The 42,344-nt window shown below is 63.0% G+C and carries 45 protein-coding genes; 28 read left to right on the forward strand and 17 right to left on the reverse strand.

Annotated elements, in window-relative coordinates; genetic code table 11:
- Positions 1-52 precede the first annotated feature (52 nt).
- Positions 53-1,657: an IS1182 family transposase gene (locus tag AS156_RS00725; RefSeq protein WP_066498669.1), complete on the forward strand. Its 1,605-nt coding sequence runs from the start codon at positions 53-55 to the stop codon at positions 1,655-1,657.
- Between the two features lie 261 nt (positions 1,658-1,918).
- On the opposite strand, the gene AS156_RS00730 is transcribed toward AS156_RS00725, so the two are convergent.
- On the reverse strand, positions 1,919-2,818 hold the full coding sequence (locus AS156_RS00730; RefSeq protein ID WP_066498678.1) for a LysR family transcriptional regulator: 900 nt from the start codon (positions 2,816-2,818) through the stop codon (positions 1,919-1,921).
- A 163-nt stretch (positions 2,819-2,981) separates the two neighbouring features.
- Between AS156_RS00730 and AS156_RS00735 the strand changes: the two genes are divergently transcribed.
- Entirely contained in the window at positions 2,982-4,307 is a 1,326-nt protein-coding gene (locus AS156_RS00735; RefSeq protein ID WP_245312488.1) for an alkyl/aryl-sulfatase, read from the forward strand.
- A gap of 1,025 nt (positions 4,308-5,332) precedes the next feature.
- Here the strand turns inward: AS156_RS00735 and pip are convergent.
- The 6 genes from pip to pqqA form a co-directional block, all read right to left on the reverse strand.
- Entirely contained in the window at positions 5,333-6,325 is a 993-nt protein-coding gene (gene pip / locus AS156_RS00745) for a prolyl aminopeptidase (RefSeq protein WP_066498683.1), read from the reverse strand.
- The gene (pqqE, locus tag AS156_RS00750; RefSeq protein WP_066498685.1) at positions 6,315-7,547 is read right to left on the reverse strand and encodes a pyrroloquinoline quinone biosynthesis protein PqqE; all 1,233 of its coding nucleotides are present in this window, start codon (positions 7,545-7,547) and stop codon (positions 6,315-6,317) included. Before pqqE ends, pip begins: the two co-directional genes overlap by 11 nt.
- Complete coding sequence (pqqD, locus tag AS156_RS00755) at positions 7,544-7,852, reverse strand: pyrroloquinoline quinone biosynthesis peptide chaperone PqqD (RefSeq protein ID WP_066498686.1); 309 nt, start codon at positions 7,850-7,852, stop codon at positions 7,544-7,546. The genes pqqE and pqqD overlap by 4 nt, the downstream gene beginning before the upstream one ends.
- A gap of 9 nt (positions 7,853-7,861) precedes the next feature.
- On the reverse strand, positions 7,862-8,617 hold the full coding sequence (pqqC, locus tag AS156_RS00760) for a pyrroloquinoline-quinone synthase PqqC (RefSeq protein ID WP_066499255.1): 756 nt from the start codon (positions 8,615-8,617) through the stop codon (positions 7,862-7,864).
- Positions 8,618-8,637: 20 nt separating this feature from the next.
- Positions 8,638-9,567, reverse strand: coding sequence for a pyrroloquinoline quinone biosynthesis protein PqqB (pqqB, locus tag AS156_RS00765; RefSeq protein ID WP_066498687.1), 930 nt, complete (start codon positions 9,565-9,567; stop codon positions 8,638-8,640).
- A 145-nt stretch (positions 9,568-9,712) separates the two neighbouring features.
- Positions 9,713-9,793 (reverse strand): pyrroloquinoline quinone precursor peptide PqqA, encoded by an 81-nt coding sequence (gene pqqA / locus AS156_RS00770; RefSeq protein WP_035635412.1) that lies wholly within the window; start codon positions 9,791-9,793, stop codon positions 9,713-9,715.
- Between the two features lie 327 nt (positions 9,794-10,120).
- On the opposite strand from pqqA, the gene AS156_RS00775 reads away from it, so the two are divergent.
- The 7 genes from AS156_RS00775 (at position 10,121) to AS156_RS00805 (ending at position 16,197) form a co-directional block, all read left to right on the forward strand.
- Entirely contained in the window at positions 10,121-10,378 is a 258-nt protein-coding gene (locus tag AS156_RS00775) for a DUF6894 family protein (protein WP_066498690.1), read from the forward strand.
- A 171-nt stretch (positions 10,379-10,549) separates the two neighbouring features.
- Complete coding sequence (locus tag AS156_RS00780) at positions 10,550-11,827, forward strand: PQQ-dependent sugar dehydrogenase (protein WP_136625956.1); 1,278 nt, start codon at positions 10,550-10,552, stop codon at positions 11,825-11,827.
- Positions 11,828-12,011: 184 nt separating this feature from the next.
- On the forward strand, positions 12,012-12,581 hold the full coding sequence (locus AS156_RS00785) for a c-type cytochrome (RefSeq protein ID WP_066499260.1): 570 nt from the start codon (positions 12,012-12,014) through the stop codon (positions 12,579-12,581).
- Positions 12,582-12,737: 156 nt separating this feature from the next.
- Entirely contained in the window at positions 12,738-14,129 is a 1,392-nt protein-coding gene (locus tag AS156_RS00790) for an amidase family protein (protein WP_066498691.1), read from the forward strand.
- An 18-nt stretch (positions 14,130-14,147) separates the two neighbouring features.
- On the forward strand, positions 14,148-14,624 hold the full coding sequence (locus AS156_RS00795) for a glutathione peroxidase (protein ID WP_066498693.1): 477 nt from the start codon (positions 14,148-14,150) through the stop codon (positions 14,622-14,624).
- Positions 14,621-14,890 carry a DUF3297 family protein gene (locus tag AS156_RS00800; RefSeq protein WP_066498694.1) on the forward strand — a complete coding sequence of 90 codons (270 nt, stop codon included), beginning with the start codon at positions 14,621-14,623 and terminating at the stop codon, positions 14,888-14,890. Before AS156_RS00795 ends, AS156_RS00800 begins: the two co-directional genes overlap by 4 nt.
- Before the next feature lie 137 nt (positions 14,891-15,027).
- The gene (locus AS156_RS00805; RefSeq protein ID WP_066498696.1) at positions 15,028-16,197 is read left to right on the forward strand and encodes a mandelate racemase/muconate lactonizing enzyme family protein; all 1,170 of its coding nucleotides are present in this window, start codon (positions 15,028-15,030) and stop codon (positions 16,195-16,197) included.
- A 157-nt stretch (positions 16,198-16,354) separates the two neighbouring features.
- Here the strand turns inward: AS156_RS00805 and AS156_RS00810 are convergent, their stop codons facing one another.
- Positions 16,355-17,707, reverse strand: a complete 1,353-nt coding sequence (locus AS156_RS00810) for a malonyl-CoA decarboxylase (protein WP_066498699.1) — start codon at positions 17,705-17,707, stop codon at positions 16,355-16,357.
- 142 nt (positions 17,708-17,849) lie between these two features.
- Complete coding sequence (locus AS156_RS00815; protein ID WP_066499261.1) at positions 17,850-18,650, reverse strand: AraC family transcriptional regulator; 801 nt, start codon at positions 18,648-18,650, stop codon at positions 17,850-17,852.
- 72 nt (positions 18,651-18,722) lie between these two features.
- Between AS156_RS00815 and AS156_RS00820 the strand changes: the two genes are divergently transcribed.
- The 6 genes from AS156_RS00820 to AS156_RS00845 all read left to right on the forward strand — a co-directional run bounded on the left by AS156_RS00820 (position 18,723) and on the right by AS156_RS00845 (position 26,208).
- Complete coding sequence (locus AS156_RS00820; RefSeq protein ID WP_066498702.1) at positions 18,723-19,901, forward strand: MFS transporter; 1,179 nt, start codon at positions 18,723-18,725, stop codon at positions 19,899-19,901.
- A gap of 183 nt (positions 19,902-20,084) precedes the next feature.
- Positions 20,085-21,644 (forward strand): SUMF1/EgtB/PvdO family nonheme iron enzyme, encoded by a 1,560-nt coding sequence (locus AS156_RS00825; RefSeq protein ID WP_066498706.1) that lies wholly within the window; start codon positions 20,085-20,087, stop codon positions 21,642-21,644.
- Positions 21,645-21,718: 74 nt separating this feature from the next.
- Positions 21,719-22,141, forward strand: a complete 423-nt coding sequence (locus AS156_RS00830) for a DUF4399 domain-containing protein (protein ID WP_066498713.1) — start codon at positions 21,719-21,721, stop codon at positions 22,139-22,141.
- Between the two features lie 211 nt (positions 22,142-22,352).
- Complete coding sequence (locus tag AS156_RS00835) at positions 22,353-23,102, forward strand: ABC transporter substrate-binding protein (protein WP_066498716.1); 750 nt, start codon at positions 22,353-22,355, stop codon at positions 23,100-23,102.
- Positions 23,103-23,589: 487 nt separating this feature from the next.
- On the forward strand, positions 23,590-24,408 hold the full coding sequence (locus tag AS156_RS00840; RefSeq protein ID WP_066498720.1) for a formate/nitrite transporter family protein: 819 nt from the start codon (positions 23,590-23,592) through the stop codon (positions 24,406-24,408).
- Positions 24,409-24,468: 60 nt separating this feature from the next.
- Positions 24,469-26,208, forward strand: coding sequence for a bifunctional protein-serine/threonine kinase/phosphatase (locus AS156_RS00845; protein ID WP_066499263.1), 1,740 nt, complete (start codon positions 24,469-24,471; stop codon positions 26,206-26,208).
- A gap of 243 nt (positions 26,209-26,451) precedes the next feature.
- On the opposite strand, the gene AS156_RS00850 is transcribed toward AS156_RS00845, so the two are convergent.
- The gene (locus tag AS156_RS00850) at positions 26,452-27,246 is read right to left on the reverse strand and encodes a substrate-binding domain-containing protein (RefSeq protein WP_066498723.1); all 795 of its coding nucleotides are present in this window, start codon (positions 27,244-27,246) and stop codon (positions 26,452-26,454) included.
- A gap of 219 nt (positions 27,247-27,465) precedes the next feature.
- Positions 27,466-28,677 carry a polyhydroxyalkanoate depolymerase gene (locus tag AS156_RS00855; protein WP_136625958.1) on the reverse strand — a complete coding sequence of 404 codons (1,212 nt, stop codon included), beginning with the start codon at positions 28,675-28,677 and terminating at the stop codon, positions 27,466-27,468.
- Between the two features lie 155 nt (positions 28,678-28,832).
- Between AS156_RS00855 and AS156_RS00860 the strand changes: the two genes are divergently transcribed.
- Positions 28,833-29,489, forward strand: coding sequence for a glutathione S-transferase family protein (locus tag AS156_RS00860; protein WP_066498732.1), 657 nt, complete (start codon positions 28,833-28,835; stop codon positions 29,487-29,489).
- A gap of 56 nt (positions 29,490-29,545) precedes the next feature.
- Here AS156_RS00860 and AS156_RS00865 read toward each other — a convergent pair whose 3' ends face one another.
- Entirely contained in the window at positions 29,546-29,833 is a 288-nt protein-coding gene (locus AS156_RS00865) for a hypothetical protein (protein WP_136625959.1), read from the reverse strand.
- On the opposite strand from AS156_RS00865, the gene AS156_RS00870 reads away from it, so the two are divergent.
- Both AS156_RS00870 and AS156_RS43220 read left to right on the forward strand, forming a co-directional pair.
- Positions 29,808-30,242 carry a cupin domain-containing protein gene (locus AS156_RS00870; RefSeq protein ID WP_066498737.1) on the forward strand — a complete coding sequence of 145 codons (435 nt, stop codon included), beginning with the start codon at positions 29,808-29,810 and terminating at the stop codon, positions 30,240-30,242. The genes AS156_RS00865 and AS156_RS00870 overlap by 26 nt on opposite strands.
- A 19-nt stretch (positions 30,243-30,261) precedes the next feature.
- The gene (locus AS156_RS43220; protein WP_201455977.1) at positions 30,262-30,399 is read left to right on the forward strand and encodes a hypothetical protein; all 138 of its coding nucleotides are present in this window, start codon (positions 30,262-30,264) and stop codon (positions 30,397-30,399) included.
- A gap of 219 nt (positions 30,400-30,618) precedes the next feature.
- Here AS156_RS43220 and AS156_RS00875 read toward each other — a convergent pair whose 3' ends face one another.
- A complete protein-coding gene (locus tag AS156_RS00875; RefSeq protein WP_066498739.1) occupies positions 30,619-30,843 on the reverse strand; it encodes a hypothetical protein in 225 nt (74 codons plus the stop codon).
- A 195-nt stretch (positions 30,844-31,038) separates the two neighbouring features.
- Between AS156_RS00875 and AS156_RS00880 the strand changes: the two genes are divergently transcribed.
- Positions 31,039-31,410: a hypothetical protein gene (locus AS156_RS00880; protein ID WP_066499266.1), complete on the forward strand. Its 372-nt coding sequence runs from the start codon at positions 31,039-31,041 to the stop codon at positions 31,408-31,410.
- Between the two features lie 160 nt (positions 31,411-31,570).
- Here AS156_RS00880 and AS156_RS00885 read toward each other — a convergent pair whose 3' ends face one another.
- Positions 31,571-32,674, reverse strand: a complete 1,104-nt coding sequence (locus AS156_RS00885) for a mandelate racemase/muconate lactonizing enzyme family protein (protein WP_066498741.1) — start codon at positions 32,672-32,674, stop codon at positions 31,571-31,573.
- Between the two features lie 204 nt (positions 32,675-32,878).
- Entirely contained in the window at positions 32,879-34,108 is a 1,230-nt protein-coding gene (locus tag AS156_RS00890) for an ABC transporter substrate-binding protein (RefSeq protein ID WP_066498744.1), read from the reverse strand.
- 242 nt (positions 34,109-34,350) lie between these two features.
- Between AS156_RS00890 and AS156_RS00895 the strand changes: the two genes are divergently transcribed.
- A complete protein-coding gene (locus tag AS156_RS00895; RefSeq protein ID WP_066498746.1) occupies positions 34,351-35,190 on the forward strand; it encodes an AraC family transcriptional regulator in 840 nt (279 codons plus the stop codon).
- A gap of 424 nt (positions 35,191-35,614) precedes the next feature.
- Here the strand turns inward: AS156_RS00895 and AS156_RS00900 are convergent, their stop codons facing one another.
- The gene (locus AS156_RS00900; RefSeq protein ID WP_066499268.1) at positions 35,615-36,625 is read right to left on the reverse strand and encodes a polyprenyl synthetase family protein; all 1,011 of its coding nucleotides are present in this window, start codon (positions 36,623-36,625) and stop codon (positions 35,615-35,617) included.
- Positions 36,626-36,759: 134 nt separating this feature from the next.
- Between AS156_RS00900 and AS156_RS00905 the strand changes: the two genes are divergently transcribed.
- From AS156_RS00905 to AS156_RS43225, 6 genes are all read left to right on the forward strand, one after another.
- On the forward strand, positions 36,760-36,987 hold the full coding sequence (locus tag AS156_RS00905; protein ID WP_066499270.1) for a putative signal transducing protein: 228 nt from the start codon (positions 36,760-36,762) through the stop codon (positions 36,985-36,987).
- 129 nt (positions 36,988-37,116) lie between these two features.
- Positions 37,117-37,908: a tRNA1(Val) (adenine(37)-N6)-methyltransferase gene (locus tag AS156_RS00910; RefSeq protein ID WP_066498747.1), complete on the forward strand. Its 792-nt coding sequence runs from the start codon at positions 37,117-37,119 to the stop codon at positions 37,906-37,908.
- A gap of 365 nt (positions 37,909-38,273) precedes the next feature.
- Positions 38,274-38,510 (forward strand): hypothetical protein, encoded by a 237-nt coding sequence (locus AS156_RS00915; protein ID WP_066498749.1) that lies wholly within the window; start codon positions 38,274-38,276, stop codon positions 38,508-38,510.
- A 154-nt stretch (positions 38,511-38,664) separates the two neighbouring features.
- Positions 38,665-38,865, forward strand: coding sequence for a hypothetical protein (locus AS156_RS00920; protein WP_082747266.1), 201 nt, complete (start codon positions 38,665-38,667; stop codon positions 38,863-38,865).
- A gap of 281 nt (positions 38,866-39,146) precedes the next feature.
- On the forward strand, positions 39,147-39,368 hold the full coding sequence (locus AS156_RS00925; RefSeq protein WP_066499276.1) for a hypothetical protein: 222 nt from the start codon (positions 39,147-39,149) through the stop codon (positions 39,366-39,368).
- Between the two features lie 636 nt (positions 39,369-40,004).
- Positions 40,005-40,166, forward strand: coding sequence for a hypothetical protein (locus AS156_RS43225; protein ID WP_201455978.1), 162 nt, complete (start codon positions 40,005-40,007; stop codon positions 40,164-40,166).
- A gap of 657 nt (positions 40,167-40,823) precedes the next feature.
- Here AS156_RS43225 and AS156_RS00935 read toward each other — a convergent pair.
- Positions 40,824-41,009, reverse strand: a complete 186-nt coding sequence (locus tag AS156_RS00935) for a hypothetical protein (protein ID WP_066498753.1) — start codon at positions 41,007-41,009, stop codon at positions 40,824-40,826.
- 160 nt (positions 41,010-41,169) lie between these two features.
- Here AS156_RS00935 and AS156_RS42650 point away from each other — a divergent pair, with 160 nt between their 5' ends.
- Positions 41,170-41,331: a hypothetical protein gene (locus AS156_RS42650; RefSeq protein WP_160331038.1), complete on the forward strand. Its 162-nt coding sequence runs from the start codon at positions 41,170-41,172 to the stop codon at positions 41,329-41,331.
- Positions 41,332-41,553: 222 nt separating this feature from the next.
- A partial coding sequence (locus AS156_RS00940) for a S49 family peptidase (RefSeq protein WP_245312489.1) occupies positions 41,554-42,344 on the forward strand: 791 nt, incomplete at its 3' end.

The raw sequence follows: 42,344 nt of genomic DNA on the forward strand, positions 1-42,344 counted from the left end.
CGAGACTGAGCAAGAACTCGGCATTTTGGGAAGTTGATGTACGATTCTGTTCATGACGAATCGGACATTCAAGAGCGGCGAGAGCCGCGACCAGGCCAGCCTGCTTCCTGCTCGGATTGAGGATTATGTCGGGGCGGACAACCCGGTCCGGGCGATCGAGAGCTTCGTTCGTGTGCTCGACCTTGCCAAGCTCGGCTTTCGCCATGCGGATCGCAAGGCCGAAGGGGTCGGTCAACCGCCGTACGATCCAGCCGATCTGCTGAAGCTCTACCTTTACGGCTACATCAACCAGATCAGGTCGTCGCGCCGGTTGGAGCGGGAGGCCTGCCGCAATCTGGAACTGATCTGGCTGCTGAAGAATCTGAAGCCGGGTTATCGGACGATCGGCAACTTCCGCAAGGAGAACTGGGTGGCTCTGAAGGCGGCCAACCGCAGCTTCGTGCTGCTGATGCGCGAACTCGGTCTTGTCGGCGGCAGCGTTGTTGCGATTGACGGCTCGTTCTTCCATGGCGACGCCAGCAAGGCCAGCATCTTTACGCGCAAGAGGCTTGCCGATCAGATCGGAAAGCTCGATCAGGAGATCGAGGCCTACGGCAAGTCCCTTGAGGACAATGACGCCGCGGAAGCCAGGAAGCCAGGCCAGGATGGCTCCGATGGTGGCGGCGCAGGTGGTGGTGACCTTGGCGCGAAGGTCGCGGCACTGATGGCGAAGCGCTCGCGCGCACAAGCCGATCTTGCTCGGTTGGAAGAGAATGGCGAGACGCAGTTGTCCCTGACCGATCCGGATGCCCGACTTCTGGTCAAGAGCGGCCAGGGGGTCGCAGGCTACAACGTGCAGACCGCCGTCGACGACAAGCACAAGCTCATTGTCGCCAGCGAGGTGGTGAACGACAGCAGCGATGTCGGCCAGCTACATGCGATGGCCATCGCGGCAAAGGAAGCCCTCGAGGTCAAGACCCTGCAGGTGCTGGCAGACGAGGGCTATTACAGCAGCCGCGAACTGAAGGCCTGTGAGGACGATGGCATCACGGCCTATGTGCCGGTGCCGGAGGGCAGCGCCCGGCTCGAGAAGCAAGGCCGCTTCGCCCTCAAGGACTTCAACTATGATGGCGTATCCGACACCTATCATTGTCCCGGCGGCCATCAGCTACATCCGATGAAGAGCAGGCAGAAGAACACCAGTGGCCGCGTCGAGATCCGCTACGCGGCGCGCGGAGCGATCTGCAGGACCTGCCCGCTCAAGATCCGTTGCCTTGGCTCGAACGCGGCCTACCGGACGATCGGTCGCTGGGAGCATGAAGACGTTCTCGAACGTCATCGCGCGCGGATGCAGGGCGCGGGCGAGGTGATGCGCCGTCGCTTTGGCATCGTCGAGCATCCGTTTGGCACGCTCAAATGCCGTGCCGGCTATCGTCATTTCCTGGTCCGCGGCTTCGACAAGGTCCGCGGCGAGTGGAGCCTGATGGCGCTCTGCTACAACTTCACCCGCGTGCTCAACATCCTGGGCTTCGACGCGTTTCTGGCCGCGCTCGCCAAGGCGGTTGCTACTTGCCGATGTACCCTCGCAGCCCTTTTGACGCCCATCCAGGTTGCTCTCGCGGCTCTCTGGACAAACATAGGGCTTCCGCTCGCAATCGGCCGGCCCACGCCGGCCTAACTCCGCTCACCAGTAGTTCTTGCTCAGTCTCGTCGGGCAACTCAGCGGCATAATTCTGTTATTCAGAAATCCGGCCGCGGCGAACAGGTTTCAGGTCTCGCAGGGCAACCCTGTTCCAGAATCGCGGGTGACTGACAATGCAGCTAATGTTTTCGGGCACTCAACTGTCTGAAAATGAATTTCATGGCCGGGCAGGTTTCCACCGAGACCGCCACATCGTTGTAGCCGCGATTTAGTCTCTCGGTGATCGAGTTGGCACAACTATTCATGGGACGGAACTCTACATCTGTCCTCGACGATCGACAGATGCGTCGAGCAGAAGTCGAGATAAGTTCGAATAATCGTAGATGGATGCCGTTGCCGCCTGTAGACGAGGTGCAGAGGGGTATCTGGAAAAGGGAGCTCGGGCAGCAATTCCACGAGCTCGCCCCTCTTAAGAGGTTCCGCGGCGAGGAACGACGGCAGTTCCGTCACAACGTCTCCCGCGATCGCTCTAGCCCTCAAGTGAAGGTAGTCATTCACCGTAAATGTGGCCAGGACCTGGAACGAATGACCGCCAAACATCCAGACCGGGCGGGCGTCGAGGGTAGAGCCCCATGCGGCGCACGGATATCGGTTTAGGTCGGCCGGGTGGTTCAACGCGCCGTGCCTTTCGACCAGCTTGGGACTGGCGACGAGGATATGCCGAAATGAGAGCATATGGCGGGCGACAACCGTGTCGTCGGCAATCGCGCCAACCCGTAACGCGACATCGACCCCGTCCGCCAAGAGATCAACACGTCTTTCTGTCGAATAGACGCTGATCTGAATGTCGGGATGGGCGCGCTGGAATAGGCCTAAGAGCTCCCACCAGGGCTCGAAGGATTGCGGAAGCGAAAGGCGAAGGCGGCCGACCAATCGCGCCTGCGCGCTCATGATCAAGCGTTCAGCCTCCTGTAGCGCCTCTATCCCGCCGCTGGCGTGCTCGAACAATCGCGACCCGGCTTCCGTCACACGGCAGCCGCGGGCGGTGCGCTCCAGAAGCTGCACCTTCAGGTCACTCTCAAGTTCTGCGATTTTGCGGCTCAATGTCGGGAGCGGAACTCCCATTCGCACGGCGGCGGCAGAAAGGCTGCCCGTCTGCGCGACGGCGATAAACATACTGACAGCATTGTAATCCATAACTGCCCTATCGTTTATGAGAGGCAGGCTGTCAAATCTCCGGCTACTGTTTCGAAAATGAGGGGCCTATCTCGGATAGTGAGGGCGGTCAGATTTCGCCGCTGTCTATTCTGGAGGTGTGGGTAGGATGGCAGGATCATTGAAACGCAAAGTAGGAGGCGTCATGGCTATCGTAGCAATTCTCGGCATGACGGCTCCGGCTTTCGCTACCGACGACTTTTCAGGGCGCGACAAGCTGAAAGCGCATTCTCAGGAATTCCGCAAACGAGTCGAGAAAGTTACCGAGGGCGTCTACACCGCGATCGGGTATTCCGCCAGCAACGTCACCTTGATCCAGGCCGAAGGCGGTTCGATCGTTGTCGACACCTCGGCCAATCCGGTCGATGCCAAAGCGATCGTTGAAGCCTTCGGCGATCGAATGAGCCACCCTGTCCGTGCAATCATCTATACCCACAATCATCCCGATCACACCGGCGGCGCAACTGTATTCGCAGGCGATGACAAGCCGGAAATCTATAGCCATAAGCTTCTGGTCACGGCCAAGCCGGACACAGGTCGCGGACGACGTGACGGTGGCGATGCGTTCGGTACCGCTCTGCCCGACGATCAATTCATCAACGCCGGCACGCAGTTGGAATATGGCAGGGTCACGCCCCATACTCGGGAAGGTTTTTTGCCGCCCACTCAAACCTTCGATGGCGACGAAGAAAGCCTGACGATCGCAGGCGTGCCGATCCAACTGATCCTCACCCCCGGCGAGGCTGATGAGAATATCTCGGTCTGGCTGCCGGATCGTAAGGTCCTGATCGCAGGTGACGTGTTCTTGAAGACCTTCCCGAATATCGCGCCGCTAAGAGGTCTGCCGACTCGTCCGGTGGAGAAATGGGTTGCCAGCCTGGACAGGCTGCTCGCTCTCAACCCTGGCTATGTCGTTCCCGGTCACATGGGGACGATCAGCGGTGCGGACGAAGCGAAGGATGCGCTCACGGCCTACAGGGACGGCATCAAGTTCGTCTACGACAAGACGATGGAAGGAATCAGCAAGGGCAAGACCCCCGACGAGTTGGTTCAGGAGATAAAGCTGCCTGCGGAACTGGCGCAACATCCGTACCTGCAAGAATACTACGGTACCGTCGCCTGGGCGGTGCGTGGAATCTATTCGCAGAACGCCGGCTGGTTTGACGGCAACCCGACGCACATCTTCCCGCTGACCGAGAAGGAACGTGCAACAAAGCTTGTCGCAATGGCCGGAGGCACGGCGAAGATGCTGGAGAGCGCCGAAGCATCCCTTTCTGCCGGTCAATTCCAGTGGGCGGCAGAACAGGCTGATTACGTTCTTGCCCTTGAGCCACAGAACGGCGCCGCAACGACGGTTAAGATCCGTGCGCTCCGGGAGCTCGGCGAGCGCCAGATGAATGCGACGGCACGGAACTATTATCTGACCGTGGCCAACCATCTCAGGGACACTCAACGGCACCAATCGAAATAATAGAGGTTGGTTGCGATGCACATGCGCGCGCGCTCCGTTCCAACGCCGTGGCGCTGGGAGCAACAAAACGGATGGATTAGCGGGAACGATGACCCGGCAGCGGGAAGGCCGGCTGGGTCTGCCCATTCTGCGAGACTGGAATTGGAGTGCGCTCCTGCGGGTAGACAGGATCAGGCTGCGGTTTTGATCGTGAGCTGGGCGTGTTGATCCACGAACTGCTGAGGGCTGAGATAGCCGAGCGCGGAGCGCAGCCGGCTGGCGTTGTAGACTTGGTCGATGAAGCACGGAAGGTCGGCGGCGACGTCTCACAGGCCATCGGATAGATCGACTCGACCTTGAGGGTTTTCATGAAGCTCTCAGCCTTGGCGTTATCGTAGATTGCCCCCGGCGCCCCGTCGATCCGACAAGGCCATGGTCGGCAAGCGTCTGCCGGTAGAGCCCGGCAGCATATTGCGACCCGCGATCCGTGTGATGCAGCAGCGGGGTGGCGGCTTCGCCTTTCAATGGCCGAACGCAGGGCGGCCAGCGTCAGCCGGACGTCGATCGAGGGGCCGATGCGTCCTGCGCGCGCGGATCGCCACGGCCCCGGCCGAAATCCCCGACATCCATCCCAACATCGCCGAGATTTATCGGCGCAAGGTGGCACGGTTCGCCGAAGCTTGCTCATCCGGACAACGCGGTCCAGGCGACTGAGGCGCTTCGGGCCCTGATCGATCGCTTCGTCTTGACGCCCGGCGCCCGGCCCGGCCAAGTCGATGCCGTGTTGCATGGCGATTTCGGCACCATTCTCGACTGGCTTGAAAAGACCGGAGAAATCGCCCAGGCCGGCGCCAACGCCTTGCCCCAGCCGCGATTGTCTGTCTCGGTAAGGACACGGGCTTGTCCCGGCCATCCACGTCTTTCTTGCTGAATGGAAGAAAGACGTGGATGCCCGGCACAAGGCCGGGCATGACGCGGTAACTGAAAGTCCCGATTTTGTTGGCTTCTTTTTGAGTCAGCCCCTCAGGATGAGGGGATACAACGGTCTATGACGCAGTAAGATGAGACGCCAGATCCGCGATCGACTTCATCACCGCGTTGCGGATGCCGGGGTCGTAGAGGATGTGGCCGGCTTCGTCGATGATGCGGATCTCGCTGCCGGGCCAGCGCGCGGCGAGCGCGTGCGAGGTCGCAGGCGGGCACAGCAGGTCGTAGCGGCCCTGCACCATGATGCCGGGAATGCCGGCGAGCAGGCCTGCCTCGTCCATCAGCTGGTTCGGCCGCATGAAGCAGTCATTGGCGAAATAGTGCGCTTCCATGAACGGCGTCGAGGGCAGGGCGCCGGCCGACGCCCTCAGCGCTGCGAGATCAAGCCGCGTCTGCTTCGGCGTGTGCTCCGACAGCGCGCGTTCGGTGTCGTGCCAGGCGCGCGCGGCCGGGCCGTGCACGGCGGCGCCGGGATCGAGGATGCGGCGATAATAGGACGCAAGCGGCGTCGCGCGTTCGTCCTCCGGCAGCATATCGAGGAAATCCCCGTGCAGCGCCGGATAGAAGCGCGGCAGCGTGTGCAGGAAGGCGGCGTCGAGTTCCTCGCTTGTACCGAGAAACGTCGCGCGCAGCGCGAGGCCGCTGACGCGATCGGGATGCGCCTGCGCATAGGCCAGCGCCAGCGTCGCGCCCCAGGAACCGCCGACCACCATCCAGCGTTCGAAGCCGAAGCGTTCGCGGATCTTTTCCATGTCCGAGATCAAATGCGCCGTGGTGTTGTGTTCGCGGCTGCCCTTCGGCCGGCTGCGGCCACAGCCGCGCTGGTCGAACAGCACGGCGTGGAAACGCTCGGGATCGAACAGGCGGCGATGATCCGGCTGGCAGCCGCTGCCGGGCCCGCCATGCAGATAGACCGCGGCAATGCCGCCCTCGCGGCCGACGCTCTCGACGTGGATCTGATGGCCGTCGCCGACATCAAGCAATTCCGACGTCAGCGGTGCAAAGGGATCGGATCGCCTGGCCGCCTTGCCGGCTTCGGCGTCAGGCGCCATTGCGTTTATCCTGGCGTTCGTCCTGGCGATCGTCCGTCTCCAGCGTGCCGCCGGCGAAATTGCGGTAGATGAAGCGGTCCTGATGCGCGGCCGCCTCGCGCTCGGCCTGCTTGAAGATCTCCTCATGCCGCGGCGACAGCGAGCAGGCCGGATCGGTATTCCCCGCATCGCCGGTCAGCGCAAACGCCTGGCAGCGGCAGCCGCCGAAATCGACCTCGCGGAATTCGCAGGACTTGCACGGCTCCGGCATCCACCCCGTGCCGCGATAGCGGTTGAAGGCTTCCGAGTTCTGCCAGATCCACGCGATCGAATGGTTCGAGCGCACGGATTCGAATTCCAGTCCGGTGATGCTTTCGGCGGCGTGGCACGGCAACACCTTGCCGGCCGGCGAGATGTTGAAGAACTGCCGGCCCCAGCCGCCCATGCACTTCTTCGGCCGCAACGCGTAATAGTCCGGCACCACATAGTCGATCGCGAGCGTGCCCTTCAGCCGCGCTTGCGCCTCCTCGACGATGCGGCTGGTCTCCTCGATCTGTTCGATCGTCGGCATCAGCGCGGCGCGGTTCTTCAGCGCCCAGCCGTAATACTGCACGTTGGCGACTTCGAGCCGGTCCGCGTCGAGATCGACAGCCATCTGGATGATGTTGGGGAGCTGATGCAGGTTCTGCCGGTGCATCACCGCATTCACCGTGAGCGGCAATTCGAGCTCGCGCGTCCATCTGGCCACTTCGAGCTTCTTCCTGTGCGCGTCCTTTAAGCCCGCGACGCGATCGGCAACGACGGGCTCATTGCCCTGGAAGCTGATCTGCACATGGCTGAGGCCGGCATCGGCCAGCGCAGACAGCTTGTCTTTGGTCAGCAGCACCGCCGAGGTGATCAGGTTGGAATAGAGCCCGACATCGGTCGCGTGCTGCACCAGCTCGACGATGTCCTTGCGCGCGGTCGGCTCGCCGCCGGAGAAATGGATCTGCAGCACGCCGAGCTCGGCCAACTCGCCCAGCACCTTCTTCCATTCATCTGTGGTGAGCTCGGTGCTGCCGCGATCGAGCTCGACCGGGTTCGAGCAATAGGGGCACTGCAGCGGGCAGCGGTGTGTGACCTCGGCGAGCACCGCGAGCGGAATACCGAAGGTCTCGGCCGCCGAACGGCGGCTTTCCAGCACGGCGAGCCCGTCGCTCGGGGGCGCCGCCGTCGTCTTGTTGTCGGCGAGCGTGTCACTCATGATGTCTTCTCGCGCGCTTCGGTGAGAAAGCCCTTGTCTGCGAGGTCCTGCAGCATCGCGATCACGTCGGTCGTGATCGCCTCGCGCGGCGCTGCGTATTTCACTGCGAGCTGGTCGGCCATCTCGGAGACGCTGCGCACGCCGTCGCAGAGCTGCAACACCTCGACCGCGATCTCGTCAGGCGCCAGCACGCGCTCCGGCGCCAGGATCACCCAGACCTGCCGAGTCTCATCGAATTTCAGCTTGGCATGGCGCGGCAGCTTCGGCCGGCTGGTCTCGCTGACGCTGATGTTGCGGCTCGCCATGATGCGTCCCTAGCTCGTCTTCGGCGCAAAGGCGCCGGGCGGAATGTGGCCCTCGACATAGGCGTGATACAGCGCGTCGAGCTGCACCCACAGCACGTTGGTCTTGAAGATCAGCGCGTTGCAGACCGCTTCGCGTTCCGTCGGCGTGCTGGCATGCTGCTTGACATACTCCAGCGCGAAGCCGGCATCGCGCGGGGCCTGCTGCAGGCGACGGCTGAAATAGCTCATGATGTCGGGATTGACGAAGTCGTAGTGCTTCAGCATCCCCGAGATGCGCTCCTCATGCAGGTTCGGCGCGAACAATTCGGTGAGCGAGGAGGCGATCGCCTCGAGCGGCGTGCGGTCGCGGCAGAAATGCACATAGGCCTCCACCGCGAAGCGGGTCGCGGGCAGGATGCCCTCGGTCGATTCCACATAGGCGGTGTCGAGACCGAGGCCCTCGGTCAGCTTGAGCCAGCGCTCGATGCCGCCCTCATTGCCGAGGTCGCCGTCATGATCCTCGATGCGGTGGCGCCACTCGATCCGCGTGTTGCGGTCGCGAAAGCGCGAGATCACCATCGCGTCCTTCAGCGGGATCGTGCTCTGGTAGTAATAGCGGTTCAGCGCCCAGGCCTGCACCTGGCCCTTGTTGAGCTTGCCGCCGTGCAGCAGGCGGTGGAACGGGTGCAGGCTGTGATAACGCGTCGCGCCGATCTGGCGCAGCGTCGCCTCCATCGCCTCGGCGCTGTCGAGCGTGATGCCCTTGCCGATCGAAAGCGCGGTCATTCCTGAGGTCAGCACGACATTCACAGCACGATCTCCGTTCCGTCGGAGGGAATCTGCCAGCCCGCCTGTTCAGCCGCCTTGCGCTCGGCCGAGGTCCCAAGCAGCGCCGGGTTGGAGTTGTTGATATGCAAAAACACTTTTCGTCCGATGTCGAGAGCGGCGAGGCTCTCGATTGCGCCACGATCGCCCGACATCGCGATATGTCCCATGCTCTGGCCCGTCTTGTTGCCGAGCCCGGCCGCGATCAGCTCGTCGTCGCGCCACACCGTGCCGTCGAAGAACACCAGCGGCGCGCTCTTGAGCCGTGACTTCAGGGCGTCGGTCACCCGCGCGCAGGCAGCCAGGAAGTAGAAATATTTGCCGCTGCGCTTGTCCGCAATACGCAGGCCCAGCGTATCGCCTGCGCCGTCCTGGCCGGCCGGATGCGCCTTGCCTTCGAGATACCAGGCGCCCTTGCCGGGAACCTCGAACGGCAGCACTTCGAGGCCGGAAGGTGACCCGTCGGGCAAAGCCGGCTCGAAGGCCGCATCGACCGCAATTCCCTGGCGGCCGACGTTCTTCTCGCTCAGCACGTTGAAGACGCTGTTCGAGCGCAGGATCGCCAGCACGCGCTCATGTGCATAGATCGTAAAGGGCGATCCCTCGCGCATCGAGAGTAGCCCCGCGACCGCATCGATCTCGCCATTGGTCAGGATCACGCCGGTGATCGGGCTGTGACGCAGCGCGCCTTGCTTCGGATGCAATTGCGGTGTCGCGATCAGTTGCTGACGGAGATCGGGAGAGGCGTTGACCAGGAACCAGTTTGCGCCGTCGCCGCTGAATGCGATCGAGGCCTGCGTGCTCTGCAATTCCGGATGATCGCTCCGTGCCGCCCTGCACACCGAGCATCCGCAGTTCCACTGCGGAACGCCGCCACCGGCTGCGGCGCCCAGGACGACGACGCGAAGCATGATCCGTCTCCTGGAGGAATTGGACTCGAACCCAAAAACGCTACGAGGTGGAGCCCGGCTTGCAAACACACTTCCTTGCTCGGAAGCGCGTTACGCCCGGACGTCCACCTGCGCTAAACACCAAACGTATATGGAGCGCTGCCGCTTACTTGCGGGTCGCGCACATATACATGTTGATTTCCATGCCGACCGACACTTCGACGATCTTCGGTGCTTTCCAGGCCATTTGGCTCTCCTTGTTGCAACCGGACGAACTTCCGCCCTGCGGATTAAACTAATGCGACTGTAAAACTTCGCCAGTTAAATTTTTTGCAGGGTTGCCTTGCCTGGGCCATGCTGCATTGCGGCAACCCTCCGTTGCTGCTCACGGAGTTGTGCGCGCCTTCCTCTCAAAAGCCCGTGGCATCAGACCTTTTTCCTGTTGTTCGCGATGGGGTGAATAGTGATGTTGGGGGCGGGGCAGGGTCGCGAGCCTCCTCCCAAGGTCCTGGTGACGATTTTCGTTTCGCGCCCCACGGTGACGAGGGGCGCCCAACTGAGCCGAGTTCAGCCGATGCCACGCTATTACTTCAACACCCGTATCGGCGACGAGCTGATTTCCGACCCCGACGGCGAGATCCTGCGGGATCCCGATCGCGCCTGGGAGATGGCGCGGGCCATGATTCGGGAACTGCTCAAGACCGAGGGCGCCGACGGCGCGCTGCTGAGCGCCGTGATCGAGGTGACCGACGACGACGGCGAGATCGTGCTGGAGTTTCCGTTCACGGAGGCGATCCTCGATCGCCCGGACCGCTCGATCACCAGGCACTGATACGCGTCGAAAGGCCGCGTGGTGTGACGCCGGTAGCTCGCGTCTGTTTCCGGCATGTTTCCGATTGCGTTTGTCCGGACAATTGGGACATTAGGACTTCGGGAAGGCTGCCGACTCCGGTCGATGTCACCGGAGCCAAGCAAGACGGCTTCCGCCCCAGGGGAGAACACCATGATCCGTTACTCGTTCGCGCCGCGCAGCCTGTTGCTGGCGGGCGCTTTCTTCGGTGCATTCACGCTCGGTGCCGCCGCGCAGCAGCCGGCCGCACCGCCGGCGTCGGGCGCGGCGCCGGCAGCAGCGCCTGCATTGCCGCCGGGCTCGCCGCTGATCGGGCGTCCGGACAATGAGGCGGCCGCCAAGCTCGCCCCCGTCGCACCGCCGCCGATCCCGGCCTCGTCCGACAAGCTGCCGCTCGCCAAACTCAAGGTTCCGGCCGGCTTCAATGTCGAGGTTTATGCGGCCGGCATGGCCAACGCGCGCTCGATGGCCCTCGGCGACAAAGGCACCGTGTTCGTCGGTAGCCGTCTCGTCGACAAGGTCTATGCGATCGTCAACAAGGACGGCAAACGTTCGGTCAAGGTGCTCGCCTCCGGCCTCTATCGCCCGAACGGCGTCGCCTTCAAGGACGGCACGCTCTACATCGCCGAGCTGTCGCAGATCTCCAAGATCGACAAGGTCGAGGACATCCTGGACAATCCGCCGAAGCCCACCGTGATCTACGACAAGCTGCCGAAGGACGAGGCCCATGGCTGGAAGTTCATCGCCATCGGTCCCGACAACAAGCTCTACGTCCCGGTCGGCCAGCCCGGCAACAACGTGCTGCATGACGCCGACCACGGCCAGATCCGCCGCATCAATCTCGATGGCTCCGGCGCCGAGGTCTACGCGCTCGGCGTGCGCAACTCGGTCGGCTTCGACTGGAATCCCGAGACCAGGCAGATGTACTTCACCGACAACGGCCGCGACTGGTTGTCGGAAACGGTGCCGGAAGACGAGCTCAACCGCGTCACCAAGGCCGGCGAAGATTTCGGCGCGCCGTTCTGCTACCAGGGCAACATCATCGACCAGGAACTCGGCTGGGGTAAGTCCTGCAAGGACTACACGCCCCCGGTCGGCCTGATGGGCCCGCACACCGCCTCGCTCGGCATGCGCTTCTACACCGGAAGCCAGTTCCCGAAATCCTACAAGAACGCGATCTTCGTCGCGCGCCACGGCTCCTGGAACAAGACGCAGAAGCAGGGCGGTGACGTCGCCGTCGTCAAGCTGAACAAGGACGGCACCGTGAAGTCGGTCGAGCCGTTCCTGACCGGCTTCCTCCAGGACAACAAATATGTCGGCCGTCCCGTCGACGTGATGCTGTTGAAGGACGGCTCGCTGCTGGTCTCCGACGACTGGAACGGCGCGGTCTACCGCGTCAGCTACGGCAAGCCGAAGGTCGCCGACAAGTAAGACAACATAGCCAAGTCCGCGTCATTGCGAGGAGCTCGCGACAAAATTGCAAAGCAATTTTGCGCTGAAGCGACGAAGCAATCCATATCTCCGCAAGTGGCGGTATGGATTGCTTCGCGGAGCCTGTCATCGGGCGCGCGTTCGCGCGACCCGTTGGCTCGCAATGACGGCCGTGGAGAAATCAATGCGATACCTAGCCCTTGCAATCCTGACGTTTGCGCCTGTCGCCCTCTCCGCAAACGCCGAAACCATCCAGGAACGCGCTGCGCCGTGCTTCGCCTGCCACGGCGAGCACGGCACGTCCGAAACCGAGAACACGCCCTCGCTCGGCGGCCAGCAGGCGCCGTATGCGCTGATCCAGCTCTTCATGTTCCGCGAGAAGCTGCGCACCTTCGAGCCGATGAACGAGATGGCGAAGCCACTGACCGACGACGATCTCAGGACCTTCTCCGACTTCATCGCCACGCTGCCGAAGCCTGCGCCGCCGGCGGATGCAGGCGATCCGGCGCGAATGGCGCGCGGCCAGGCTCTGGCGCAGCAGAATCGCTGCAACACCTGCCACAACACGGATTTTTCGGGGAAGGAGAACGTCCCGCGCATCGCCAACCAGCGCGAGGATTATCTCGCCAAGACGCTTGCCGAATACAAGGACAACAGCCGCCACGGCTATGACGCGACCATGGCCGACGTGATGCAGACGGTGAACAAGGGACAGATCGCCGACCTTGCCTATTACATCGCCCGCGTCCGCTGACATCCCGGGCAGCGGACCGCTGGTCTTGTTCTTCGTGTGGCGCTAAAGCGCGGTGTTGCGCTTTAGCGCTCTGTTCGAGCATGATCTTTTCGGAAAAACCGCTGCACATTTTTCCGGATCATGCTGTAAAACGCTTGCCGTCACACGGAGTTGCACATGCAGGATCTTTGGCGTCTGTCGGCCACCGAACTGGCCAGCCTCATCAAATCCAGAAAGGTTTCGGCGAAGGAGGCGGCACAGGCGGGGCTGGCCCGGCTCGATGCGGTCAACCCGAAGATCAACGCGGTGGTCGATCACCGGCCGGACGATGTGCTGGCGCAGGCCGCCTCGATCGACGCGGCGATCGCGCGCGGCGACGATGTGGGGCCGCTCGCCGGCGTGCCTGTCACCATCAAGGTCAATGTCGACCAGGAAGGCTATGCCACCACCAACGGGTTGAAGCTGCAGCGCGACACCATCGCCAAGGTCGACAATCCCGTGGTTGCCAATCTGCGCAAGGCCGGCGCGGTGCTGCTCGGTCGCACCAATTGCCCGGCGTTCTCCTATCGCTGGTTCACCACCAATCTCATTCACGGCGACACCAAGAACCCGCGCGATCCCGGCATCACGCCGGGCGGCTCCTCGGGCGGTGCGGGTGCCGCGGTGGCCGCCGGCATCGGCCACATCGCCCATGGTACCGACATCGCCGGCTCGATCCGCTATCCCGCCTATGCCTGCGGCGTGCATGGCCTGCGGCCGAGCATGGGCCGCATCCCGGCGTTCAATCCGGCGGTGCCGGAACGCCCGATCGGCCCGCAGATCAGCGCAGTCTCCGGTCCGCTGGCGCGCACCGTGAACGACCTGCGCATCGCGCTGGCGGCGATGTCGGCGCCGGACTATCGCGATCCCTGGTACGCGCCGGTTCCGCTCGAAGGAGCGCCGCGGGAGAAGCGCGTCGCAATGTGCCTCAATCCCGATGGCCTCAATCCGGTGCCCGAGGTGGTTGCCGCGGTGGCCGATGCCGGCAAGCGGCTGCAGCGGGCAGGCTGGATCGTCGAGGAGATCGCCGACACGCCGCCATTGCGCGAGCCTGTGGACATCCAGACCAAGCTCTGGCTCGGCGACGGCTACGAGGCCCAGCTCGCGACCGCCGAGCGCGAGGGCGATCCCGGTGCGCTCGCCTGCCTGCGCGGCAACCGGGCCAAGGTGCATCCGTTCGACCTGTCGCAGGCGCTGACCCGGCGCGCGACGCTGACCCGCGAGTGGTTCGCGTTCTTCGAAAAATATCCGGTGCTGCTGATGCCGGTGTCCGGCGAGTTGCCGTTCCCCGATCACCTCGACTGCAAGGATGACGCGTCGTTTGCGCGGGTGTGGCATGCGCAGATGCCGCAGATTGCCATTCCCTTCATGGGGCTTCCCGGGCTAACCGTCTCCACCGGACTGGCCGGGCGGATTCCCGTCGGTGTGCAGCTGGTGGCCGGCCGCTACCGCGAGGACCTTTGCCTTGCCGCCGGTGAAGCGGTCGAGGCCGGCGGCACGCCGTCGACGGCAATCGATCCGGCCACATAGGTCACGACGAGAGACAGGATGCCGAGCGTCTATGATTTTACGGCCCAATCACTGGCCGGTGACGATGTGCCGCTGCAGCGGTTCGAAGGGCGGGTGCTGCTGATCGTCAACACCGCGAGCGCCTGTGGCTTCACGCCGCAATACAAGGGCCTGCAGGAGCTGCATGCCGACCTGTCGCCGCGTGGTTTCGCCGTGCTCGGCTTTCCCTGCAACCAGTTCGGCGCACAGGAGCCGGGCAATGCAAAGCAGATCGCGGAGTTCTGCGAGACCAACTATGCCGTGACGTTTCCGATGTTCGCCAAGATCGACGTCAACGGCACCAATGCACATCCGCTGTATGAGTACATGAAGCGTGAGAAGTCGGGCCTGCTCGGTTCGTCGATCAAATGGAATTTCACCAAGTTCCTGATCGATCGCGCCGGCAAGGTGGTGGCGCGGCATGCGCCGACCGCCCGGCCCGAAGGATTGAGGAAGGATATCGAGGCGCTGCTATGAGCGATAATAACGACACCACCAACGACCAATTGCCGGACCGCCTCTCGGTCGATCCGAACAGCCCGTACTACAACGCGGAGGTGCTTTCGCGCGACGTCGGCATCCGCTTCAAGGGCGTCGAGAAGACCAATGTCGAGGAGTATTGCATCAGCGAAGGCTGGGTGCGCGTCACCGCCGGCAATGCCAAGGATCGCCACGGCAATCCGCTGACCATCAAGGTGCACGGCCCGGTCGAGCCGTATTTTAGGGATAAGGCGAAGTCCTGACGGCACTCTCCACCGTCATTGCGAGCGAAGCGAAGCAATCCATCGCGCCGCAAGTTGAAATTTGGATTGCTTCGTCGCTTCGCTCCTCGCAATGACGATGAGGAGAGGACGGCAAGCCTAACTTAAAGAGCTCTCCCATGTCCGTCCGCATCGTCGACGTCCGCGAGGTCACCAAGCCGATCTCCTCGCCGATCCGCAACGCCTATATCGATTTCACCAAGATGACCTCGAGCCTGGTCGCCGTCGTCACCGACGTGGTGCGCGACGGCAGGCGGGTGGTCGGCTACGGCTTCAATTCCAACGGCCGTTACGGCCAGGGCGGCCTGATCCGCGAGCGCTTTGCACCGCGGCTCAAGGAAGCCGATCCGACATCGCTGCTCGATGCGAGCGGTGACAATATCGATCCGGACAAGGTCTGGTCGATCTTGATGTCGAACGAGAAGCCGGGTGGCCATGGCGAGCGCTCGGTCGCTGTCGGCACCATCGACATGGCGGTGTGGGACGCAGTGGCGAAGATCGCGGGCAAGCCGCTGTTCCGGCTGCTCGCCGAGCGCCACGGTGTGAGCGCCAATCCGCGCGTCTTCGTCTATGGCGCCGGCGGCTATTACTATCCGGGCAAGGATCTCGGCGCCTTGCGCAAGGAGATGCGCGGCTATCTCGACCGCGGCTACAACGTCGTGAAGATGAAGATCGGCGGCGCGCCGCTGGCCGAAGATCGCGAACGCATCGAGGCGGTGCTCAAGGAAATCGGCAAGGACGCGCAGCTCGCGGTCGACGCCAACGGCCGGTTCGATCTGGAGACCGCGATCGCTTACGCGAAGATGCTGCGGGAGTATCCGCTGTTCTGGTACGAGGAAGCCGGCGATCCGCTCGACTATGCGCTGCAGGCCGCGCTCGCCGAGTTCTATCCGGGACCGATGGCGACCGGCGAGAACCTGTTCAGCCACCAGGATGCGCGAAACCTGATCCGCTACGGCGGCATGCGCCCCGATCGCGACTGGTTGCAGTTCGACTGCGCGCTGTCCTACGGGCTCTGCGAATATCAGCGCACGCTCGACGTGCTGAAGACTCACGGCTGGTCGCCGAGCCGCTGCATCCCGCATGGCGGCCACCAGATGTCGCTCAACATCGCCGCCGGCCTCGGTCTCGGCGGCAATGAGAGCTACCCCGATCTGTTCCAGCCCTATGGCGGATTCCCGGACGGCATCCGCGTCGAGAACGGCCACATCGTGATGCCTGACCTTCCCGGCATCGGGTTCGAAGGCAAGTCCGATCTCTACAGGGAAATGAAGGCGCTGGCGGAGTAGCGAAAGCTGCCCACCCGGCGTCATTGCGAGGAGCTCGCGACAAAATTGCAAAGCAATTTTGCGCTGAAGCGACGAAGCAATCCATCTCTCCGTACGGGGGGAGGGATGGATTGCTTCGCTTGCGCTCGCAATGACTTGGAGAGGCCGGTGGCCGTTCCTACCCCAGCCGCATATCCAGCAAGCGCCGGCCTTCGCCCTTGAGCAGCTTCTTCACCGCGCTGGAAGCGATCACCTCGCCAGTGTTGGCATAGGCTTCGTGGTTCTTCTCGATGTCGTCGAGACGATAGAGATAGTTGACCATGATGCCGGCGGATTCGCGCAGGCCCTTCGGCGCGAGGTCGCCGAGCCAGTTGATCCGCTCCAGCCGGGCGCCGTTGCCGAGATGGAAGCGTGCGACCGAATCGATCAGGCGGCCCTTCGATGTGCGGGCCTTCAGGAAGTAGTAGGCGGCGAGCGGCTCGAGCAAGCTGCGCAGTTGCGCGGCGAGGTCGGCGTTCTCGAACCAGTCCGGCTTGTCGAGGCTTTCCAGCAATTGGCGGTCGTCGTCGCTGAGCGGCACGTCGGTTGACTGTTTCACCCACGGCATGAAGCCTGGCACCGGCGACAGCGTCACGAAGTTGTCGAGCTTCGGCAATTCGCGGCGCAATTCCTCGGCCACCTGCTTGATCAGGAAGCTGCCGAACGAGATGCCGCCGAGCCCGCGCTGGGTGTTCGAGATCGAGTAGAACACGGCGGTGCGGGCGCGCTCGACTGCTACCAGCTCGCGCTGCTCGGCGAGCAGCGGCGCGATCGCGCCCGGAATGGTTTCGGTCAGCGCGACCTCGACGAAGATCAGCGGCTCCTCGGGGAGGGCAGGGTGGAAGAAGGCGTAGCAGCGGCGGTCGACCGGATCGATGCGGCGGCGCAAATCGTCCCAGTCGCGAATTTCGTGCACGGCCTCGTAGCGGATGATCTTTTCCAGAATATTGGCCGGCGATGACCAGTCTATCCTGCGCAGCACGAGAAATCCCCTGTTGAACCAGGATGAGAGCAGATGCACCACGTCGCGATCGAGTGCGGCGAGGTCCTTGTTACCCTTCATCAGTGAAAGCAGATCGGTCCGCATCGACACCAGCTCGCCGGTGCCGCCCGGCGCGCGGTTGAGCCGGCGAATCAGTTCCTGCCGGCGCGGCTCGGATGCGAAATGCAGGTCGCTGGCGTCGTCGCCATTGGCACGTGCGCGCCAGCTGTCGATCGCCTGCGTCAGCTTCGCGGGATCGGGGCCGAAGTCGCGGGACAGTGTCTGGAAGAAAGACAGGCGGCCGGTTGCATCGAGGTGGTGGTAGCGGTCGAGCACCTCGCGCGCCATGGCGGTGCCGGAGGCCTCGCCGCGGCCTGACAGCAGCGCCTCGCACAATTCCAGGAGCTCGGAGGGGTCCTGTTTGTCGTTGGCTGGAACGGCGCGGCCGAGCAGAATGCGGCCGCGTTCGGAAATCGTCGAGAGCAGATCGGAGAAGAAGGCGTTGGCCATAGGTGGTTCGTATCCAGTGAAGCCGAACCTTACACGGGATTTAAGGCCGGGCGCACTGGAATCAAGCGCATGGATCGTACGGAAATATGTCGTGGCACGACAACGGTATAATTGGTTCTGGTCGCGTGGCGACAAATTGCGTTCATGTTTTCTCCGCGAACTCGGTCGGCGTCTTGCCGGTCACTTGGCGGAAGGCGTGGGAGAAGGCCGGCACGCTGGCATAGCCGAGGTCGGATGCGACCTGCTTGACCGAAACATTCGCATCGGTCGAGAGCCGTTGGATGGCCGCTGCAACGCGGGCGCGCTGGCACCAGCTCTTGAACGAGAGCTGCGTCTCTGCCGAGAACAGCCGTGACAGTGTCCGCGCCGAGGTGCCGACCGTGCGCGCCAGCGTCTCGATTTCGTAGTCGCGCGTCGGATCCGCCAGCACGATATCGGCGGCGCGCCGGCAGCGCGGCTCGTGCGGCAACGGAATGAAGGTCGCGGAGTCCTCGGCCTGGTGCAGCTCCAGCATCACGAGCTGGATCAGGAGCTCGGTGCGGGCGCGGCTGCTGGAGAGGTCGAACAGCGCGAGGATGGCCTGGTGCAGCAGCGGCGACACCCGCACGACGAATTCGTTGGTGAGGCTGTCGCTGCGTTGTTCGCGCGCCAGCCAGGCCGGCTCGAAATACAGCGTGCGCATCTCGATGTCGGCGAGTACATCGATCGCATGCGCGAACAGGGCGGGGACCCAGACCGCGCGGTCCGGCGGCACCAGCCAGCGGCCTTTCGGCGTCGTCACCTGCATGGTGCCCTTCGCCGCATAGACCAGTTGCGCCTGGCGGTGCATGTGGCGATCGAGGCGGACGCCTTTCCGATAGGTGCGCGCGACCAGGTGCACGCCATCGCCCACACTGCGTCGATCGTCATGGAGTGCTCTGATTGGCGGCTCGGCGATAGTCATTGGCGACATCCCGTCAGGACAAACCCCTATAACCTATTTCCAAGCAATTGCAGATTCGAGTCAGGACTGGCCATGAACAGCCCCAGCCGGGTGATTACCTTCGTTAACGGCGCCCACTTCATCGACCACTACTCGATGCTGATTTTCGCTGCCGCGGTCATCGTCATGGGCCCGGCGCTCGGCATGGCCTATTCGGAACTTCTGCCCTATGCGACGCCGGGCTTCGTCGCCTTCGGCGCCGGCTCGCTGATCACGGGCTGGCTCGGCGACCGCTGGAGCCGCCGCCATATGATGGTGATCTTCTTCGTCGGGATCGGGCTGTCGATGATCTCGGTCGGCTTCGTGCAGACGCCGCTGCAGCTCGGCGCCGCGCTGCTTTCGATCGGCATCTTCGCCTCGATCTACCATCCGGTCGGCACCGCCATGATCGTGTCCTATGCCGAGAAGCTCGGCGCCGAGATGGGAGTGAACGGCGTCTGGGGCAATCTCGGCGTCGCCTCGTCGGCGCTGGTGACCGGCGTGATCGGCCAGTATCTCGGCTGGCGCTGGGCCTTCATCCTGCCCGGCGCGATCACCGTGCTGATCGGCATCGCCTTCGCGATGATGGTGGTGCATGAGGATCGCAAGGGCTCCAAGCAGGCCGCGGCCCAGGTCCGCGTCGCCAAGGAAGACATGTGGCGCGTGGTGCTGGCGCTGCTGATCGTGGTGATCGCGATCTCGACCACCTTCAACGCGGTGACGGTGGCGCTGCCGAAGCTGTTCGCCGAACGACTTGCCGACCTGACCAAGAGCCCTGCGCTGCTCGGCGTGATCGCGGCCGGGGTCTACGTCTTCGGCGCGATGACGCAATACACTATCGGCAAGCTGCTGGACCGGCATTCGTTGAAGTCCGTGGCGCTGCCGCTGTCGTTCGTGCTGGCGCCGCTGCTGTATTTTGCCGCGAGCCTGTCGAACCTGCCGCTGATCGTAGTCTCGATCGGGATCGTGATGGGCGCCTTCGGCCAGGTCACGGTCAACGACGCCATGGTCGGCAAATACACGACCGAGGAATGGCGCTCGCGCGCCTACGCAGTGCGCTACTTCGTCGGCTTCACCGCGGCGGGCGTTTCCGTCGGCCTGGTGGCCTGGCTGTATGACCAGGGCGGCTTCACGATGATGCTGCGCGCTTTTGCCGCGTTGTGTCTGCTCTCGATCGCGGCGGCGATCATCTTGCCGCGCGAAATCAGGACGCCGGCCGCGCAGGTCAATTGACGGCGGAACGCCCTTCCACGCCAGTTCCGCTTAACCGAGGAGGAGCGCGCATTCGCCGCAAGCGGGTGCGGTTCTTCGCTTGTCCCGGCACCACGGTGTGATAGGCTTTGCGCGGGTTTCGGGGACTGAGGCGCCGGTTGCGCCTTGAACACGCCATTTGTGGTTTGTGGAGCAACCGGAATCATGGGTGAAATCCGCGATTTCAAATCAGGCAAGCCGGGCAAGCCGCCGTCCGATGGCACGGTGCCGCGTCGTCTCGCGGCGATCGTGGCGGGGGACATCGCCGGCTACAGTCGGCTGATGCAGCTCGACGAAGAGGGCACGCATAACCGCGTCAAGCGAATCCTGCGCGATCTGATCGAGCCGACCATCGCCGAGCATCACGGGCGGCTGGTAAAGACCACCGGCGACGGCTTCATCGCGATGTTCGACAGTCCGGTCGAGGCCGTCCGCTCCAGCATCGTCATTCAGCAGAACCTGGTCGGCCGCAATGCGGCGGTGCCGAAGGAGTTCTGGATCGAATACCGGATCGGGGTCAACCTCGGGGATATCATCATCGAACCCGAGGACATCTATGGTGACGGCGTCAATGTCGCCGCGCGTCTGGAGGGAATCGCCGACCCGGGCGAGGTGTTCATCTCCGGCGGCATCTACGAGCAGATCAAGCACAAGCTGGTTTGCGGCTACGAGTCGCTCGGCGACCGCAGGGTCAAGAACATCACCGATCCCGTCAGGGTCTATCGCGTGCTGCCGGACGCGGCGGCGTATAGCCGGACGCGCCGGCGTCGCGAGAACGTCCTGATCGGCCTGCTCGGCCTTTCGATCGCGATCATCGCCGGCGGCACTCTCTGGTACTTGCTGGTGCAACAGCGCGGCAATCCGCGCGAGGCGGCGCTGGCGCCGTCGTCCTCTCCCGCTCCCGTTCCCGCGCCCAAGCCGGCCGAGCCGCCGCCTGCGGCCGCGCCAAATCAAACGCAGAGCCCGGTTCCGGCGCCGACCGCGCAGCAATCGTCGGCTCAGCCACAGCCTGCGCCCTCCGCCGGCCCTGCCGCTCCGGTGCAAGCCACGCCCGAGCCGGAAATGGTCTCGCTGACCGGCGGTAGCTTTGCGATGGGCAGCAATGATGATGCCTCGGAACGGCCGATCCACAGGGTGACGGTCAAGCCCTTTGCCATGGGCAAATATCCGGTCACCGTGCGCCAATGGAATGCCTGCGCGGCCGCCAGGGGCTGCGGCTTTACGGCGTCCGGCAACGACGACGCGCCGGTCACCAATGTAAGCTGGAGCGATGCGAAGCAATATGTCGCGTGGCTCGCGGACGGCACGAAGAAGCCGTACCGGCTTCCGACCGAGGCCGAATGGGAATACGCGGCCCGCGGCGGCACGCAGACCAAATACTGGTGGGGCGATCAGGTTCAATCGGGCGTGGCGAGTTGCAAGGATTGCGGCGGCGACGCCGCGGCCGAACAGCCGGTCAAGGTCGGCAGCTTCAGGCCAAATCCGTTCGGCCTCTACGACATGGGCGGCGGGGTCGATCAATGGGTCGAAGACTGCTGGCACCGCAATTACCAGGGCGCGCCGGCCGATGGTGCCGCGTGGCATGACGCCGACTGCTTCTCCCACGTGATCCGCTCCGGTTCCTGGAAGAACGATGCGCGCTACATGCGGCCGGCCAATCGCGACAATTACGACACCAATGTTCGCTATCCAACCCACGGCTTCCGGGTCGCGCTGTCACCTTAGAGCGCGACGAGATTCTGAGGCGGGCACCAGTTTTCGATGAGATGCAGCTCAAGCGCTGAATCGGGGAGGGGTCGATGAGAGGTTTGTGTCCCATCCTGCTCGTGGCGGTCGCGCTATTCGCGAGCCCCGCCCACGCGCAAGGCAAGCCGGCGCCCAAGGATGCGGTGCTGTACTTCGTCTGGCCGCACAACGGAGCGACCATCAAGGGGGCATTCTGGTGTCGCTTCGGCCTGCGCAACATGGGCGTCACCCACGCCGGCGATGACTATCCGAACAGCGGCCATCACCACCTTTTTGTCGACGTCAATGAGCCGCTGAACCCCAACGAGCCCATCCCATCGGACAAGTCGCATCTGCACTTCGGTGCGGGCCAAACCGAGACCCGGCTCGACCTGCCGCCCGGCAAGCACACGCTGCAATTGGTGCTGGGTGACGCCAAGCACTACCCCTTCAATCCGCCCGTCGTCTCCGAGAAGATCACCATCAGGGTTCGCTAAATCGTTCTTGAGCAACGCGGATACCCGTTCGCGTGAAGCAAACGCGTGCTCTTCGCCACGCCGAATGCCGCCTTGCGCAAACTGGCGGTTGCGCTCCCCCGCCGCATGCGGTTTGGTGCCGCCCTTGCCGGACGCGCGATCCGGCGCGGAGGGAAGTCCCATGTCTCGTCACCTGTCGAGTCTGGCTGGCCTCGTACTGGGAGTGATGACGATGGCCTTGCCAGCCAATGCCGATGCCCTGAAGGATCAGATCGCACCGACCGGGAAGCTCCGTGTCGCGATCGCGATCAGCCCGGCCGGCGGCGCGTTCTGGTGCACGAAGACCGAGAGCGGCGGCTATGCCGGCGTTCCCGTCGATCTCGGCAAGGCGATGGCCGCAGAGCTCAATGTGCCAGTCGAATATGTCGTGCATCAGAATTCGGGCCAGATCACCGATGCGGCCGCGAAGAGCACCTGGGACGTTACCTTCCTGCCGAAGGATCCCGAGCGCGAGACCAAAATGACGTTCGGTCCGATCTACGAGGTCGCAGACGCCACCTACATCGTCAGGCCCGGCTCGACGGTGAAGACGTTCGCTGATCTCGATCAGGACGGGATCAAGGTCGCCGCCGTCAACAACACCACGACCATGCGCGGCGCAATCGCGCATCTCAAGCACGCCAAGGTGACGGGCTACCAGACCTATGACGAAATCTTCAATCTCTTGAAGAGCGGCGGGATCGACGCCTTCGCGCTGTCGCGCGACCAGCTCAATGCGATGGCAAAGAAGATCCCGGGCACCCGCGTGCTGGACGAGACCTTCAAGCAGACCGTCACCGCCGTCGCGGTGCCGCTCAATCATCCGCTGGCCGCGGCCTTCGTCACCAAGTTCATGACGGACGCAACCGCCAACGGCACCTTGCGCAAGGCCTATGACAACAACGGCCTGAAGGATACGCCGGTCCGCACCGGCGCGAAGTAGCGCGCATCCTGATATCCGCGGGCTCGAGCGGCTGCGCCGAACTCCGGCATTCGGCGGGCGTGTCGCCGTGGGCGACATGTGTGCAGGCTGCATAAATAGGCAGCAAGGGGCTGCCCGGTTCTCCGGGGTGGTCATAAAGCTATTGTATTCAAAGGTCTTTTTCGGGCCCGCAGCAGTGCCGCCGATTGGCATATCCATTGCTTTTGATTGAATCGGTCAACGACGACTGCCGTCCTCCGGAGGGCCGAAGCCAATGCCGGCCGAGGCAAAGGGATCAAGGCGCCATGCCTGGTGCCTCGAGCAATCGTCGCGACTCCAGCTCAACGATTGCCCGCCAATCCCTGCCTTGATCGCGCATCGGATGTTTCGCCGACGTTGAAGCTGCCGCTTCGGCGTTTCGATCCCGGTCCGAGTCCCGGACGGACGAGCATTTCAACCAGTCCGCGTCGGCAGCCGGCGCGACCATTGTTTAAAGGGACTTGACGAAATGGCCTATCTCGCACCTTCCGAATTCGTCACCAAGATGGTCGACGCCGGCGAATCCAAGATATTCATGTCGACGCGCGACACCGTGATCCGCGCCTATATGGCGGGCGCGATCCTCGCGCTGGCGGCCTGGTTCGCCGTCACGATCAACGTCAACACGGGTCAGCCGATCATCGGAGCATTGTTGTTCCCGGTCGGCTTCGTCATGCTCTATCTGTTGGGCTTCGATCTGTTGACCGGCGTGTTCGTGCTGTCACCGCTCGCGCTGCTCGACAAGCGCCCGGGCGTCACGCTCGGTGGTGTGCTGCGCAACTGGGGCCTCGTGTTCGTCGGCAACTTTGCCGGCGCACTCACGGTGGCATTCATGATGGCCTTCGTGACGACGTTCGGCTTCACGCAGGATCCCGACAAGGTCGGCATGACCATCGGCAACATCGGCGAGAGCCGCACACTCGGCTACGCCGCGCACGGCGCGGCCGGCATGGCAACGCTGTTCATCCGCGGCATGCTGTGCAACTGGATGGTCTCCACCGGCGTCGTCGGCGCCATGATCTCCACCACGGTCCCGGGCAAGGTCATCGCGATGTGGATGCCGATCCTGGTGTTCTTCTACATGGTGTTCGAGCATTCGGTGGTGAACATGTTCCTGTTCCCGTCCGGCCTGATGCTGCACGCGAAGTTCTCGATCCTCGACTACCTCATCTGGAACGAGATCCCGACCGTGCTGGGCAACCTCGCCGGCGGCATCGCTTTCACCGGGCTGACGCTCTACACGACGCATGTCAAGACGAAGCCGAGCCGCGAGCGTCTCGCGGCTTGATCTGCGCAAGCATATGGGTCTCTCCTCTCGCGGAGAGACCCATCGGGCTTGAACCAGGCGATGCCGCGCGGGCTGAAAATATCGGTCGGGCAATTTTCTGATAAGGGCCGCAAGGACACCAATCAGGATTTCCATGGCGTGCTGATCCCCGAGGAGCCGCTGCTCGGCCTGAAAGGCATCGCGGTGGTGCTCGCCGACGGCATCTCCTCCAGCAGCGTCAGCCGCATCGCCGCGGAGTCCGCGGTCAAGGGCTTCCTGACCGACTACTACTGCAGCTCGGAATCCTGGTCGGTGAAGACCTCGGCGCAGCGGGTACTGGAGGCGACCAATTCCTGGCTGCATGCGCAGACCCGGCGCAGCCAGAATCCCTACGACCAGGACAAGGGCTACGTCTGCACGCTCAGCGCCATGGTCATCAAGTCGACATCGGCGCATCTCTTCCATGTCGGCGACAGCAGGATCTACCGCGTTTCCGGCAGCAGTCTCGAGCAGTTGACCAACGACCACCGCGTCGTGATCTCCTCGCAGCAGAGCTATCTCGGCCGCGCGCTCGGCGTGAACCCGCAGCTCGAGATCGACTACCAGAACATCCGGCTCGAGCCGGGCGACATTTTCCTGCTGGTTACCGACGGGATCTACGAGCACGTGCCGTCGCGTCAGCTGGCGAAGATCATCCAGGACGGCGCGGCTGATCTCGATCAGGCGGCGAAGACGATCGTGGAGCAGGCGTTCGAGCGCGGCAGCGAGGACAATCTCACCGCGCAGATCGTCCGGATCGACGAGTTGCCCGACGGCGATGCGCGCGAGGTGTTCGGCCAGGCAACGGAGTTGCCGCTGCCGCCATTGCTCGAGGCGCGGATGCGCTTCGATGGCTACCGCATCGTGCGCGCGCTGCACGCATCGCACCGCAGCCACATCTATCTCGCGGTCGACGAGGCCACCGGTACCACGGTCTCAATCAAGATCCCCTCGATCGATCTGCGCGACGATCCGGCCTATCTGAAGCGCTTCATGATGGAGGAGTGGGTCGCAAGGCGGATCGACAGCCCGCATGTGCTGAAACCCTGGCTGCCGCCGCGCAAGCGCAACTTCCTCTATGTCGCGACCGAATATATCGACGGCCAGACGCTGAAGCAGTGGATGATCGACAATCCCGACCCTCCGCTCGAGACGGTGCGCGACATCGCCGAGCAGATCGCCAAGGGGCTGCGCGCCTTCCACCGCAAGGAGATGCTGCATCAGGACGTCAGGCCCGATAACATCATGATCGACAAGACCGGGACGGTGAAGATCATCGACTTCGGCTCGACGCGGATATCAGGCGTCGCCGAGGCCGCGCCGTCGGCGACAACTGAGGATATCCTCGGCACCCAGCAATACACGGCCCCGGAATATTTCCTCGGCGAGGGCGGCTCGGCGCTGTCAGATCTGTTCTCGCTCGGCGTCGTCACCTACCAGATGCTGACCGGGCGGTTGCCCTATGGCGCGCAGATGGCGCGCGCCCGCACCCGATCCGATTTCAGCAGACTGGTCTATGCGCCGGCTGCGCATCACGGCCGGGACATCCCGACCTGGGTCGACCGCACGCTGGAGCGGGCCGTGCATCCCAATCCGCTGAAGCGCTACGACAGCTTCTCGGAGTTCCTGTTCGACCTGCGCAATCCCAACCCAAAGTACCTCACAACGTCGTCGACGCCGCTGATCGAGCGCAACCCCGTACTGTTCTGGAAATCGACGACGCTGGTCCTCGCGCTCGTCGTGATCCTGCTGCTCGCCTACGGCGCGCATCATTTGCGGTAGACAGCAACGATCGTTCTTCGGCCGCAATCGCCAGACCGTCATCCTGTCAGGGTGACGATCTATCCCTCGTCATTGCGAGCGAAGCGAAGCAATCCATAGTGCGGCATATGCGGAAGCATGGATTGCTTGGTCGCTTCAGCGCAAAATTGCTCTGCAATTTTGTCGCGAGCTCCTCGCAATGACGGGCCGCAAAGATTCACAGCCTCTCAAGATGACGGAAAGAGGTCACCGGGCGTGATGCAATCAATGCGTCGCGCCCTTCGCGATCGGATCCAGCCCGCTCTTGATCAGCGCGTCGCGTGCATCCGGCGAGGCGAGGAAGCTGATCAGGGCCTTGCCCGCCTCCGGCTCGATCGAGGCGGACGCGATGCCGGCGGAGAATACGGTGATCTTCTGCAGCGCATCCGGCAACGGACCGACGATATCGATGCCGGCGACCGGCTTGAGCTCGGAAATCTGCTGGAGACCGATCTCGGCTTCGCCCTTGGCCACGATCTCGCCGACCGGCGTCGCCGGGATCATCCGCGCCTTGGCCTTCATCTGGTCGGCGATGCCGAGTTTTGCGAACATTTCGGTCGAGACATAGACGCCGCTGGCGCTGTCGGAATAGGCGACCGATTTCGCCGCCAGCAGCGCCTGCTTGACCGACTCGGCCGAGCTGATGTCCGGCTTCGGCGCACCTGCTTTCACCGCAATGCCGATCGGAGACTTCACGAGGTCGACGCGGGTGTCGGCGATCACCTTGCCCCGCTTGATGAGGTCGCCGAGCGCATAGCCGACCATGATCAGCACATCCGCCGGCTCGCCGCGCTCCAGCCGCACCGGAATGGCGTTGTCCGTGGTGCCCATCGACGGCCCGAACGCAGTCAGCACCTTGTTTCCGGTCCTGCGCTCGAATTCCGGCACCAGCGCCTTGTAGGCCGCGGTCAGCCCGCCCGAGATCATGACGTGGATTTCGGCGGCGGAGGCGGTTGACGTGAGGGCGAGGGCGCCGATGAAGGCAAGAGCGAGCGCGCGGAAGGTAGCGGAGGGGCGCATGGAGATGTCTCCCGGGGACTTTTTTTGGGGCGTGGTGGCCGGGAGACTACTGCTCGGGAAGAGGCGTGACTAGTCATCCGCCGTCATTGCGAGGAGCTCGCGACAAAATTGCAGAGCAATTTTGCGCTGAAGCGACGAAGCAATCCATCTTTCGGGCGTGTGCGGAGCGATGGATTGCTTCGCTACGCTCGCAATGACGTGAGGCCAGGGCGCAACCCCTCACGAATTCACATGCACGAAGTCGCGCAGCAGCGGGTAGATCTCGTTGGTCCAGCGCTTGCCCGAGAACACGCCGTAGTGCCCGACGCCGGCCTGCATGTGATGCATCTTGCGATAGGTGCGCACGCCGGTGCAGAGGTCCTGCGCTGCGAGCGTCTGGCCGATCGAGCAGATGTCGTCCTTCTCGCCTTCCACCGTCATCAGGCCCATGCGCCTGATCGCGGCCGGGTTCACAGGCCGGCCACGATGCATCAGTCTGCCCTGCGGCAGCAGATGCTCCTGGAACACGTCGCGCACCGTCTCGATGTAGAACTCCGCCGGCAGGTCCATCACGGCGAAATATTCGTCGTAGAAGGTCTTGATCACCTCCGCCTTCTCGGTCTCGCCTTTGGCAAGATGGCGGGCGAGCTCGATGTGCTGCTTGATGTGGCGCTCGAGGTTCATCGACACGAAGGCCGTGAGCTGCACGAAGCCGGGATAGACCTGGCGCAGCGCGCCCTTGCATTGCACGGGCACGTAGTTGATCAGATTATCCTCGAACCATTTGATCGGCTTGCTCGTGGCGAACTGGTTGACCTTGGTCGGCTGGATCCGGGTGTCGATCGGCCCGGCCATCAGCGTCAGCGACGCCGGGCGCGCCGGGTGGTTGTCCTCCGACATGATCGCGGCGGCCGCGAGCGCCGACACCGAGGGCTGGCAGATCGCGACCATATGCGCGCGCGGGCCGAGCTGGCCGAGGAAGTCGATCAGGTGGTCGGTGTAGTCTTCAAGCCCGAAGCGGCCGTCCTCGCGCGGGATGTCGCGCGGATTGTGCCAGTCGGTGATGTAGACGTCGTGGTCCTGCAGCAGCGTCTTCACGGTGCCGCGGAGCAACGTGGCGAAATGGCCGGACATCGGCGCCACCAGCAATAGCCGCGGCTGCTCCGGTCCGTCCACTTTCCGGAAATGCAGCAGCGAGCCGAACGGCGTCGCATAGGCGACCTCCTCGGTCACCTCGAATTCCCTGTTGCCGGCCGTCACGCTGCCGATGCCGTAAGGGGGGCGCGTGTAGGTCAGGCTGGAGCGGGAGATCAGCTCGAGCGCGGCGGCCAGCCGGCCGGAGGCGCCTCGCGGCACCAGATTGAGATATCTCAGCGCCGCCGCGGCCCCGGTCCGCCATGGCGCCGTGAGGTCCATGTGGTTCTGATAGGCCTGATACATCATCGACATCATACGCGTCCGCCCCTGGCTTGGCGTGCCATGCAATATCGACGCCAGAGCGGGGCGACCGCCCGGCAAATTGGCACGTGGCTTGCTGCGAAAATGACGGCCGCCCAGACCTTGGGTCGCGCGGGCCGCGGGGAGGCGTTCGGGCGTGAGGAACCGGTATGGCGAAGGCAACACTCACCATCAGCAGCAAGAACTATTCGTCCTGGTCCTTGCGCGGCTGGCTGCTGGCGAAATTCGCAGGGCTCGAGTTCGAGGAAATCGTCACCGCGCCCGACGACCCGTCGGCGCGGGCCGAATTGCTGCTGCTGTCATCCTCGATCCTGGTGCCCTGCCTGCGCCATGAGGGCGCGACCGTCTGGGATACGCTCGCGATCGCCGAATATCTCAACGAGATCCTGCCGCATGCCGGACTGTTGCCGGACGACCGGATCCGGCGCGCGCATTGCCGCTCGATCTCGGGCGAAATCCACTCCGGCTTCACGACGTTGCGGGCCTCGCTTCCGGTCAACCTCAAGGGGCACTTTCCCGGCTTCAAGATCTGGTCGCGCGCACAGGCCGATATCGACCGCATCGCCACCATCTGGCGCGATTGCCTCGGCGCCTCAGGCGGACCGTTCCTGTTCGGCGCGCGCCGCACCATGGCTGACGCGATGTACGCGCCCGTCGTCACCCGCTGCATCACCTATGACGTGAAGCTCGAGCCCGCCCTCACGGCCTATGCCGAGACCATCATGACGATGCCCGAGATGCAGGACTGGATCGCGGCGGCGAAGGCCGAGCCGGCCGACGTCGAGGAGCTCGAGGTCGAATATTAGGCAGTGCGCCGCGGGCCGTGCCCGCTTCAGTGGCTCACGCGGCGGGCAGGTTCTGCTCAACGGACAAGCCGCCGGCGATCGGTGCTGTTGCCACGGCGGAGCTCAGCCAGCCGCGTCGCGGAACTTGCGCAAAGCAGATTCATGGCCAGCAGCAAATGCTTCCGGCGATGGCGATGGGCCGTTTCGCCGCAGACCGGCGTAGCTGGCAAGGATTTCGCATGGTCATCGTCGAGCTGTGACCGCGACGATGCGACGCTGCCGAAAATTTGGACGCTGAGCCACGCCGCGATCTCGCGCAACGAGAACGTGGAGGCTTCCATGAACCAGCACGCCGTCGTCAGCAAATTCTCTCACGTCAAACCCGGTGACACCGAGTTCAAGGGCGGGGGTCTGCGCGACTTCTTTCTGTATCGCGACCTCGGCATCGCCGATGCGACCGGCGGGCAGGTGATCTGCCATCTGGTCAAGGCCAACCCCGACCTGCCGCCGGAGCAGGGCACCGGCTGGCACAAGCATCTCTGCGACTTCCAGATCGTCATCATGACCAAGGGCTGGGCGCGCTTCATGTACGACGACAAGGAGACGCTGGTCGAGGCCGGCGACGTCGTGCATCAGCGGCCCGGCATCACCCACTATCTGTTCGATTATTCGCAGGACATGGAATACCTCGAAATCGTCAGCCCCGCCGATTTCAAGACCGTGGATGTGGCGCCGGCGACCGAGACGATGCCGCCGGTCACGCCGTGGAAATGATCGCCGAGGAGAAACTGCGATGTCGTCCGCGGAGGAATTAACCTTTGTTATCGGTCGCTGGCTGCGGCCGATCGTGATGCTTCTGTATGTGGTGCGCTGCCTCGGCCTGATGACCACATCTAGCCGTGAACAAGAGCGTACGCCGCTCGATCAGTGATTCGGACGCGATTCGTTCCGTCCGCGTTCCGAATCTTAAGACGTCGCGCGATCGCGTCGCGTTTTGGAACAAAGCGCGTCGCATCGCGCGCCACCCGGCTGTGCGGCCGGTCACACGCATACTGGGGAGAGGCTCTCTCCGCGACAAACGCGACGCGCTTGCCGCGGAGATTATGCTCGAATGCCAAGAGCGGGGCGGGCGCCGGTTCGCAGAACCGATCTAAACCAGACCCGCTTGTTTCTCGCGCGGCTTGCGCCAGGCGATGACATTGACCTCCAAAGCGCCGCCGGTTGTATCATTGCGCCACTGCCCGTCGATGAAACGGCAGGCGAACGGCAATTGATAGGTCCCGCTATGATCTTCGCAAAGCACTTCCACGCACTGGTCTGGCGAAGGTGCGCCGTTGCCATCGAATTGCGCCAGCCGTTTTTCGCGCGTTGCCATGTGATCTGTCTCCACTGCCCAAGGTCGAGCCAACAGGGTCGAACCAAACAAGTTCCGAAGACCCCCGTCCCCACGAGAAGTTCCTCGCAATAGGCAAAGCACACAGGTTGAATGCGGTTTCAGTATGGTATGTCTGCCTTGCTTTCGGCATCGGAAGCACAAAGCTGTGAACTGCGCACCGGATTGGGAATGATGATGATCGCTCGTACTGCTGTTGCCATGCTCGTGTTGCCTGCGTTCGGCATTGTCGGATCAGCGCGTGCGCAGGATGTTCCCGGCATCGAAATCTGCACCGTGGAAAAAACCATGGAGCGGCGCACCAGCTGCCTGCAGAGCAATGTCGAGTTCCTGCAGAAGACGATCAACAAGCTCACATCAGATCACCAGCAGAAGCTCGATGCCGCCAATCGCCAGATCGATAGTCTGAAGAGCTCGGTCGCGAGCTTGCAGAAGCTCGTCGGCGACTTGCAGACCGCGCAGATCAAGCTGGCCGATGATATGAAGAAGAAAGCCGACGCGCCGGCGGCGAAGGATGCAGCGCCTGCGGCGAAAGAGGGGACGAAGTAGAGATCGTCATTGCGAGGAGCTCGCGACAAAATTGCAATGCGCTGAAGCGACGAAGCAATCCATTTTGCCGCTTGCGGAGAGATGGATTGCTTCGCGGAGCCTGCCATAGGGCGCGCATTCGCGCGACCCGTTGGCTCGCAATGACGGTTGAGGCGGCCACTCACGCCACCCGGTACTTCTCCATCACGTCGCGATCCGGCTCATAGCCGAGCCCGGGGCCGTGCGGCACGGCGACATGGCCTCTGGCGTCGACATCGATACGGTCGCCCCACAGGCAGGCGGGGCGCTTCATGAAGAACACCTCGATCAGGCCCTCGTCGCGCACTGCCATCAGATGCAGCGTCGCGAGGAAGCCGGGCCCGAAATAGGGCGAATGCGGAATCACCTGGACGCCGAACTCGTCGGCGAGCACCGCGACCTTGAGGAATTCGGTGACGCCGCCGACCTTGATCACCGACGGCTGGGCATGGCTGACCGCGCCGGCCGTCATCATCTGGCGGAATTGATGCACCGTGCAGGCATTCTCGCCGGCCGCGATATCGAGCCGGCCTTCCTTGCGCACCTCCGCCAGCGTCGCGAAATCCTCGGGCGGCCACACCGGTTCTTCCAGGAACATCGGCGCCGCCTGCTTGCATTCGCGCGCGAATTGGATCGCTGCCGGTCCATCGAGCGGGCAGTTCATGTCGACCATCAGCGGCACGTCAGGGCCAATCGCCTCGCGTGCGGCGGTCACGGCGGGGATCGTGGTCTCGTGCAGCTTGATCGCTGAATAGCCCAGCTTGATCGCTTTTTTGCATTCGGCGGCGATGTGCCCGGCATTGCCGATCCGCATCAGGCTTGCATAGGCCGGAATCGTCTTGCGTCTCGCGCCGCCGATCAGCTGATGCAGCGGCACGCGCTTCACCTTGCCCGCGAGATCCCACAGCGCGATGTCGAGCGCCGAGATCGCAAACATCGTGATGCCATAGCGGCCGAACAGATGCAGGTTGCGCTGGATCTGCTCCATGACGGCGGGAATGCCCGCTGCGTCCGGAACCTCGAGGCCGCGGGCTTGCGGCGCGATCATTTCGGTCACCGCCATGCTGCTCGTCTTCGGGCAGACATAGGCGAAGGCATCGCCCCAGCCAGTGAGGCCAGCATCGGTCGAAACCTCCACGATGACCATGTCGAGTGCCGAGATCGCAGATGCGCCCTGGCGGAAACTCGCCGGGCCTGCGTCATAGGGGATGCGGATATGGTGGGCGCGGACGTCGGTGATTTTCATTGTTGTTGCCTTTCTTCCGCAAGTGTCACCATCTCGTCATTGCGAGCCAACGGGTCGCGCGAATGCGCGCCCGATGACAGGCTCCGCGAAGCAATCCATTCTATCCGAATAAACGGAAAAATGGATTGCTTCGTCGCTTCAGCGCAAAATTGCTTTGCAATTCTGTCGCGAGTTCCTCGCAATCACGGCAGTCTCCGCGGGAACTTACGAGCTCTTCTCGCCGCTCATGACCGGGCCGAACCGCTCCCAGCTCTCGCCCTTGAAGCGCATCATCTGAAGCTGCTCGATCGGAGCATAGTCGTCGGCACTGGTCTTGATCTTCGTTCCCGGCAAATAGATGCCGATCTCGAAGTTCAGGCTGGCGGCCTGCTTCATCACGTTCTCGCGGGTGAGATTGTCGCCGCATTGCCGCAGCACCTGCTCGAGACCCTTGGCGACGCCATAGCCGAACACGGTGGCGGCATCGTCGAGGTCGCCCTCGGGATACCACTTCGCCATGAAGGCGCGCCATTCGTTCATGGCTGGATCGTTCTTCCAGTCCGCGTCCTTGGGATCCTTGAGATACTGCGTGGAGAGCACGCCCTGGCTCGCCTCATAGCCGGCCGGCTTCATCACGCCGCCGATCGACGCGGAGACGTTGGTCAGGAACTGGACCGGATGCCAGTCCAGCTCGGCCACCTTCTTGATCGCCTGCGCTGCGAATTTCGGCGTCGCGATGTTGACGAAGATGTCGGGATTGGCGCCCTTGATCTGCACCACCTGAGAATCCACGGTCGGCGACGTCGTCTCGTAGGCGGATTCGACCACGATCAGCTTCTTGGCCTGATCACCGAGACCCTCGTGCAGGCCGTTCAAATAGTCCTTGCCGAAATCGTCGTTCTGGTAGAGCACGCCGATCGTCTTGCCGGGATAGTTCTGCAGGATGTACTTGGCGTAGATGCGCGCTTCCACCTGGTAGCTCGGCTGCCAGCCCATGGTCCACGGGAAGTTCTTCGGGTCGTTCCACTTGGCCGCACCGGTGGAGACGAAGAGCTGCGGCACCTTCTTGGCGTTCATGTATTTCTGGATCGCCGTGTTGCCCGGCGTGCCCAGCGGATTGAAGAGCAGCAGCACCTCGTCGCTCTCGACGAGCTTGCGGGCCTGCTCGACCATTTTCGGCGGGCTGTAACCGTCGTCGTAGGAGATGAAGTTGATCTTGCGGCCGTTGATGCCGCCTTCGCTGTTGAGCTTCTTGAAATAGGCCGCCTCGGTCTTGCCGATCGTGGCATAGGCGGATGCCGGGCCTGAATAGGGCATGATATTGCCGACCTTGATCTCGGTGTCGGTCGCGCCCGGATCGTATTTCTTTTGTGCGTTGGCCGCGCTCGCGGCGATGACGAGGCATCCCGCAAGCGCGACGGATCGGGCATAGCTCAAGAGTCGGTGGTGCATCATTGTCCTCCCTGACATGCTGGCCGCGGCTCTTGCAGTCTTGATTTTCGGGCAGCTTGGTGAGCCGTCGGATCGATGCAGCCGTGAGTATGCACGATTGAGACCATGTGACCAGCGACGCCTTTGGGCTAAATTTCCGTGGAGCGGAACCGCAATTTCGGCGGGTCGAGCAGCAAGGATTGTCAAGCAGCGCGCGCGGCATCCCGGCATGATGCCGGCGCTTCTCAAGGGAAAAGCCGTCGTCCATGAACCCAGCCCAGAAAGCGCTCTGGTACATCGAAAGCCATCTCGGCGCGCCGCTGACGCTCGACGAGATCGCCGGCGTTGCCGGCGTCTCACGCTTCCATCTGGTGCGGGCGTTCGCGGAGGCCACCGGGTTTTCGGTGATGCGCTATGTGCGCGCTCGCCGTCTCAGCGAGGCGGCGCGGCAGCTCGCGGCCGGTGCGCCAGATATCCTCAGCCTCGCGCTGGATGCAGACTACGGCTCCCACGAAGCATTCACCCGCGCCTTCCGGGACCATTTCGGCCTCACGCCCGAGACGGTGCGCGCGACGCCGTGCCTGAAGACGCTCAAGCTGCAGGAGCCGATTACCATGATCTCGACAGCCCTCGATCATATCGATCCGCCGCGCATCGCAACCGGCAAGGCGTTCCTCGTCGCCGGCATCGGCGAGCGCTACAACCACGCCAACGGCAGCACGGCCGGCATTCCGAGCCAGTGGCAGGACTACCACCTGCAACGCGCCAATATCCCGCGCCAGATCGGCAAGGTGGCCTACGGCGTCTGCTGCAACGGCGACGATGCGGGCAATTTCGACTACATCGCCGGCGTCGAGGTCGCCGACTTCTCCGACCTGCCGCGCGAATTCGCGCGCGTCCGCATCCCCGAGCAGAAATACGTCGTGTTCACCCACACCGACCACATCTCCACCATCCGCCGCACCGTCAACACGATCTGGAATCGCTGGCTGCCGCAATCCGGCATGAATGTCGCGGACGCCCCGAACTTCGAGCGCTATGACGAAAGCTTCAACCCGAGCACCGGCCATGGCGGATTGGAGATCTGGGTGCCGGTCAGGGAGTAGGGCGGCAATTCGTAGGATGGGTGGAGCGAAAGCGAAACCCATCATTCGACTTGCGGATCAGAGTCGATGGCTATCGCTGCGCTCCACCCATCCTACGCGCTGTCATCGCCCGGCCTCGACCGGGCGATCCAGTACGCCGCGGCCTCTCGGTTCAAGCAGCAGCGTCTCTGGAATACTGGATCACCCGCATGCCCGCATGCGCGGGTGATGACACCGCGTTGTTTGGCGGGTTGTCCCGGAGTCCACCGCTGTCGTCCCTGCCTAGTGCGCAATTGCGCACGGGAGCAGGGACCCATAACCACGAATGGTCATTGGTGATCGATGCTGGAATGACGAGTCTCGTCAACAACACCCGCCGCGGAGTATAGGTCCCTGCTTTCGCGGGGACGACACCGCATACGGGGCTATCGGCGTGCCTACGCGCCTAATGCGACCGCGCCAAGCAGAACGCGACCACCTCTTCCAGTGCGGTCTTCATCGGCGAGGGCGCGAACAGCGCGAGCGCGTCGACGGCCATCGCGCCGTAGTGCTGGGCGCGGCTGATCGTGTCCTCGAGGGCGCGGTGCTTGGTCATCAGGCCGATCGCGTGATCGAGGTCGTTCGCCCCGATCTCGCCGCGCTCGAGCGCACGGATCCAGAACTTGCGCTCAGAGTCATTGCCGCGGCGGAAGGCGAGCACCACGGGCAGGGTGATCTTGCCCTCGCGGAAATCGTCGCCGACATTCTTGCCGAGCTTGGCGGACTTGCCGCCATAGTCGAGCACGTCGTCGACGAGCTGGAAGGCGATGCCGAGATTCATGCCGACCGAACGGCAGGCGGTCTGCTCGGCCTTGGGCCGGTTGGCGATCACGGGGCCGACCTCGCAGGCGGCGGCGAACAGTTCGGCGGTCTTGCCCCTGATCACGGCAAGATATTCGTCCTCGGTGGTCGCGGTGTTCTTGGCGGCGGCAAGCTGCATCACCTCGCCCTCGGCGATGGTCGCGGCGGCGGCCGAGAGGATGTCGAGCGCGCGCAGCGAGCCGACCTCGACCATCATCCGGAATGCCTGGCCGAGCAGGAAGTCGCCAACCAGCACGCTCGCCTCATTGCCCCACAGCATCCGCGCCGACAGCTTGCCGCGGCGTAGCTCGCTCTCGTCGACCACGTCGTCATGCAACAGGGTTGCGGTGTGCATGAACTCGACCGCAGCGGCGAGCTTGATATGGCCGTCGCCGGAATAGTCGGAGAGCTGGGCCATCGCCAGCGTCAGCATCGGGCGCAGCCGCTTGCCCCCGGAGGAGATCAGGTGGTTGGCAACCTCTGGGATCATGGTGACTTCGGAGCCGGTCCGCGAGATGATCGTCGCGTTGACGCGCTCCATATCGGCGGCGACAAGTCCCACCAGCCCGTCGATCGAAGCATTAGACGGGCTTTCGAAGGGTACAATAACCGCCACGCTGGTCTCCAATTTTGCCGAATTCGCACTATCCTCAGCTATAACAATAGAAACTGCGCAGTGAAGCGGCAAGGCCACGAAATTGTTGACATGTGTCGCAGTGGTCTGACAGCCGGGCCAGAGGAGTGCGTGATTTGCGAGAATTGGTGCGGACCAACGACATGGTGCTGGTTTCCGCGGTCGGAGCACTGCTCGACGGCGCTAACATCCACCATCTGGTGCTCGACCAGAACATGAGCATCATCGAGGGCTCGCTCGGCGTCCTGCCGCGCCGGATCCTGGTGCATGAAGATGACAACCACCAGGCGCGCCAGCTTCTGACCGAGGCCGGTCTTGGCCACGAATTGCGGGCCGATGAGTAGAGCATGATCCGGAAAAGTGGAAACCGGTTTTCCGAAAAGATCATGCTCAAACAAAGAGATGAGATCGTGATGCGATTCTGTTTAATCGCATCATGATCTAGAGTGTTTTCAAGCGAAGTGGACCCTGGTTTGCGTCAAGAAAACGCGTCAAAAGAGGAGTCTCCAGCCACCGCCGTCACCGAGGACGGCTTCCTCGGCGGGCAATTGCTGTTGCGGCAGCCGCGCAGCGGCCATCGCGCCGGCCATGATGCGGTCCTGCTGGCCGCGGCCACCCCGGCGCAGCCGGGCGATCGGGTGGTCGATCTCGGCTCCGGGGTCGGCGCGGCCGGGCTCGCCGTCGCCCGACGGGTCGGCGGCATCCATCTCGTGTTGGTCGAGATCGACCCGACCCTGGCCGAACTCGCGCGGAATAATGCCGGCGCCAACGCGATCACGGCCGATGTGATGGTGCTCGATGTCGAGGCGGAGGCCTCAGCATTCGCCGTAGCCGGCCTTGGCCCCGATAGTGCCGACGTCGTGCTGATGAACCCGCCGTTCAACGATCCGACCAGGCATCGCGCCTCGCCTGATAGCGTGCGGGAGCGCGCCCATGTCGCGACCGCGACCACGCTCGAGAGCTGGATTCATGTCGCGCGGCGGATCCTGAAATCGAACGGGCAGCTTGCGATGATCTGGCGGGCCGACGGGATCGCCGAGGTTCTGGCGGCGCTTGGTCGCGGCTTCGGCGGTGTTGAGATATTGCCGGTTCACGCCGAGGCGGCGTCGCCGGCAATCCGCATCCTGGTTCGCGCCACCAAGGGTGGACGGGCACCGACGCGCCTGCATGCCGCATTGTTGCTCAATGATGCGTCAGGTGTGCCCAACAAATGGGTGCAGGAGATATTGGCTGGAAAGGAAGGATTGCCGCTGGCGCGGCGGTAAGCGCAGCCGCGGCTGCCGATGTTCGTCAGTTTATCGGCGTTACTGCGGAGCCGTTTCCGACTGGCGCTCGGGCCTGGACGTGAAATGGATTGCGGTGAGCAGTGTACCCATCAGCAAAATCAGCAGATAGATTTTCATGTCGCTCTCTCCGCTGCGCATTGCAGCCCCAACGGACACAATGCAAAAGGCGTTCCGCGCTTTCCAATGACAGTGGCGTGATAAGAAGTGGTTAATTCGAGGTAACGGCATTGCCTCCAGCGCAATGCGTAGCTCCCTCATCAGCCAACATTCTTTCGTGAGACCGGGTCTCCGGGAAGAGACATTTCCAGTTAGGAAACAAGCTGCCCGCCCTGGCATTGAGCGCTATGGCAGAATCCTTCGGCCACTCATTTACTGTCGTTGAGGTGACGGCGGATGATCTTTCGCCGGATCAGCAAATCTGGATAGCATTTGCTAAGCCAGATCAGGCCCTGACGCTGGTGCTCGCCGCCGTCCCGGAAGGCTGGACCGCCGAAGTGGTGGATATTGAATTGGGATGCAATCAGCGGCAAACGTTTGAAACACTCAACCTCAATCCCGGGGACGTTTATCGATTGAAGTAAGGCCGGCCTCTTTCGGGCCGGGCGCGGCGGCGGCTTTGCCCTCGCCATTGGTTGGACCCTCATCCGCATCGGTTGAAGACCGAGGGTCGACATTGCTTCCCTTGATACTTCGGAACCAATGGTTCCAGCAGCCGTTAAATGGGGAACCTTGGTCATGATCATGCGCAGCTTCGCCGCATACATTCTCGATCCAGACGGGCGCATCGCCAATCGCATAGACCTGCTATGCCTCGACGAAGCTGTGGCCAAGGAACGGGCAGAGGCTCTTGCGGACAAGCATCAGATCGAACTGTGGGCGGGTGATCGGCTGGTCGGCGAGTTCAAGCCCGCGAAGTGGCCCAGATCGCACGCCTGATATGCTCCCCGGCTGCCCCGACCCGAGAACCTTTCCCCCAAGAGAAAGAGTAAGGATTGCTTCCGTAGTTCTCCGGCCGTGAACGAAGTTCCCGATAAGGTACAAAAACTGGATTCTCTAGCCAGAGCGGCTGTTGGGCCGCCGTTCCGCCGAAGAAAGCCGCGAAGTCCGGTCCGCTCGCGCACAGCATGCCGTAAGCTCGGCTCTCCGAGAGTTCCGATTTTTCGCCTAGACCCTCGGTTCCCGTGGTAGCCTCTTGCACCGGCTTGGGAGCGCAAGAGATGTCCATCTATTTGCACTTACAAATCGACACCATGCCACCTAAGGATGCCAACCGGATCGCAAAGGCTTACGACCAAACGCTACGGATGCTCTCGGTTAGGGATGGTGATGATCCGTTGACGGAGATGATCGCGAAAACGGTCATCAAGGTCGCGCACACCGGCATCAAGGACTGTGCCGAGATTTCGGCTCAGGCCATCCGCGAGCTCGAAATACGATAAGGGCATCCTCGAGGCTAGGAACCGAAACGTATTCGCCTTCGGGAGTTTGGCTTAGGGGCTTCGCAGGTTGCGAGGCGCGTTATGACCCGTCTTTCACCGGGTGACGTATTTCTCACCGTCGCCACCATGAGCGCGGCTTTCTTGATCGAGGTCGCAATTTTCGCCTTGATCGGACTGTTTTGAATGCCGTCGCACGGAACCATCAGTTTCGCGGTTCCCACACGAACCGTTCTGGCGGCACATTCGTTAACTGTCACCACCGGCAATGACCCTGGCGCCGGTGGCTGAGAGAACCAGCGGCGCTCTCTCGCCTAACGCAACGCAGGAGAGAGCGATGCCCCGCAAACGCTCTATCCCCCTTACGTTTCATGACCTTTTGTCCTCGGAAAAGACGCGGCTTCAAGAGCAACTGAAAAGTGCGAGGTACGATCAAGAGCGAGAGTTGATTGGGCGAAGGCTGCGGCAGATCGAAGCGGCGCTTCGATCGAGCCGGTGGATGGCGTCGGCCGAATTGCAGCCGCCCAGTTAAGCATACCGTCTAACACAGACGGGACGCCTGAATTCCGACTAAAGTTTTCCCAAGTTCCCTGCAACGATCGTCCTCGTTCGGCGTCTGGCTCGATTGCGGAGCGCGTTATGGACGACGAGGAACGACGAGAGCTTCAAGACCGTATCATGCGCTATCGCATGATGGAGCGCGAGGTGACTGATCCGCTCGCACACACACTCCTGCACGACATCATTGTTGAACTGGAGGCCGCGCTGCGAGGTCCTAGCGGCAACGTACGACCGGCCTGAGTGCCGACAGTTCTTCGGGCGGTGAACTTGAGAGACGGCCTCGGCTATGCAGCCTTGTTCGACGTGAGTTCCGATACAGCCGCTTGCCCGGCTTCTGTGAGGCCGCCAAGGGTTCGATCGCCACCCTCCGCGCATTTGATAATCCGGCGCGCGATGTAACGGCGGGCCTTATGGTCGTCGGTGCCCTTTGGCAGATGCTGACAAGGCCCTTTCCAGCGCGACTTCCATGTTGGCGAAAGTCCGACTGTCAAACCGATCCGCAGTGAGCATGGGCAGCCTCCCTAAGCAGTTATTTTGATAGAAGGGCTCGGCGGAATGCAATACGCTAACTGGCTTGGGCGCCCCGTCGATAGCCAAATGATTACGCAAGAACAGATTGCGCGGCTTCCATTGCCTGTAACACGGAGCGGACACTCGTCGCCGTCGCCGCTCTCACCAAAGATTTTGCAATTCGCCCGGCCGCTCTGCTCGACGGTCGGGCTTTTGCGCAAGTCGGTTCAACGATCATCCGGGCGCTGCGACGGGCCCTGCGATAGAGACGGCCCCTCCGACTTTGCCAAAGCATGATCCGGAAAAGCGTGAAGCGGTTTTCCGAAAAGATCATGCTCAAACAAAGAGCCAAGGCGCGATGACGATTCAACCCAATCTCATCGCGCTTTAGTAGACCAACTGCGCCACGAGGGCGCAGGCGAGACCCGCCACAAGGACGGCCTCGGCTGTCACCGTGACCAAGTCAATCGTCCACGGGTGGCTCCGTCCGCCGCTAAGATCGAAATGTCTGGAGTGGTTTTCGTCCCGATAGGTGTGAAGGCGCATGGCGATGGCCTCCTTCTGCTCGGTCACGAGCTAATCACTTTTTACCAAGAATGGCCGCCTGCGTATATGCGAAATCCAACCGTGTGAGGCATTCGCTCCCGAAAGATCACCGTAGTCATACGGCTGCGATGGATCGTGCCGAGCAGCTAACGTCGGTCCTCTTCCCGCCCGTTAGCCGACCCAACGCATGCCGACGCCCGACTCCGAACGTTTCCGCCAGAAGGCCGCTGAATGTGAAGAAGAGGCGGCCAAGGCCACGGCTTCAAGTGCGAAGGAAGCTTGGTTGCAGGCCGCCGAGGAATGGCGAAAGCTCGCGCAATCGGCGGAGGAGAAGGCGCGCCGGTCCTAGAGCGATGCCGGGGGACGATCCCCGGCCGGTGGCGCAGGCGCATGGACGGCGATCTACCGCCGGGAAATGACAAAGGCCGCGCCATGGGCAGCCCGGATCGCAAACGGCTATATATCGCAAACGGCTATATGGAGAGAGCGGCTAGGCGGCCATTCGCCGGCGGCTCAATAGAATGACCTCGCCTCTTTCGTATATCGCTTGAGGCAAACGCAAGGTAACGGCATGAGTGAACAAATAAGTGATCGCGCAGCGAAGCCTGGACTGGTCGAGCGGATGCAGGGCGTCCTTCCGGCGCGGTTCAGGCGCGGCGTCGCCGTCGTGCCGGTGGTGCGGCTGGCGGGCGTGATCGGCGCGGTGACGCCATTGCGTCCGGGCATGACGCTCGCCGGTGTCGCCAAGCTCTTGGAGCGCGCGTTTGGCACTCGAAATGCCAAGGCGGTCGCGCTGGTGATCAACTCGCCCGGCGGTTCGCCGGTGCAGTCGCGGCAGATTTACTTGCGCATTCGCCAGCTGGCCGCGGAGAAGAAGCTGCCGGTGCTGGTGTTCGTCGAGGACGTCGCGGCCTCCGGCGGCTACATGATCGCCTGCGCCGGCGACGAGATCTATTGCGACCCGTCCTCGATCCTGGGCTCGATCGGCGTGGTCGGCGGCAGCTTCGGCCTCGAAGGGCTGATCAAGAAGATCGGGGTCGAGCGCCGGCTCTATACGGCAGGCAGCCACAAGGCGATGCTCGATCCGTTCCTGCCGGAGAATCCTGATGACGTCGCCCGGTTGAAGTCGATCCAGCGCGAGATCCACGCGATCTTCATTGCGCTGGTCAAGCAGAGCCGCGGCGGCCGCCTGACCGGCGCCGACGACGTGCTGTTCACCGGCGAATATTGGGCGGGCGACACCGCGGTCGGGCTCGGGCTCGCCGACGGCATCGGCGACCTCCGCTCGACCTTGCGCGCCCGCTACGGCGATAAGGTGCTGACCCCCGTGATCGCGCCCGCCAGCGGCATGCTGTCCGGCCT

It is taken from the genome of Bradyrhizobium macuxiense, assembly GCF_001542415.1.
GTDB lineage: Bacteria > Pseudomonadota > Alphaproteobacteria > Rhizobiales > Xanthobacteraceae > Bradyrhizobium > Bradyrhizobium macuxiense.

What these genes read in the sequence shown, in the direction of transcription:
- AS156_RS00725 (WP_066498669.1), top strand. Translation starts at nt 53, where the DNA reads ATGACGAATCGGACATTCAAGAGCGGCGAGAGCCGCGACCAGGCCAGC.
- AS156_RS00730 (WP_066498678.1), bottom strand. Translation starts at nt 2,818, where the DNA reads ATGGATTACAATGCTGTCAGTATGTTTATCGCCGTCGCGCAGACGGGC.
- AS156_RS00735 (WP_245312488.1), top strand. Translation starts at nt 2,982, where the DNA reads ATGGCTATCGTAGCAATTCTCGGCATGACGGCTCCGGCTTTCGCTACC.
- pip (WP_066498683.1), bottom strand. Translation starts at nt 6,325, where the DNA reads ATGGCGCCTGACGCCGAAGCCGGCAAGGCGGCCAGGCGATCCGATCCC.
- pqqE (WP_066498685.1), bottom strand. Translation starts at nt 7,547, where the DNA reads ATGAGTGACACGCTCGCCGACAACAAGACGACGGCGGCGCCCCCGAGC.
- pqqD (WP_066498686.1), bottom strand. Translation starts at nt 7,852, where the DNA reads ATGGCGAGCCGCAACATCAGCGTCAGCGAGACCAGCCGGCCGAAGCTG.
- pqqC (WP_066499255.1), bottom strand. Translation starts at nt 8,617, where the DNA reads ATGACCGCGCTTTCGATCGGCAAGGGCATCACGCTCGACAGCGCCGAG.
- pqqB (WP_066498687.1), bottom strand. Translation starts at nt 9,567, where the DNA reads ATGCTTCGCGTCGTCGTCCTGGGCGCCGCAGCCGGTGGCGGCGTTCCG.
- pqqA (WP_035635412.1), bottom strand. Translation starts at nt 9,793, where the DNA reads ATGGCCTGGAAAGCACCGAAGATCGTCGAAGTGTCGGTCGGCATGGAA.
- AS156_RS00775 (WP_066498690.1), top strand. Translation starts at nt 10,121, where the DNA reads ATGCCACGCTATTACTTCAACACCCGTATCGGCGACGAGCTGATTTCC.
- AS156_RS00780 (WP_136625956.1), top strand. Translation starts at nt 10,550, where the DNA reads ATGATCCGTTACTCGTTCGCGCCGCGCAGCCTGTTGCTGGCGGGCGCT.
- AS156_RS00785 (WP_066499260.1), top strand. Translation starts at nt 12,012, where the DNA reads ATGCGATACCTAGCCCTTGCAATCCTGACGTTTGCGCCTGTCGCCCTC.
- AS156_RS00790 (WP_066498691.1), top strand. Translation starts at nt 12,738, where the DNA reads ATGCAGGATCTTTGGCGTCTGTCGGCCACCGAACTGGCCAGCCTCATC.
- AS156_RS00795 (WP_066498693.1), top strand. Translation starts at nt 14,148, where the DNA reads ATGCCGAGCGTCTATGATTTTACGGCCCAATCACTGGCCGGTGACGAT.
- AS156_RS00800 (WP_066498694.1), top strand. Translation starts at nt 14,621, where the DNA reads ATGAGCGATAATAACGACACCACCAACGACCAATTGCCGGACCGCCTC.
- AS156_RS00805 (WP_066498696.1), top strand. Translation starts at nt 15,028, where the DNA reads ATGTCCGTCCGCATCGTCGACGTCCGCGAGGTCACCAAGCCGATCTCC.
- AS156_RS00810 (WP_066498699.1), bottom strand. Translation starts at nt 17,707, where the DNA reads ATGGCCAACGCCTTCTTCTCCGATCTGCTCTCGACGATTTCCGAACGC.
- AS156_RS00815 (WP_066499261.1), bottom strand. Translation starts at nt 18,650, where the DNA reads ATGACTATCGCCGAGCCGCCAATCAGAGCACTCCATGACGATCGACGC.
- AS156_RS00820 (WP_066498702.1), top strand. Translation starts at nt 18,723, where the DNA reads ATGAACAGCCCCAGCCGGGTGATTACCTTCGTTAACGGCGCCCACTTC.
- AS156_RS00825 (WP_066498706.1), top strand. Translation starts at nt 20,085, where the DNA reads ATGGGTGAAATCCGCGATTTCAAATCAGGCAAGCCGGGCAAGCCGCCG.
- AS156_RS00830 (WP_066498713.1), top strand. Translation starts at nt 21,719, where the DNA reads ATGAGAGGTTTGTGTCCCATCCTGCTCGTGGCGGTCGCGCTATTCGCG.
- AS156_RS00835 (WP_066498716.1), top strand. Translation starts at nt 22,353, where the DNA reads ATGGCCTTGCCAGCCAATGCCGATGCCCTGAAGGATCAGATCGCACCG.
- AS156_RS00840 (WP_066498720.1), top strand. Translation starts at nt 23,590, where the DNA reads ATGGCCTATCTCGCACCTTCCGAATTCGTCACCAAGATGGTCGACGCC.
- AS156_RS00845 (WP_066499263.1), top strand. Translation starts at nt 24,469, where the DNA reads ATGCCGCGCGGGCTGAAAATATCGGTCGGGCAATTTTCTGATAAGGGC.
- AS156_RS00850 (WP_066498723.1), bottom strand. Translation starts at nt 27,246, where the DNA reads ATGCGCCCCTCCGCTACCTTCCGCGCGCTCGCTCTTGCCTTCATCGGC.
- AS156_RS00855 (WP_136625958.1), bottom strand. Translation starts at nt 28,677, where the DNA reads ATGATGTCGATGATGTATCAGGCCTATCAGAACCACATGGACCTCACG.
- AS156_RS00860 (WP_066498732.1), top strand. Translation starts at nt 28,833, where the DNA reads ATGGCGAAGGCAACACTCACCATCAGCAGCAAGAACTATTCGTCCTGG.
- AS156_RS00870 (WP_066498737.1), top strand. Translation starts at nt 29,808, where the DNA reads ATGAACCAGCACGCCGTCGTCAGCAAATTCTCTCACGTCAAACCCGGT.
- AS156_RS43220 (WP_201455977.1), top strand. Translation starts at nt 30,262, where the DNA reads ATGTCGTCCGCGGAGGAATTAACCTTTGTTATCGGTCGCTGGCTGCGG.
- AS156_RS00875 (WP_066498739.1), bottom strand. Translation starts at nt 30,843, where the DNA reads ATGGCAACGCGCGAAAAACGGCTGGCGCAATTCGATGGCAACGGCGCA.
- AS156_RS00880 (WP_066499266.1), top strand. Translation starts at nt 31,039, where the DNA reads ATGATCGCTCGTACTGCTGTTGCCATGCTCGTGTTGCCTGCGTTCGGC.
- AS156_RS00885 (WP_066498741.1), bottom strand. Translation starts at nt 32,674, where the DNA reads ATGAAAATCACCGACGTCCGCGCCCACCATATCCGCATCCCCTATGAC.
- AS156_RS00890 (WP_066498744.1), bottom strand. Translation starts at nt 34,108, where the DNA reads ATGATGCACCACCGACTCTTGAGCTATGCCCGATCCGTCGCGCTTGCG.
- AS156_RS00895 (WP_066498746.1), top strand. Translation starts at nt 34,351, where the DNA reads ATGAACCCAGCCCAGAAAGCGCTCTGGTACATCGAAAGCCATCTCGGC.
- AS156_RS00915 (WP_066498749.1), top strand. Translation starts at nt 38,274, where the DNA reads ATGGCAGAATCCTTCGGCCACTCATTTACTGTCGTTGAGGTGACGGCG.
- AS156_RS00920 (WP_082747266.1), top strand. Translation starts at nt 38,665, where the DNA reads ATGATCATGCGCAGCTTCGCCGCATACATTCTCGATCCAGACGGGCGC.
- AS156_RS00925 (WP_066499276.1), top strand. Translation starts at nt 39,147, where the DNA reads ATGTCCATCTATTTGCACTTACAAATCGACACCATGCCACCTAAGGAT.
- AS156_RS43225 (WP_201455978.1), top strand. Translation starts at nt 40,005, where the DNA reads ATGGACGACGAGGAACGACGAGAGCTTCAAGACCGTATCATGCGCTAT.
- AS156_RS42650 (WP_160331038.1), top strand. Translation starts at nt 41,170, where the DNA reads ATGCCGACGCCCGACTCCGAACGTTTCCGCCAGAAGGCCGCTGAATGT.